The sequence below is a fragment of the Oscillibacter sp. genome (genome assembly GCF_040505565.1).
Classification (GTDB): Bacteria; Bacillota; Clostridia; order Oscillospirales; family Oscillospiraceae; genus Oscillibacter.
In genome coordinates, this window is sequence record NZ_JBEUWZ010000006.1 from 1 (window position 1) to 57,671 (window position 57,671).

A 57,671-nucleotide genomic window follows, 5' to 3' on the forward strand; every position below is an offset into this window, starting at 1 on the left:
CGCCGTCATGCTCCTTCCTTTGATTTTGGGCATTAAGGGCGTTTGGCTCGCCATTGTTGTCGCAGAGTTTATGGCAGTTCTGCTCGGAACAACCTTCCTTGCTGCCAAGCGGAAAAAATATCATTATTAACAAAACCGACAGCCCTCGCTGTATTTGTGGCAGCCCCGCCACGGATTCCACATTGCCATGGTGAACCTCCTGCACTTACAGCCAGACCGCCCAGTCGCCGTATTCAAACGTGCCGCTGCCGTGATGCAGCTTGCCCTCAGCGTCAAGCTCACGGAATGCGTCCCGCATACGAATCAAAATCTCGGGCTGGATATCCAGCGTGTGGTGGGCGGGAAACACCTGTTTCACCGGCAGCGCCGCGACTTTTTCAAGGCTTTTAAGATACGCCTGCGGGTCGGTGGAGGGATAGTAGGCAAAGAGCGTGTCCTTATAGACCAGGTCGCCGGTGAACAGATACCCTGTCGCGTCTTCCCAGAAGCACATATGCCCGGGGGAGTGCCCCGGTGTGTGGAGCACGGTGATTTCCCTCCCGCCGAGGTCGATGGTATCGCCGCCATGCAGGACCCGCGTCGGCGTTCCCTGGAAGAACTGGTAAGTCGCCACATCGTAGCCATTCGGCAGGTCACAGCGGTCAACCACCATGTCGTGAATTGTCTCCACGCTCAGGGGAAACTCGCCAGAAAGCCAGTTCAACTCCGCTTCATGGGCGTAGAAGTCGGAGTAATATTTGTGACCACCGATATGATCCCAGTGGATGTGTGTGGCTACCGCCGTCACCGGCTTGTCCGTCAGCTTTTTTACCTCCGCTGAAATGTCGCAGATGCCAAGTCCTGTGTCAATGAGCAGCGCCCGGTCGTCTCCCTCCAGCAGATAGCAATGGGTCTCCTCCCAGTGGCGGTATTCGCTGATGATGTGCGTCTTTTCATCAATCTGGTCGATGGTGAACCATGGTTTCATATGATAACCCCCTCGCAGTGGTCGATTTCATGCTGAATAATCTGAGCTGTCCAGCCGGCGAAGGTCTTGATACGAACCTGAAAATTCCGGTTCTGCCAGCGTACCTTGATGGACTTCCAGCGCCGCGCCTTGCGTGTGCCAGTTAGGGAAAGACAGCCCTCCTCGGCGTCATAAGGCTGGGATTTTTTGATGATTTCAGGATTGAACATCACCATGTATTCACCGTCATTGTCAATGGCGATGATGCGCTTGGAAATGCCGATCATATTCGCCGCCATGCCCACGCAGCCGTCCTTGTGGGCGATCAGCGTCTCCAGCAGGTCGTCCGCCACCGGAATGTCGGCCTGTGTCGCAGGCTCCGAGACCTGCTTCAAAAAGTCCTCATCTCTCATGATTTCACATACCATGATTCATCGCTCCTTTTGTGTTGCCAAAAAGTCTGCCTTTTGATAGAACCCTTTGCAATTCCGATTCAACATGGGAGAGCTGACGGTGATCGCAAACTCCTCCACGGAGGAGAAAAGCGCCGCCACACATAAAATCACGCCGGACGCGGTCAGCCCCAGCGCCGCGTACAAAATCGGGAATGCAAAGATCAGCGCACCTGTCGCCTTATTCGCATAAGTGTGCAGGGCGGAAAACGTGCGGTATTTTATAAAGCCCACGCCATACCCTGCAAGCCGCACCGCCGCAATGCACCCGGCGCATACCCAGAGCCATGCGGGAAGCTGAACATTTCGCAAAACCACAACGGCAATTGCCGCTGCAAAGACCAGATCGGCGGCACTGTCCAGCGTTGCGCCGACATCGCTCTGAATGTGCAGGGCGCGGGCAACCGGGCCGTCCAATAAATCGCTGACCCCGCCGCCCAGATAACAGACCCAGAACACGGGAGAGAACGGGGCTGCCAGCACCATTCCCACGGCAAACAGAAACCGCGAGGCGGTCAGTATATTCGCAATATAGTTCATCACTGACATCACCGCCCTTTTTTATCATTCTATCACACTTTGCCAATATCGTCGTGAAAAATCATCTAAGTGTATGGGCGCACAATATTCTCGATTCCGCGTTTTCTCCCCGCTCGGACGAGGGGCAACTCTGGACATTCGAAGAAATCGCCAAGGTAAGCGTTCAAAATCTGCGGGGCTGTAATCAAAGAATACGGCGGCGGATGAACGGCGCACCGAGATAACAAAAGGCACAGAACCGGAGCTATCACTCCATTTCTGTGCCTTTCGTCTGTTATATGCTTTTGAGTTTTCCGGCTTGCGGGTCACGGGGTTCAGTCCGTACCAACTGCCGCGCCGTGCGGCGTTCCTCTTTTGCTGCTCCTTCTTGGAGAGCTTCTCAAAGGGAATGAATTTTTCCATCGTGATTCTCCTTTCGTGGATGGGTGTAGCCGATGATAGCAGAAACGCAGCCGCTTGTCAAACGCAGCGTTTGAACGCCACCGTATGCGCCTTCATGGAGATATTACCCACCTCGTAACCGTAGGCGGGCAGCTCCTTCTTGAAGGTCAGAAAGGCGTGGTCGATGGGAAAGCCCAGAATCTGTTCTATCTCGGCATAGGTCAGCGTGAAGCTGTCCTCCGTGCGCCCGCCGATCGCCTGCCAAAGCGGCTCATATTTACTCATTGCCCGTCCCCTCCGACCTGTTGTTATACCAAGTGATATAGATATGCCCAACAGCGAATATGACGCCGAAAGCTGTCAGCAGCCAATGCCGAAAAATCACGCCCCGCAGAATGAATATAGTACTGGGCAGGATCGCCAGCCACAACGCGGCGGGCAGCGACGGCCTGCGAAAATAGACCGCCCAGAAAATGAAATAAGCCAACAGCAGCGCAGGAAGCAGAAACAGCCAGATCACAAGCTCCTCCGGGGACTTGAAGCCGAACTCCCACACAAAAAGCGGAAAGACCATCATCGCCATGGAGCCGTACCGACCGATCTGCTCCAGAATGAGCATCGGCTTGCAGAAGCATTTATTTTCTATATGAGGATTGCGCCGTGCGTAAATGAGGTTGGGAATCATCATCAGTGTGACGATGAGAAAGCCTGTCAGATTCAGAAAACCGAACTGCATACAGCCACCCCCTTGTAAAACTATCATAGCATGAAAATAAGAAAAAGTCATGTTCGTCAGAAGTAAGCACAGCATCCTGGAACCCCTGCCCCACGGCCTTTGTTGCCAACCATCACGCAAGGGGTTATACTGAAAACATTAATAAACAGCGGACGGAGAACACAAAATGAGAGAAGTTGACCCAAAAACCACCAGCCGCGCCATGAGCTACGAATATTACATCGACGCGCCTATGCCCATGGTCACCATCTTCAAAACGATGGATGTGACGCACCTCGTAAAGCTCACGAAAAAGGGATATTCTTTTAACATGCTCATGTGCTGGTGCATTGCCCGCGCAGCGCAGAGTGTTCCGGAATTCTATCTGCTGCCCGTGGGCAAGAAGCTGATGCAGTACGATAGTTTGGGCGTCAATGTGATCATCAAAAACAAGCGCGGCGAACTGAGCACCTGTGACATTCCGTTTTGCGGCGATCTGGACGAATTTGCCCGTACCTATTCGGAGCTGACGGAGCGCTGCCGGGAAAACTGCGAGAATTACGAGCTGCCTGATCACATGATCGTCGGTACCTCTGCGCTGGTCCATTACGATCTGGACGGTGTGGCGAATTTTTACAGCGGCATCTTCAACAACCCCTTCCTTATCTGGGGCAAATACCGCTGCCGCTGGCTGAAGGCCGAGCTGAAGCTGTCCTTCCAATTCCATCATGTTCAGATGGACGGCGAGCAGGCCTGTCGCTTTCTTGAAAACTTACAGGAGTGTATGAACCGATGAGAATTTTGGTGGACGCAGACGGTTGCCCGGTGGTGGACAGCACCATTGCGCTGGCAACGGCGCACAAAACAGAATGCCTGCTGCTGTGCGACACGTCTCATGTCTTTGAACGCAGTGGCGCAAAGACGCTGACCTTCTCCAAGGGCGCGGACAGTGTGGATTTCGCATTGGTAAATCTGGTTCAGCCTGGCGATCTCGTGGTCACGCAGGACTACGGTCTCGCCGCCATGTGCCTTGCTCGAAACGCCGTAGTGCTCAATCAGGACGGCATGGAGTACACGTCGGGCAATATTGACGCTCTCCTTTTGCAGCGCCACACGGCCAAGAAAATCCGTAACGCCGGCGGACGGCTCAAGGGTCTCTCCAAGCGCAGACGTGAGCAAGACGATGCGTTTCGGGCAAAGTTGGAAGAACTGCTCAACAGATGACGTGCCCACGTCGATTATCATGTTGGACATAGTGGTGGGAAATCCTTTTCCAAATCACGTCATATTGGATTGCAACTATTCGCGAAAAGGTATATAATTGGTAAAAATGCTGAATTACCGGCAAATCCGTCGAAAGACGGCGACGCAAAGCTAAAGGGCCTGTACCGTTGGGATGGCAGATAAGCTTCACGAGACGGCAAAGCCCTGCGCATGGCAGGGCTCTTTTTATATGCGCATATGAGAGGTGGATTATGGATTACATTTCAATCGCCGAAGCTGCAGAAAAATGGGGCATTACCCGCCGCCGTGTGCAGGTACTCTGCGCGCAAAACCGCATTCCGGGCCTGACAAAGTTCGGCAAAGCCTGGGCCATTCCGAAGGATGCCGAGAAGCCAGAGGACGCGAGAAAGGTCAACTCAAAAGCTCACAGCGCTGAGAACTATTATTCGGACATGCAGTAATTTTTAATGACTAACACGGAAATGAGGACAGCTATGTCACCGGGAAGCAGGCAGCCAAAATGGGATATATATGAAGCCGTCATTCTTCTCGACGGTTACCTTGAAGTGCTGCAGGCAAATCAGCCAAAGGCGCAAATTGTGAGGCGCGTTTCTGCGGATTTACGCCGGATGGCAACAAATCGTGGCATCAAAATCGACGATATTTATCGAAACAAAAATGGTATCTCATACCAGATTCAGAGCATGGATTCCGCATACAAAGGCAAGAAGGTATGTGTTCCGGCAACAAGACTATTTGAGAAAGCGGTAGAAATGTACCGCACAGGCACGGAGAGATACCTTGAGATACTTGAGGAGGCAAAAAACATGGTCGCGGCCAAACAGAATAACAAAGATGCTTTTTTGGCGTGGGCCGCATCTGTTCTTTCCACTCAGAGGTGCAAATGGGTAGAAGAAAACATCCTGAAGGTGGAGCAGCTTGCTGTTGCAGCTAAGCTGATATTCGGCTCGATATTTGATGTTACAGATATGGCAACACTGGAGGCTATTTATAGGGCTGCCGGGAAGAATAAAATCTTCCAAATCAAAAACAGGAAGCTCATCAAGAACATAAACGACGATTTCAAAGCTTATATGCAATATTGTTCGCAGACACCGGAACAGGTAGAACAAGCGGATGAGACGGAGCCTCCTGCGGTTGAAACTCCGGCAGAGCCTGTGAGTATTGTTACCGCCTCGACGGAGCCGGATAATGGACCTCTTGTCGTTGATTTCGCCAGCGAGGAATCCATGGCATTTACAAAGCCAAGAAGTATTACATTTTTGGGTGCAGAGCTTTTGAGGCCTTCCACATGGAAGGATGTGTATGTCAGCACTGTATCCGCTTTATACGAAAACCACCCGGATGTATTCGGCTCTCTGAGTTCTTTTCCGAGTAGCACAAGATTGGAGTTTGGCAAAACAGACGATGCCAGCCATATGGCTGCGCCGAAAGAGATTTCCGAGGAACTTTGCGTAGATACTAATTTCAGCGCGACGGATTTTATCAAACGGATAAAAATACTTCTCTCCATATGCGGAGTGGCTTATGATGATCTTAAAATTGTATATGAAAGAAGATTCGGAGCCGCGGTATCTAAAAATGCATCGCCAGCAAGTACACCTGCCTCATCTGCTTGTGAGGTCGCGTTCTATTCCTATTTGCAGAATACTGCCAAGCTTGCAGATGGGACCTGCTCCTCGTATGTTTCCTCCATCAGAAGCGCGGAGCGCTATGCTGCAGATAATGGGTATGCGTCCCGTGCACTATTCAGTGAAGACAATGAGACAACAGTAGCAACGGCAGTGGAATTGTACGGCGATTCCGATTTTATCAGATACAACCAACAGCAGCACAATCGTTTCAGTGCCGCCATTAACAAGCTGCTGGAATCAATCGGTGCGGAGATTCCTGAAAAAGTAGTCGCTTCCCATAGTGGTGATAACGGACAGAGCACTGCTCCGGCAGAGGTGAACAGCGAAATAGTCTCGGTGTTGAAACAGCACTATGAGTACGGCTTCAAGTATGATTCCATCAGGGAGCTTATGCGCTTCCGTCAGTTTGCGGATGCAATGGGAATTACTCTCCCGGAAGAGGATGAAATATTTAAGGCTTCTATCCTGTCCTCCGGTGTTGTTATTGATGATAAGGTCTACTGCAAGAGCGATGATATGCCGCAGGAACTTCAGCGCATCGTTGACGATGTTCTCTCCTCCGGTACGGGCATTATTTACTATGAGAGCCTGTTTGAAATGGAGCAGGAATGGATGGAGTCCCATGTAATCACCTCTTCTGACATGCTCAAAGAGTATCTGCAGAAGAACATCAACGGGTGCTCCTTCTCCAAGAAGTTTATGGTCAAAGGGAGCAGACGCTCTGAAAAGGAAGCTGTCACCGATGAGTTAAAGCGGGTCTGGGGATCGCGTCCGTTGGAGAGCGTGTATAACCTGCACGATCGTCTGCCGTATATCCCGCTGGGCAATATCTGGCGCGTGATTTCCGGAAATGACCTTTTTGTGCTGGCCGCTGAAGGAGAATACCTGTTCATCGACCGTTTCCGTATCACCGAAGACGAGGAATCGGATATCTTCGACTTTGTGGACGGGGCCTGTGAAGAGAACGGCTTTGCTTCCCTCAGCGATGTCCCGCTGGGCGGCATTGAAGAAGAAAACTACGAGCTGACGCAGCTCGCGATATATAACGCAATCTATAAAAAAGTACTGTCCGGCAAATATCATCTGAACGGAAAAATCCTCACCAAGGAAAAATCCAAGCTGGATGCCGTAATGCTGCTCAAGCAGTACATAAAGGATAAAGACGAATGCACCTTTGATGATGTCGCAGACAAGGTGGTAGAGCTGACCGGAGGCACAAACCGCCAGTACGCATTTCAGGCGCTCTATGACGATATGGTGCGGGTGGACAGAAATCGTTTTGTGGCCAACCGGCTCGTAAACTTTTCTGTGGATGAAATTGACGCCGTGCTATCCGGAGTCATCACCGATAACTTCCGGGCAATTCGGGATGTGACCACCTTTGCCATGTTCCCGCTTTGCGGGCAGAGCTGGAACCACTATCTGCTGGAAAGCTTCTGCTATAAGTACAGCAGGAAATATAGCCTTCATGTGATTCATTTCAACGACAAGAACGCGGGAATCATCGCAGAGAAGGATTTTAATAGGAAATACAACGAAATGCTCGCCATTGCCCTTGCGAGAACCGATGTGGAGCTGTCACCAGAGGTTATCGGGCAGTATCTGTTCAGCACCGGCTATATGGCAAAGATCAAATACACCAAGCTGAGCGAAATCGCGCAGCGGGCTTCGGAACTACGGAAAGAGAGGTGATGGCATGTATTCCTATACTTTTGATTCGGAGACAGGCGGAATTATACTGAATTCCACTCCTACGAGTTTTTCCAAGGAGCCGAGACCCGTTTATGCTACTGAGCTGGACATCCTTGGTTTTGATAAATACTGGGATTACGATAAACAGAACGATGTTCCCTATATGTGGGCGGAGTCCAATATTTACTGGTACAGAGGCGTACAGTTTGCCAAGACTAAGGGCGGTGACCTTTATACCGCGCCGGAGCTCCAGCCGGTCAGAGATGAAAGCGGCTCTATACCCTTTGGCAAAGATGACGGCGTTAAACTGGAGCCGATGGATATAGAAGCCATGTGCGCCGCCAACGAGGACCTGTTGACTGTCATAGAGGATTCCACCGTTAAGAAGATTGTCAAGGAGTACGAAAAGTTCAAGGATAAGCTGGATATCTTCCATGTAGCCTTTTCCGGAGGCAAGGACAGCGCGGTGCTGCTGGATCTCGTGAAAAAAGCATTGCCGAAGGACAGCTTTGTGGTCATCTTTGGGGACACCGGCATGGAGTTTCCGGATACCTATGAGGCTGTGGAGGAGACGAAAAAGCAGTGTGAAGCGGACGGCACTCCCTTCTACATTGCCCGCTCACATTTTGAGCCCAAGGATTCATGGGAGCTGTTCGGGCCGCCCGCCAGAGTACTTCGCTGGTGCTGCAGTGTGCACAAGAGCACACCGCAGACTCTGAAAATGAGAGAGATAACCGGCAAGGATGACTATATCGGCATGGACTTTGTCGGTGTTCGAGCCCATGAAAGTTTAGCGAGAAGCAAATATGACTACGAGAATTTTGGGAAGAAACAGAAAGGTCAGTACAGCTTCAATCCTATTTTGGAATGGACATCCGCAGAGATATGGCTGTACATCTTTCTGAATCACCTTAACATAAATGATGCCTACAAAAAGGGTAATTCCCGCGCCGGATGCTTGTTTTGCCCTATGGGTGGAGGAGCCAGCGACTATTTTAGAAGAAATGCGTACACACAGGAGATTGATGAGTATGTGGGGTACATCAAAGAATCCTACCTATCATCAGATCCCAAGAAAGTCAATTCGTACATCACAAACGGTGGCTGGTGCGCAAGAAATAATGGTCGAGATTTAAAAGAAAACAAATTTCGGTGTGTAGAAAATGTTACAAAGGGCTTTATTACAATAACCGTTACAAGCCCCAACGAGGACTGGAAAGAATGGATAAAGACGTTGGGGATGCTCACGAAAACCGACGGCGGTTATACGGTACGCTATGAAGGTGAAGAGATTGCGTTTCAGGTTGAGAACACAGAGAATGGATATATTGTCTCTCTACCCGAAAGGCTATCTGTAGAAAAGCCAAAGTTTTCAAGATTATTCAAGCAGGTCTTTCGTAAGGCGGCATACTGTTCGGCATGTAAGGTTTGCGAAACAAACTGCAGAAATGGCTGTATTAAGTTTATCAATGGAAAACTCAGTATAACCAACTGCTTGCACTGCTACCAATGCCATATGATCGAAAGTGGGTGCCTGTTGTTCCATTCACTTCGTCATCCACACGGAGGAGGGAAAAGTATGAAAAGCTTAAACTCGTTTGCTGACCACGCGCCAAAGCGCGATTGGTTGGTTTCATTTTTTGAATTAGAAGAGGACTTCTTTACAGAGCATACACTCGGTCCCATGATGTATGACATGTTCAGAAGATTTCTCAGGGATGCCGGTCTTAATGAGAAAAACCACTTCACTGAATTTGCAGAGTTGATAAGCAACATTGGATGGGAGACGGATACTGCACTTGGGCTTGTGTTAGTTAATCTTGCAATGGAAAATCCTCAAATTGCTTGGTACATCAACAACATGGATATTGGCTACTTCTATGAACGTAAGCAGATTGAAGAAATGCTAATTTCACTCGAAGTAAAACCAAAGGATGCAAAGTCTATTGCAAAGGCATATAAGCGTATTGTCGAAACTCCTTTCGGAACGGTTCTCAATTTCGGTTATGTGACCGACGAAGATGATATGGTACGCACCAAGTGCTCCATCAGCGACAGCCGTGTTGTTTTATATGCGCTGTATAAATTTGCTGAGAAGTGCAATCTCGACAAGGAATTCCACGTTTCCTACCTCTACGATGAAGATGTAGAGCGGGATGGCATCAGCCCGGTGCGCATTTTCGGACTGTATGAGGAGGAAGAGCTGAAGTCTATTCTGCTGGGCCTCTCCTCCGCATACCCAGAGTTCATCAATGCCACATTCACCAACGATCTGCAGACGATCACGCTGCGGGATAAAACCAGCAACGATGTGCTGAGCCTGTTTAAGGAGGGATTATAAGATGCCGGTACAGAATCTGAAATACTGCGAATACTTTGATGTCAATGAAAAGTATTTCCCTTGCATTGACGAATCCGCCATCAACAGCGGTGCGGCATGGGATACCACCTACCCGCATCAGACCTTCATTGACCTGCTCAACCTGACAGAGAAGATGCTGGGCGGCAATACAAACCGTTCTATCTGGATTCACGGTGCCTACGGCACCGGTAAATCTCAGTGCGCCTATACGCTCAAAAAGCTGCTGGAGGTGCCGGAAAGCGAAGCCAGAGCTTATTGGGACAAGTTTGAGCCACTTAAAAAGAATCTTGTCCTGCTGGAAAAGCTAATCGGTCACAAAGCGCAGGGTATTGTGACTGCCTATCGTTATGCTTCCGGCAGCATTACCACACCGCAGCAGCTTTTCTTTGCGGTGCAGGAAAGCATCAAGAAAGCTCTGGATGCAAACGAGGTTTCCTACAAGGGTGAAAACTCTCTGAAGGAAAGTGTTATCGCTTGGTTGGAAGATCCGATTCACAATCAGTTTATGGACGCTCTGCTTCAGAAGGCAAAGTGGATGTCCACCTTCTCTCAGTCTTCTGCGGATGAGATTATCAACACCCTGAAAAAGAGGAGCGATGTTTCCTCTCTGATGGATAACATTTTCGGCCTTGCCGCGGAGGAAGGCATTACGGCTCTCGACCTTTCCGCAGATTCTCTCCGGGATTGGATTGTGGATATTATCGATAAAAACAACATCAAGCTCGTTCTTATCTGGGACGAGTTCAGTGACTATTTCCGTCAGAACAGCACATCTCTGGGCGAGTTCCAGAAGATTGTCTCCATCTGTCAGGAAAAGCCATTCTACTTTGTCATCGTTACGCACCCGCTGTCCTCCCTTGCTAAGAAGTATGACAGCGGCGACAAGACCAATCCGTGGTCCGTTGTACAGCAGCGCTTTGACAAGGTGGAAATCACTCTGCCGGACAATATCGCCTTTGACCTTATCGGTCATGCTTTTAATGTGAAGCCTGCAGCGAAAGCAAACTGGGTGCAGATGACCGGAGACCTAAATTCCTCTGTAAATGGTGCCCGTGCCGCAGTAATCAAGGCGGCAAATATCAACGGTGAAAATGTAATGCGGGATATTCTACCCATTCACCCGATTGCGGCGCTCGTTTTGAAAAATATTGCCTCGGCTTTCCAGTCTAATCAGCGCAGTATGTTCGACTTTATCAAGACACCGAAGGATATGGATGTAAAGGCGTTCCAGTGGTTTATTCAGAACACCAGCCCGCTTTCTGATAGGCCTTTCCTTACTGTGGATATGCTGTGGGACTTCTTCTATGAGAAGGGCAAGGATTACCTGTCCTCCGATATCAAACTCATTCTGGACACCTTCCCGCAGCAGACACAGCTGAACGATAAAGAGAAAATTGTCCTGAAGACTGTTCTGATTATGCAGTCCATTGACCAGCGTCTGGGCGGTGCTCTGCCGATTCTGAAACCAACGGATCAGAATCTCAGCTACGCATTTGAGGGTGATACTGGCGAGCTGGAATCCTCCTGCAAGAGCATTGCAAAAGCTCTCGTGAAGAAGGGCATCCTGATTGAGAATCCGATTGCGGACGGCAAAAAGGTATATTCCGCTGCTGTTCTTGCAGGTGACGGTGCAAAGATTGAAGCGTTCAAGAAGGATATCCGGGAAAAGCAAGGCACAACTGCCAAACTGGTCTCCGAAGGTACCGCCGTTGCTACAGCGCTCAGCCTGCCTCCTGCGCTGAAGCTCCGCTATGCGTTGGATTTGGAAAGCGGCAAGCTGCCGGTTGTCACCATGTCCGATTTCAAGAAGGCTATGGATGCCCTGAAGAGCAAGGACGTGGACTGGCATTTCTATGCCGTGCTTGCGCTGGCGAAGACCGACGAGGAAGCGCAGAGTTTCCGCACACTGATAAAGAAAACCGTTGCTGACCCTGTATATAAAAACATTGTTGTTATCGACGCTCTGTCCACACCTCTGGGCTTAGAAGCCTTTGAACAGTATGTGGACTACTCCGCTATGTCTATGTATTACAACGGCAACAACGGACAGCAGTCAAAGGAAAATGCGAAAAAGGCAAAAGATGTACTGGAGCGCGATTGGAAGGACCGCATTCACGACGGACAGTACATCGTCTTTACCTATGCAAATCAGGATGGTGAAAAAGCTACCGGTGCCAATGCCGTTCAGACTATTCTGCAGACTATTGTCCTAAATCGCTTCAAGCATGTGCAGGATTTTACAAAGGGCCTTTCCGAAACGCAACTGAAGCTCACTACGCCGAAGCCCGTTGCGAAATACGGCATGGGCGTGATGGAGATCAAGGGCCTGATTGCCGGATGCGAAAAGTCCGTTTTGGACAAGTTCTGGAGCAAAAAGGAATACTGGAAGGACGAGGCCCTTGCCGGTGAGCATATCGTCATCATTAAGCAATCCGTTGACAAGATGATTGAAGATGCCTTCAAGAGCAGCGGCAAGATTTCAATTGGCGAGATTTACGATCATTTGGAGACCTCCTTCGGCTTCTCCGTTTGTAACCTGTCCGCTTTCATTACCGGCTTCCTGCTGAAGGAATACAGCACAGAGCCATATCGTTCCATGGATGCGGAAGGACACCGGGATTCCATGACGCCGGATAAGCTTTCTGAAATGATTGGAAACTATATCGGCAAGAGCCCGAAATCGACCTATATCGTCAGCCTGACTGAAGAGGAAAAAGCGTTCTATGAGCTTACGGAAAGCGCATGGAGCATTACCGCCAATACCTGCTCTTCGCCGCAGCAGGCAGGGACACTTGTCCTTTCAAAAATGAGAGACCTGTCTTATCCTGTTTGGTGTTTGGAGGATTTGGATACCACAGGCGTATTCGACCTCGTCAAGCTTTACATCAAGCTTGTGCAGAGCAAGGGTGATGAAGCGCACGATGTGGCTAACGAAATCGGAAAGATTGCAATTCAGCGTCCGTCATCTGCGCAGAATCTGAAAGCCCTGCTCACTCTTGATAACTGCAAGAACGGTATGCATATATTCCTTGAGCGGTTTGAGGGCCGTAAGCTGCTGAATGTTGCCAAAGAAATAGGCGCTGAGGATTCTGTGTTGACGGATATCAAGAAGCTGTTCAGCGTTCAGTATTCTGCTCTTTGGATTGGGTCAACCGGAGAGCATGAAATCAGAAAGCTCATAACGGAGTATGAGGTGGTGAAGTCCACCAACATTCTCCTGAATGTCACTGCCCATTCCAAGGATGCCGCATTTAAGGAATGGCGCGAGACTCTGAAGTTTATCGGCTTCTCCTGCGAATCCATCAAGGCAAAAAAGCCCGCGCTGGATAAGTTCTTCTATAACTTGCTTCGCATTGCAAACTATGAGGATATGCTTCCGGAGCATGTGAAGTCATTTCTTGATGAGATGACAAATCATATCGTGGATGTCCGGGAGGTGCTGGATAATCCTCTGGCTGTCTTTATGGATGTATATGCTCCTTATCTGGAGGGCTTTACTGAGGCAGAATGTGAGGAAATCAAAAACTCCATCACATCTGAGATGTTTACCGCATCCTCTACGGCAAGCAATGCCACAGTGAAAAAGGCTGCAGAGGACTACAGAAAGAATCAAGTGAAGTCGCAGCTATATAAGCTGTGGAACGATAAGACCGGAGGAAGCAAAAATCCGCGTGTCTGGTCCGAAAAATACCGCACGCCGATTCTGTGCTGTATGAAGGCCACTCAGTATGCCGAAGCCAAAAAAGCGTTTGGCACACTTAACAGCAGCACGCAAAGCGAAGCAGATATCAAAGAGGCTTTGGCGTTCCTTCAGAAAGCGGACTTCTTTGATGACATTGCTTCCGCTGATTATCGTGATAAGTGCTTTGCAAAGTGTATCATCGGGGATTACACGAGCCTGATTTCTGATATTGATGCGGTAAGAGGCGCATTGGAAGGTACCGGAATCAGCGCCTATGAGTGGAATGACAATCCTTCTATTAGAAGCAAGGTTTCCAGCATGGCAACTGCCGAATATAACGCAGGCGGCAGCGATAAGGTCGTCGACATCATCGAAGGTATGGATGATGCCGAGCTGAAGAAGTGGCTTACTGACATTGTCAGAAAGGATATGGGTCTTGGAGTAAAAATCATCATTAATAGGGAGGCGTAAGCGATGCTTTGCAGAGAAGTGCAAAATTACCTATCAACTGCAAAAGGGCTGCCGTTTTTCTATATCGTTGGTGATGAGGACTACTGTTCCGTATTGGATGAGTTGAAGCAGGCGGACATCTCCGTTGTGAGAATGAGCGATTTCTGCTTCAAGGACGATAAATTTCCCAGCGTCGATGAGCTGGTGGATTATTTCCGGACCTCCGATGTGGATTACAGAGACAACAAGTTTGTTGTAGTCGGTCTTGGTGAGTATCTTGCGCTTAGAGGACCCGCCATTGCAGATAAGGAGCTCCGCCGGTTGAAGAATACCACCCTTGGAAATGCGAGAGCCATTCTGCTACTGAGAGGTGTGCCTACACCGGCTGCAAAAATTATCCGAGATGATAATAAGATGGTGGACCAGCAGAGAGCATATATCTCCGGCAATCCTCTCACAAACATATCCATTACGAATATGCCTGCGGATGTTGGGCTTGTTTCCAAAACTGGTGTGAAGCATCTGCTGCGGGCTATGGAAGACGGTGTTTTCGGAAACATATACGCAAGTACCTCGCTGGTGCTTGATAATACACTGTTTCCGCTGTCCACCCTTTTCGGAGCATATTCTGTCGTAAAGCTGCTTGTGGAAGGCTTTACACTTGACAGTGGGCTCGGAACGGAAGAACAGTGGCAGCGGCTGCTGAAGGATCTTAACAAGTGCGGCAAGGACATTGAAGCTGTATTTGATAAGAACGGCATTGACGAAAGAATCGTTGATGATTTGTGTTTGGCAGTTTCCGGCCTTGAGTTTCGGAACTGGCTTGTTTTCCTGTATTTCAAATTAAATGCGGAGCAGATACAAAACTCCTACCTGAAGCTTGTGGTTGAGGAAACTCTGAGCTTTGAGGATTTCAAAACCAATCTGATGGTAAAGATTACGGAGCTTTCTCATAAAGACAGGCATTTCAGGCAGTTGTATGATGAGAGAAAAAAGCTGCTTAAGAATTTTCCGGAGGAGGATATTGCCGTCTTTGTGAAGGCAAATGAAATTGATCCGGAAGAGAGCATCTATCGCTTGACCGATAATACACTGCTGGAGAAGAAGACGACTGTTAAATGGGTAGCACGGAATGGCTTTTGCGAAGCCATATCCTATGTGTATCCTGCCCTTGACGCATATCTGAAAAAATATATATTTGACTGCTCTGTACTTGCGGGTGAGCTGACAGAATACTTCGATTCTTATAAGCGGCAGAAGGTTTCAAACCATATTTCGGATGATTTTGTCAAGCTTGTTGAGAAGTATGCATCCGGCATTTCATACGCACAGCTACCTACAAGGGATAACGCAATCAAGGCCGTCGCAGATAAGAACAGTGCTTACCTATATTGGATTGACGCGTTAGGCGTGGAATATCTGTCTTACATTACAGCCCTTGCAAAGAAAAAGGGCCTGTCGATTCATACAGATATTGTCCGCTCCGATTTGCCGACAATCACATCGATTAATAAGCAGTTCTACGAACAGTGGACGGGCGGCAAGAAGTATAAAGAAGAGCAGCTCGACAACATCAAGCACAAGGACAAGGGCGGCTATTTCTTCACGGATGATGAGGACCCGATTCATATCCCGGCAGAGCTTGGGACAATCGAGAAAGCGCTGAATACCGCTGCGATGGAGCTTGGCATGCATCACTGCAAATCGTTTGTCATCGCAAGCGATCACGGCGCCTCCAGATTGGCTGTTATAAAAAAGCAGGAAGTGCCGTATGAAACCGACACCAAGGGAGAGCACTCCGGACGCTGCTGCAAGGCTTTTGATGGATGTGACGTTCCTTATAAGGTTGAAGATAACGGTTTTATCATTCTTTCCGATTATGGCAGATTCCGCGGCAGCCGCCCTGCCAACGTGGAAGTTCACGGAGGCGCCAGCCTTGAGGAAATCGTCGTACCGGTAATTACGTTGACACTCAAAAAACAGGCACGTGTTCAGATTACGGTCATGCGTTCTGATGATATTACTGCGGATAGGCATGACGGTGTTATACTGAATCTGTATATTTCGGATGTAGATTCGCCAGATAACATCAGCCTTGTGGTTGAGGATAAGCCTTATCAGGGCAAGTCAGAAGACAGAATACATTATACTTTCGGGCTTAAGGAAATTAAGCGGGCAAAGACGAAGCCATATACAGCCGATGTTTTTGATGGGGCTGATTTGATTGGAAGTATTTCTTTCAAGGTAAAAGGTAAGACTGCTACAGTCAAAGATGATTTTGACTTTGGCGATGAATTCTAAGGAGGAGAACTATGGGGCTTTCCGAAAAACTAAGAGATAATTTTGACGAGATGGTCGTCTATAAGGATTTGAAGAAAACCAATTTCTTCTCTACTCTGAGTCTCCCTGCTTTTATGCGCGATTGGCTGCTGAAAAAGTTTGAGGATGACGAGGGTAAATTCGATAAAGACGATCTTACCAGATTCGTCAAGAAATTCATTCCAAGAAAAGACGACTGGAATGCAATAAAGAATGACATTGTTATCGAAGGCAAGACGGTGAAATTTCTTGCTAAGGTATCTGTAAATATTGACATTAAGACCGGCGAAGTCTCTTTTTCCCTGCCTGACTTTGGATTGGGATTTAAGGAGACCATCATCGAAAGCGATGTATGGGATTCATGCAAGGATGACCTTGTAAAAGGCAGAGATATATGGGGAATGGTGGAGCTCGGATATCGCTCTCCGGACGATTTTGATTTCACCTTTGAATACGAAAGGAAATCTTCCAAGGCCAAGAATTCAAAGGACGGAAAAATCAAGCTTGTTTCCTTCAAGAATTTCTGTCCCTACGAGATTGATCTTGAGGACTACAAAGAGGCCCGCAAGGAATTTACTACAGATGAATGGATTGATGTTATCCTCGGAGCTGTTGACTATAATGCTGCCGGTTACGAAACCGAAGAAGAAAAGCTTACTATGCTTACCAGACTGCTTCCGTTTGTGGAAAAGCGTCTTAATCTGATTGAGCTGGCTCCCAAGGGCACCGGCAAGTCTTATCTTTTTGGAAATGTCAGCCGATACGGATGGCTTTCCAGCGGTGGCGTTATGAGCCGCGCCAAGATGTTTTATGACCAGACAAAGCGCAGAGAGGGCCTGATTGCTGGGAGCGATTTTGTCACACTGGACGAAGTACAGACAATTTCCTTCACCGATACGGATGAGATGCGGGCTGCTTTAAAAGGCTACTTGGAACAGGGTACCTTTACCGTAGGCGATTATAAAGGAACTGCAGATGCCGGTATGGTGCTTTGCGGCAACATCCGCAAGGAAATCATGGATGCAGACGGCTATGAAAATATGTTCACTGAACTGCCGGTTGTTTTCCACGAGTCGGCATTGATTGAAAGATTTCACGGATTCATCAAGGGCTGGAATATCCCGCGCATGAAGGACGATTTGAAGGTGAACGGCTGGGCATTGAATTCGGAATACTTCTGCTCTATCATGCATGAACTCCGTAGCGATATGACATACAGAAGCATCGTGGATGAATATATTATCGTCCCGGAAGGAGCCGACACACGTGATACGGAAGCCGTGAAGCGAATAGCTGCGGCTTACCTTAAGTTGCTCTTCCCGAATGTCCAGCATATGGAAGATATAACACCGAGAGAATTCAAAAGATACTGCTTCGACCGTGCTCGAAGGATGAGAGATACCATTAAGTATCAGCTCGGCTTGCTTGATGTGGAGTATGCCGGAAAGGATTTGCCGCCATTCAAGATTTACGGCATAGACGCAGAATAACATGGAAGTGAAAAAATGTTATGTATGCGGAAAGACCCCGCTGACAAAGGATGAAATAGGCCTTACCAAAAAGATAATCGATAAGAAAGCCACGACTTTTTATTGCTTGCCCTGTCTGGCGGAGTACCTTGAAGTTACGGAAGAGGAACTGCTCGCCAAGATTGAGGAATTCAAGAACGAGGGCTGTACGCTATTTAAGTGAGGTGTTAGCTGATGAAGCAACATATCTATGCCGATAATGCGGCAACAACAAAACTGGATAAAGCTGCGTTTGAGGCGATGACGTCTTGGCTTCTTGAAGAATACGGGAATGCCTCACAGCCCTATGCTTTTGCACGGAAGCCGAAAAAAGCCCTTGCGGATGCAAGAGCAACAATCGCGGAATGTATTGGTGCACTTCCGGAGGAGATTTATTTCACCTCCGGTGGCACTGAGAGCAACAACTGGGTCATCAAGAGTTCAGCCTTTTCAGACCCGGAGAAAAGAGCAACGATAACCTCCGCATTTGAGCACCATGCTGTTCTTCGTTCCTGCGCGGCAATTGAGCGGCTGGGATACTCGGTTGCGTACATGTGGCCCTCAGACGAAGGCTATATTACTCCGGAAGCCTTGGAAAAGAATATTACAGATAATACACGGCTCGTTTCTGTGATGCTCGCCAATAACGAGATTGGCAGCATTCAGCCTATCCGGGAGCTGTGCGAAGCAGCCCATGTTCACGGTGCGTTGTTCCATACAGACGCAGTTCAGGCAGTCGGGCATATTAAAATCGATGTTCATGAGCTGGGAGTGGATTTTCTCTCGGCTTCTGCGCACAAGTTTAATGGACCGAAGGGTATCGGTTTCCTTTATATTCGCAATGGCGTGGAACTACCGCCTTACGCAGATGGGGGTACCCAGGAAAGTGCGCATCGGGCAGGAACAGAGAATGTGGCGGCGATTGTCAGCATGGCTACGGCATTAAAGGCAAACTGCGATTTGCTGGAGCAGAATCAGCAGCATATTTTGAGTCTGGAAAGGCAGCTCATATCAAAGCTTAATGAATCCGGTGTTGCTTATAAACGCAACGGTGGAGACAGCAAGCTGCCCGGACTGCTGAGCCTTTCATTTTCGGGGAAGGACGGAGAGGCAATCCTTCATCGCACGGACCTTATGGGCATCAGCCTTTCAACTGGCTCTGCCTGCGACAGCGTGAATACAGAAATTTCCCATGTCTTGCAGGCCATTCGGCTCGATGAGGATTATGCTAAAGGTACGATTCGCATCTCGCTGGGAAAAAATAATACTGAGGAAGAGGTCGAGAGGATTGCCGCAGCGCTGGTAAAGATTCTTTTGTAACGCTTTTCTTCGAAAAAGTGTAAAGAAGAATTGCTGCTGTTATAAATTGGTATAATACGGCACATTTTTGCGTCAGCGTAAACAAAGAAAAACGGCGGGGCTGAGTTTTAACACTCGTCCCGCCGTTTTCTTCGCTCACAGCGCCGCCAGCTGTCTCCGAAGCTCCTCGTCGCTCAGCTCGCCGTGCTCGGCCTGATCTTTGAAGTCCTGCGCTTTGACGACTGCAGTATTCCACTCATTCACGGTGATCTTGCCTCTCTGCTTTCTGGCCTTCAGGCGATTGTACGCTTTTGCATATTCCTTCTGCACAGGAGTTGCGGTGACGCGCTCCTGCGCTTCTTTTCTGTGCGCACCTACCTTGCGGCAGGTACGAGCTGTCTCGCCGGGCGCGAGGTTGTTGCAATAGCAGGTGTTGTAGCCGGCGGTGAGCAGGAAGTACGTTCCGCAGTTGTGGCATCGGCGGGGGGCGTTGCCTTCCATCAGGCCGCGGTAAAAATCCGTGTACAGGAAATGCGTGAGATAGGAAAACTGCGCCTGCTCCGCAAGTATCACCTTTCCCTTCTCCGCCGAGTGCACCATGGGCACGAACTGGTTCTCCGTGGGAAAGCTCTGCTCAAACGGGCCTTGTCCAAAGATCCCCTCCACAGACTTCATCTCGCCGTAATACTGGGCGAACGCTTCGGCGTAGGTGTCAGCGCTCCTGCGGGCGAGAGGCTCAAAATACAGCTCCAACATGCCGGTGACCTGCCCCCGAAAAGTGCGGAGGCTCTCCGGAAAATACTCCAGCCCCTCCATGAGCTTTTGAAACATGGCGTGTCCCTCTGTGCCAACCTCCTGCACCTCGGCCCACTTCTCCGGATCGGAAAGCAACAGCGGGAAAAGGTTGTTGGCCGTCCATATGTCCATGTTCAAATCCCGATACACCGGAAAAGAAAAGATCAGATCCCAGACAGCGCATAGCCGCTCCTGCGCGGAGCGTGCGGCACTGTCTGTTTTTTCTTGAAGCAGGATTTTGACAGCGGGCATCAGATTCTCAATGCGCCGGTCAAGCTCGACCAGTACCTCATCGTCTAAGTCCAAAATTTCGGTGGTACACTGCCCCAGCGGAAAAGTCTTGCCGTTTACAAATACCTCGCCCTTTCCAAAAAGGACGAAAAAACAATCAAACAAGTTTGCCATAGTATCGCTCCCTCTGTATCCGATGAAGATTTGGGATTTCCCCAACCATGCCCGGAGGCCTTGAAACGTGGCTTTGCTTCTGTTACGCTGATTATACCAGATAGATATTTTAAAATCAATCAAAAACAAAGAGGCGTTTCAATTCAGCAAAAAATTGTAGCAAACGGATAGTAGGGAAAAAATTCTCGCCAGAGCCTTGAAAACCGCAACGAAATGACAGAAAGGATAAAAAAGGCCATTTTCCTACCTACACAGTGTCTCGACAGTTATGAATCAGAAAAGGAGGAACAAGTTTGAAAGAATCCATCTACAAATCTTACGACGAGCTACCGCTGTTCCTGAACGCGGAGACGGTGGCCAAGGTGCTGGGCGTGTCGCCCTCCAGCGGGTATGAGCTGATGCACGAAAAAGATTTCCCGGCGCTGAAGATCGGCAGCCGCATCGTGGTGCCAAAGGAAAAGTTTATCGCGTGGGTCGAGCAAAACACAGGAGGTGCCGAGTGAAGTACAACCGCTATCCAAAACGCGACGCCATCAGAAACTATTTCCCTCTGCCCAACGAGCTTTTCATCCTCGGTCTGAACGCCGGCGAAATCTCCATCTACTCCTACCTGCTCTATCTGGAGAACCGAAAAACATTTCAGTGCTGGCCCAGCTACAAAACCATCGGCAAGGCGGTAAACATGAGCCAGAACACCGTGCGGAAATATGTGCTGAGCCTTGAAGACAAGGCACTCATCACCACCGAGCCGACGACCGTCTACACCAAGTCCGGTGAAAAGCGCAACGGCAGTCTGCTCTACACCATCCGTCCCATTCAGGAGGCACTGGATTTGTTCTACGCCTGGCAGATGGCGCGGGTAGACGAGAATGTGGCGAAGCAGCACGCGGCAGCAAAGCTGGCAAAGCTCGCCCCTGTCAGCCCCTCTGAGCCGCTGTGTGGGCCATTGGAGCCAGAGATAGGAACAGACCACTCTGGGCACAATTCGAACGAAATTGAGCCGCTTTCGGACGAGGCACGAAGGACGATAGGAGAAGCGGGATAAAGGGCCGGCGTCGCAAGCGACACCCTGCCCGCACACAACTGCCCGCAGTGCGGGCAGTTACGGGAGATTTTCGGGTGCCGCAAATGGGGTCAAAATCGCAGAAGAAATGGCTTGCTGGGGTCATCAGGCTGAAACATCACGGCGGAGCAAGGCTTTGAACGGGGTCAGAGCCGGAAAGAGAGGCAGAGATGGAGAAAACTCAAAAATTCGCAGCCTATTTTACTGAGGATCAGAAAGACAAGATTGACCGTTGCCAGGACCTGGACGGGAGCCGGAGCGCAGCGGAAGTTGTACGGAGAGCGGTGGACTTCTACCATGGGTACCTGACTGCAGGTGACGCCGGGCCGTTCCTTCCGCAAGCAGTCCAATCATACTTGGACGGTCGGCTCGGGATGTTTGAGGATCGCATGGCGAGTTTGCTGTACAAGCAATTGGTAGAGATCGATATGACCAACGGGATCATCGCCACCGCTTATGACATCGGCGAAGATGCGCTGCGGCACATGCGGGCACAGAGCGTCAGAAATGTGAAGGAGACAAACGGGCGCATCTCTTTTGAGCAGCGCATGCGTGATGCGGGTGACGAGTGATGGCGAAGCTGATTGTCAAAAGTCCATATATCAAATGTACCGGCAACAGCGGTGCTGCCGGTGCCGGCGGGTATTTGCACTACATCGGTACCCGCGAACATGTGGAGCTCATTCCGGATGACCGCCCTCCCACGCGGAAGCAAGAACAGCTCATCGCAAAGCTGGTGAAAGACTTCCCCAGCATGAAAGGATTATTTGAATACGAGGACTATTATAAGCACCCGACGAAAGCCAACGCCTCCGCGCTCATCACGCTGGCTTTTGAAACCAACTGGGATGCGGTGAGCCAAATGGGTACGTATATGCAGTACATCGCCACACGTCCGCGCGCGGAGCGTATCAGCTCCCACGGCCTTTTCGGTGATGGAGACCATGTGGATTTGGACACTGCCATGGCTGAGCTGAATTCCTATGCGGGGAATGTGTGGACGCACATTATCTCACTGCACCGGGAGGACGCCGCGCGGCTGGGCTATGACAACGCTGCCGCCTGGCGGAATCTGCTCCGCACGCACAGAAATGATATCGCGACGGCGATGAAAATACCGCCCAAGGACTTTCGCTGGTACGCAGCGTTTCATGATGAAGGCGATCACCCGCACATCCATATGATGGCTTGGTCGACGAAGCCGGGTCAGGCGTATCTCTCCCGCGAGGGTATCCGGCAGATCAAGTCGCAGCTCACCAACGATATTTTCAAGCAGGAGCTGCTGCATGTCTACGAGCAGAAAAGCGAAAGCCGTGATGAGCTGGTGCGCGAGGCGCGGGATGCTCTGCTGGAGCTGACGCGCCGGATGCAAAACGGTATCTGCAATCACCCGGAGGTGGAAGGTCTGATGCAGCAGCTTTCGCAAGCGCTGGATTCCGTCACCGGCAAAAAGTCTTACGGCTATCTGCCGAAGCCCATTAAGAAAATCGCAGACGAGATCGTCGATCAGATGGAACGCCTGCCTGTCGTATCTGATTGCTACGACCGCTGGCTGGAGCTGCAGGGTCAGGTGGGCAGTTACTATGGCGGCGACGAGCGGAAGCGTCTGAAATTATCTCAGCAGAAAGAATTCCGCGCCATCAAGAACGCCGTCATTCAGGAGGCCGAGCACATCCGACTTGGCGAGATCACCTTTGAGGACGCCGGCATGGAGCAGCGGGACGAGCCGGAGGATGATCTTCAGGCCGACCGCACCCTGTGGCAAATCATGGACGATGTCTATGACGATACCCAGCCCCTTGCAGAGCGCGACGCAGCGGTAGCGGATTTGAAATCGTGGGCGGAGGACGGCGACGCGACTGCACAGTATTTTCTCGGCAAGCTCTACCGCGACGGCGGGCTGCTGATTCCAAACTCCGAGCTGGCACGGGATTGGTTCTATAAGGCGGCGCGACAAGATGTTGTGATAGCGCAGTATGCGCTGGGCAAGTTGTTCCTTTCTGACGATCTGCTGGTGCGGGACACCACGCTTGGCATGGAGTGGCTGGAATATGCTGCAAGCAATGGCAGTCACTACGCCGCCTACCGTGTCGGCAAAGAATATCTCAAAGGCGAGATTGTGAAAAAAGATATGGGCAGGGCGCTGCGGTATCTAACCGACGCCGCCAATGCCGAAAACCAGTACGCCCAATATCTGCTGGGCAAGCTGTGCCTCATGGGGCGCGAGGTGAAATACGGCAAGGAGCTGGCACTCTGCTGGCTGACCCGCGCCGCCGATCAAGGCAACGAGTACGCACAATTCTTTCTCGATCGCGCGGACAGTCTGCACCCGCCATCCTTCATGCTGGCGGCAACCCGACTGCTCCACTACATGAGTCGCATTTTCCAGGACAACTCTCTTCCCAAGACCGGCCCCGTGGGGATGCGGATTGACCGCAAGCGTCTGCAAAAGCTCAGGGAGAAGAAAATCGCCATGGGCCACAAGCCGGACGACCATGAGGAATACACCGGCCCCACCCTGTCCATGTAAACCACCAAGCCATTGGAAACACTACATTTTTTAATAGCTTTGTGCCGACTGTTGTGGTATATGTGTTGTCTTGAACAGGAGGCGATTCCATGTACGACTATATGAAATCTCTGCAAAAGAGCTTCGACGCGCCGCCCGAAAGCGAGCGTCTCCAACACGAGCTGGAGCGTGCGCACGAAGCCCTGCACGAACAGCTGGACAAGCAGCAACGCACCCTGCTGCTGCGCTATATCGATCTGGAAAACGCACTGCGCGAGGAAACGTCGCTCTGCAGTTTTCTGAATGGCTATCGTCTGGCGTGCGGAATTTATCGGGAATTATTACAGGAGCCGCCCCACTCCTTCGACCGGGAGGAGGAAAAGCGGTCGGAGGAAATTTACCAAATCGAGGGAAAAGCGGCGGAGGCCGCTTGTTCCGGGAAGGAGGACTAATCCATGGCAAAACGACGCCCATCCGGTGACGGCATGGTGCGAAAACGGGAGGACGGCCGCTGGGAAGGCCGCATCGTGGTGGGGCACAAGAAAAATGGAGACTTCATCTTCCGCCATGTCTACGCCAAGACGCAGAAGGAGCTGATGGACAGGCTCCACCGCAATATTGAGGACTACCACGATGTGGATCTGACCGAGGACAGCCGCATGACCCTGGGCGAGTGGCTGGATCGCTGGCTTGCCGAATACAAGGAGGACACCGTTCGCCCCGGTACCATACGAAGTTACCGCACCGTGATCGAACAGTACATCAAGCCGCAGTTAGGCGACAAACAGATCTCCCTGATCACCCCGCAGGACATTCAGCGGATGTATCGCCGGCTGAAAAAAGAAGGGCGCGTCAACGAACACCCGGAGAAAGGCACCCAGCTTGCCGACAACACCGTGCGCGGCATCCACTGCGTGCTCCATCTGGCCATGCAGGATGCCGTGCAGGCACACCTCATCGCCAGCAATTCAACGGAGGGCGCTACCATCCCCCGGCAGGGCGGAGGCAAAAAGCAGGTGCTAAATGATCGTGAGCTGGACGCCTTCCTCGCGATCATTGAGAAGGACGAAATCTGGCACGATTTGTTCTATACTGATCTGACCACCGGCTTGCGGCGGGGCGAAATCTGTGGTCTCATGTGGCGGGACTTCGACGGGAAAGCCGGAACCCTGAAGGTGTGCCGCACCCTCCACAGCAAGAAGCTGGGCGTCTTCTCTCTCGGCGACACCAAAACGGGAATGGGCATGCGCACCATTGTTCTACCGCAGAGCACGGTGGAACTTCTGCGCCGGCGCAAGAAGAATTCGATCAGCCAGTGGATTTTTCCAAATCCCATCAAGCCGGAACTGCCTGTGCCGCCCAACTCCGCCTACAACCACCTGAAAACCTTGCTGAAGCAGGCAGAGCTGCCGAGCATCCGGTTTCATGATCTCAGGCACACGTTCGCAACCCACGCCCTCGCCAGCGGCGTGGACGCCAAGACGCTCTCCGGCATCCTGGGGCACACCAACGCCAGCTTCACGCTGGACACCTACACCCATGTGACGCCGGATATGCAGAAAACCGCCAGCGGCATCGTGGGTGGATTCATGGAGGATATCTTCGGAAAGGAGTTGAAACCGTGGCAAGAAAGCGGAAAAACGGAGCTGGAACCGTAAGGCTGCGCAAGGACGGCCGCTGGGAAGGCCGCATCGTCGTCGACTACGATGACAACGGCTATCCCAAAACAAGAAACGTCCTTGCCAAAACAAAAAGTGAGTGTCTGGAAAAGCTCCAGATACTCAGGGAAACCTGCGGCGGCTCGAAGTCCGCGAAGCTGCGCCCAGAGATGCCCTTCGGGGACTGGCTCGCATACTGGTATGAAAATCACTCCAAGCCGAAACTCCGCCCCACCACCCAGGCAAATTATGAAAGCCGCATCCGCCTGCACATCGCGCCGGAGATAGGCAAAATCCCGTTGAACAAGCTGACGCAAAACGACCTGCAGCAGTTTTACGCACGGCTTAAAAAGACCGGCCGGCTGCGATTCACCAACCAATACGGCGAGGGGCTGTCCGACCGGATGGTAAGAATGTGCCACGCGGTCTGCCGCACCGCACTGGAAAAGGCGATGCAGGACGGCCTCATCCGTACCAATCCCGCCATCGGCTGCAAGCTGCCGCCCAAGAAGGCGCGGGAGATGCAGGTGCTGGATCGGGAGGAGCTACAGCGGTTCTTGATACAGGCCAAGGCGGAGGGCTACTATGAGCTATTCCTTCTGGAGCTCGCCACCGGCCTGCGGCGCGGCGAACTGATGGCGCTACAATGGGACGATCTGGACTTCAAGACCGGGGTGTTGAGTGTAACCAAGCAGATCTATGATGTGAAGGGTGAGCTGCAGCTGAGCACGCCGAAAACCAAAACCTCCATCCGACAGCTGGCGCTCCCACCGGCGGTGGCGGCGGTGCTGAAGGAGTACTGGAAGACCACTGACTCCCGGTGGATGTTCCCCTCCCCGGTAAAGGCGGACTGCCCCATGACTCCCTGCGCGATACGCAAGCGGCTCCAGAAAATTTTGGAGCACGCAGAATGCAAGCATGTACGCTTCCACGATTTGCGCCACACTTTTGCCACCCTGTCCCTGCAAAACGGCATGGATGTAAAGACACTCTCCGCCATGCTGGGTCATGTGTCGGCGGCCACCACACTGGACATCTACACGCATATCACAGATGATATGCGGCATTCTGCCGCCGCCAGCATTGACCGGGGCATCGGCAAGGCGGAGCCGAAACAGGACAATCCGGCAGCTACTCCCGCTCAGCCGGAAAAACCAAGGATGACCGACTTCAAGCCTTACCGCGGCAGCATGCGCAAGCCCGGCACCGGCTGTATCAGCGAGATCAATGACCACCTGTTTGAGGGGCGGTACTCACCTGTGTGGCCCGACGGCAAGAAGCACGCCCGAAATGTGTATGCCAAAACCCGCGCAGAGTGTGAGGAAAAGCTGAAGGTGCTGATTGCTGAAATGAAAGCCGAGATTGCGGGTCTAAGAAAAAGGCAGGCAAATAAAAACTAACGCAGAGGGGGGGCGCATGGCCGTATTTTAATGCACTGACTTGAGAACCGTTCGTTTTTCAAGTCAGTGCATCATTTGTAATTCCCTTTTGCTATTCCAAGAAGAAGGCATCCACTTTTTCTACCGAATCGAGAATCTCCAGTTCATTGACTCCGGCACACTTTGCCAATTTTGCCGAGTTCATCAATAACGCCTCGAAGTCGGGTGCAAACGCATGATCCACAAGATTCATGAAAGATTCTGCATCCGCGAGCAAGTCTTTGATGAAGGCATCGTACTTGTCTTGAAGCTCAAGATCAAGGGTGTGCTGCTGCACCAGGTATTCTGACAGCAGGTTTTGCTCCCTTTGAAGCAGCAGATACCTTCCGTATTCAAACGCAATGGAGGCCACAGCCTGTGCCAACTGCTCTGCAGATGCTCCGGTCACAACACCCATCAGCGACGCTAACTGCTTGATCATGGCCTCCAAAGCAATCCAAAGGCATCTATCAATGTACGTTGCCTCTGATATACCTCCCTTGTGAAGCGTTTCCGTCTCCGCACGCAGGGCTGCAGCCAGGCCCCGGATTGCTGCCACGGTGTCCTCGGAAGCTCTGCCTTCCAAAATAGATGCGGAAAAGTCGATATACTTCACATACAGCAGGAAAACAAACTCGCTGTAATTTTGATTGTCATAGCAAACGGCATAATCGGATACTGCGCCGGCTACTTCAGCCCAATCAGTTCTGTCGAACTCCTTAGGTTTCTTCCCATTTACGGCCTTTTTCAGCACTGCAAGCACGAAGACCGTGCCGCATTTCATGGCGGTCAATGGCTCCTCGCCGGTTTTGTCCGAGAGCGCGTACAGATGCTTCTGCACATCCACTAAAATGTGCATTGCCTTTTCCACCTCGCTGCCGATGGGAGTTTTTATCAAAAACTCTGCCGACAGCCCTTTGATTACGTTATCCAGCATCATCACACCCACACATTAACCGATGGTTTTCCCGAGAAGCACGGATAGTGTCTTTGTGTTGTTTACAAGGGCACCTGCGCGCTTCTTCTCTTCATCAGAAAAAGCAGAATAATCCTGCTGATAGAGGGACATACATTCCATGGCAAGACTGTTCAGATTCGTCAAAACCGTGTCGGTCTCATCCAAAAGTACAGCGATCTTTGCATCCAGTTCCCGAACCGCTTCGGTGTTGTTCTTCACGCCACTGATCTCTTCGTTTTTCTGTTTGTTCATTTTTGCCCGCTTGCTGGTAAAGAGAATGATAGAAGACAGCAGGGTTGCGCCGGCAATCGACCAGCCTATTGGCCCCGCCAGTGCCAATAGCGCACTTCCCGCTGAAACACCACCGCCGCCAGCCGCCAGCGCGCCGCCGCCCAACCACGCCAAGGCTGCGTTGGTTGCCGCCGCACCAGAAAGTGTGGCAATGGCAGTACCGGTGGATGCCGTGCCGAAGGTAGTAGCAATCCACATGGCGGCTGTGGGTGCCATGAATGCCACAGACGCACCCGCGGCAAGACCCGCCCCGGCTCCGCTGGCCGCTGCTCGTGCGGCATACAACTCCTGTTCGGCAAAAGTGCAGGAATCCACAAATTGGTTGCGGCAGACATTGATTTCCTCAAAGTCAGTATTAAAGGATTTTGGGTGATTTGCGATGCTGTTGACAATATTCTCCACCGTTGCAATGGCATCAATTGTCCGGCACCTTTCCACATACAGCTTGATACCCTTATCGTTCATGAGCGTATAGGCATCATTGTACTCTGTGATGGATGTTTCCAATAACCGATCCAACTCATGAATTTTGCTGTCGATGTCCTCTTTCACATTTGCCGCAGAGTCCTTGATAACGGCGGCCTTCTCTGAAATTTCCTTGGATGCCTGGACCATTTTTTTCTTAGCTGCTTCTACATCAATCTTTTCGACGCTGTTTTTTGCGATTGCAGCCAAGTTGCCTATAGCCCCGTTTATGTCCTTTGCCATGCTCATCCCTCCCGTATGACTGATATTTCGAATCTCTGTAATAGCCTTTGCAAATCTTGCGAATCTGCCAAAGTCCGTCGGTATTCTCAAAACACGCTATATGCAAGTCCCATCGCGCACAGTATTCATTTTCCGTAAGTGCCCGTGTTTCCAAAAAAGCAGGCCTCCATTCAAATTACTGAATCGCAGCGATAGCGCGGCTTTCCGGCAATCTCTTCCTCGTACTGAATGGCAGCTCTCGGACAGGCGTATGTCTGATTAGCTATGCATGTTTGTCCACCAAGCAGACAAACTGCGGAGCTCGGCAAGCCGAAGTTTTAAGCACTTCTTATTTTATTAACGTACTTTGATGTTTGAATAATGCTATTACCTGCAGAAAAACAGCCGCATGGAAAATCCACACGGCTGGCGCTGCAGGCACAAGGCCTACCGTTAATTCATTATAGGGCAATATGGTACAAATTACAAGAAAACATCTAAACGGCGCAAATTCAAGAATTGCACCGCAATAAACAAAGAAAAAGCCGGTTTTGAGCGCTCTCAAAATCGGTGGTAGGCGAAAATGCAAAATTCTAATTTTTCCAAGGAAAAAGTCCGCTAAAATCAACGATTTCAGCGGACTTTTGGTCCGAGTGACAGGGTTCGAACCTGCGGCCTGATGGTCCCAAACCACCCGCGCTACCAACTGCGCTACACCCGGATATTTACTTTTTCGGTTTCTGAAAATTTCGCTGTCTGTGGTCAAAGCTGTGGTCAAATGCAATTATGGGGTACTTTTGGATGGGTGGTCAAATCCCACAATCGACCATGTTCCAAGGGCTTCCGGCGTTTCTGTTTTACTCGGCTCGGATACCGGCACGGCACTCCCAAACCACCCGCGCTACCAACTGCGCTACACCCGGATATTGAGTTTTTTCATTGTAGCACAAAACTCGTGCAATTCAAAGGTTTTCGCTGTCTGCAATCAAATTTGCGGTCAGATGTAATTTTGGGGTACTTTTCGATGGGCGGTCAAATCCCGCAATCCCCGCGTTCCGAGGGCTTCCGGCGCTTCGGCCTTGCCCATCCCGGATACCGATAGACACGCCCAAACCACCCACGCTACACCCGGATATATGAAATTGTACTATTCGTACGGTGGCCCAGTGAAGACATACATATTTATATCACAAAACACCCGAGTATTATATCTGAATTTGTTGGCAAAGTCAATCCGCTTGTTGGAAAAACTGTAACCAAGCTGAGTTTATCACCGCAGCTTGCATTTTTCGCCGGTATCGACCCGGTAATAACCGTCCGGCATTCTGACAGGAGACGAAACCACATGTCCAAACGCGGGCCGTCTTATCTGCGGAGGGTAATCCGGATGGCTTCTACTAACACCGTAGTACGTAACCCTTAATCGGTCTGCTTTTTCTATTACACTATTTCGGTTCCCATGCGCTATTGCGCGGGCCAGCCCGCAGCAACACACCGCGAAATTTTCAGCAGCAAAAACCAGCCAGCCATGTCTTCAAATCGGACCCGGATAGTCTACTGTTTAGAAGCTGACCCTCCGTAATCTCAGCCATAGGAGAAATGCTGCTCTTTTCATATGAATTTTCTTTCCAATATTTAAGAATTTACTCAATTTCAGTCTGATTTATTCCGCATTTTCTTTACTTACGCCTTATTTTCTCTCTCCGGGTCTATTTATGCCTCTGACCATATTTTACCCCCTGAAGATCACTCCAAGTCAAGAGAAAATTTTTAGGTGCGATGCCGCAAAGAAGCGCCCTGGGTTTTTTCCGTTGCTCTGGCAGACCCGCTGTGCTACAATACGGGTATCATTTGTCGGCAGCCGCTTTTTCCACCATTCGCACGCGGACCATCCATCCCGGTCGGCAGGACGGTTTGACCGCTTAACATGCCACCCGCTGGATTAATACAGGAGGAATCTCATGAAAGTCGCTCTGCAATTTGCCATGCCCTTTGAATTTCATGCACTTCCGGGCGCGAAGGCCCTGCCGCACTTTGAAACTGTCGCCGGCGTTCCGTTTTTTGAGGTCGCGCCGGGAATTCTTGCCTGCGCGGGCGGTGTGGGCAAGGTCAACGCCGCGATCACCGCCGAGATTCTCTGCCACCGCTTTGGTGCGGAGCTCATTTTGAACGCAGGCGTGGCCGGCTGCTGCACGGACCTTGCCACTGGATCTCTGGTTTTGGCGGACTCTCTGGTGCAGCACGACGTAGACACCACTGCCGTGGGGGACCCTATCGGTCTTGTGTCCACGGTAAACGTAACGGAATTTTCCGCCTGGGAGCCGGATACCTGTCTGGGGCTTCTCAAAAGTCAGGGTGTGAAGGCCGTGAAGGGCCGGGTGGCCACCGGGGACTGGTTCGCCGTGAAGGGCGACCGCGCCCGGTGGATCGTGGACACCTTTCACCCGCTTGTGGTGGAGATGGAGGCCTGCGCCGTGGCTCAGACGTGCCTTCGGAACGGTGTGAAGTTCGCGGCTCTGAAATCCGTGTCCGACCACCTGTTCGCAGACAATCAGGCGGAAGAGTATTTTGACTTTGCTCAGGCGATGGAAAATCTGGGAAAGGTGGTTCTGCCTCTGGCTCAGGCGCTGTCAGAGCTGAAATAAGGGAGAGGTTCTATGAGTACCGTCCGTCTTTATACCCGTCAGAGCGACAAGACCCTGTTGATGCTGGAGCACGGCGGGCGCATCCTGAACCAGCGGGTCTACGTTCAGCTTCATTTTGGCGACATGTCCAAACACTATCTGGATTGTTATGACTGGTTTGCCCGGGAAGCCGCCCGGCGGGCACCGAAGCCGGAGGGGGCAGAGCTGTCCATCTGGTGTACACCCAATGTGAAGAACTGTCTTCCGCCCATTGAGGGAACGGTGGTGTATGCGGTGGACGTGTCGGAGGAGCAGGTGGTGTTTTTTGACGACGCAAAGTGGGATTATGTACTGAGCCACCGCTACCTGCCCGCCGACGACGCAGACGAGGCCGCGTATCGCAGGCATCTGCGGGAGATCGGAGTGACAAACTCCTTTGAGTTTTTCGAGGGGCGGTACGCCGGAAAATATCCGGAGGAGACCCAGCGGGTACGGGACAGCTGGAAACGGGTATTTGACCCGGTGGAGCGGACCTGCCCCACTGTCTGCGGCAACATCTGGGAGATCAAAAGGGAGCAGATCGTCCGTATTTTCCATCCCGGTGAAACAGTAGTCCCTATATGATTAAAAATATGCAGAAATTAGTGAAGAAAACAGTCAAATTTGCTTGACAAAGCCGGATCTGGCCGTTATACTGAATAAGCCGCTTTGAATGGGCAGAAGTGCGTCCTTTTGGATGCCGCCCCCGACAGCGAGCCCGTATTGAAGGAGTTGAAACATATGCATGCAATTATTGAAACCGGCGGCAAGCAGTACAAGGTCGCAGAGGGCGACGTGGTCTTCATTGAAAAGCTGGACAACGAAGCCGGCGACACCGTGAAGTTCGACCAGGTCCTGGCAATTCTGGACGGTGAAAAGGCCACCTTCGGCGCTCCCGTCGTGGCTGGTGCTTCCGTGGAGGCCAAGATCGTCAAGAACGGCAAGGGTAAGAAGGTTCGTATCTTCAAGTACAATTCCAAGAAGGGTTACCGTAAGCGTCAGGGCCATCGTCAGCCCTACACCAAGGTCGAGATCGGCAAGATCTCCGTCTAAGGTATGACTACCGTTACGTTCCATATGGAGGGCGACCGCATCTGCGGGTTTGACGCTCTGGGACACAGCGGGTACGCTGAAGCCGGGTCCGATATCGTCTGCGCCGCCGTCACCAGCGCCGTTCGCTTGGTGGACGCCACAGTCAACGATGTGCTGGGCCTTGCGGCTTCTGTGAAAGCGGACGAAGAGGACGCGAAAATCAGCTTTCGTCTTCCCGGCGGGTTGTCCGCCGCAGCGGAGAACTGCTGTCAGTCGCTCCTGACAGGCCTGATGGTCTATTTCGCCCAGCTTCACGACGAGTATCCCGAAAATATCGAGGTTTTGGAGGGCTGACCCCCTCCCCATCTAAACAATCTGAAAGAAAGGATGGTTCTCATTATGCTGAACATTGGTTTGCAATTATTCGCCCACAAAAAGGGCGGCGGCTCCACCAAGAATGGCCGTGACTCCAACGCCCAGCGTCTGGGCGTGAAGCGCGCGGACGGGCAGGAGGTCCTGGCGGGCAACATTTTGGTTCGTCAGCGCGGCACCCACATCCACCCCGGTGTGAACGTGGGCAAGGGCAGCGACGATACGCTGTTTGCCACCGCCGACGGCGTGGTACGTTTCGAGCATCTCGGCAAGGACCGCAAGAAGGTCTCTGTCTACGAGGCGCAGTAACCGAACACGATGGAAGGGCCTCGAACGTGAGCGTTCGAGGCCCTTTTTCCCAGAATGGGATATACTACGAATGATGGCTGATCTGCTCCCGACGGCCGGGGCGTACCGGGCGCGGGGAGCATACCAGCCGATGAGAAAGCGAGGCATTTTATGGCATCTTCTTTTATTGACAAAGCCCACATCACCGTGCGCGCGGGCAACGGCGGAAACGGGGTGGTCGCCTTCCACCGTGAAAAGTACGTGGCGGCGGGCGGGCCCGACGGCGGCGACGGCGGCAGAGGCGGCTCCGTCATTTTGCAGGTGGACGATAATCTCTCCACCCTGCTGGATTTCCGCTATAAACGGAAATATCACGCCCCCAACGGCATGGATGGCCAGGGCGCCCGCAAATCCGGCCGGGATGGGGAAGATCTGGTCATTAAGGTTCCCCGGGGAACCCTGGTCCGGGATACGGAAAGCAACGAAATTATTCGGGATATGTCCAGCGGAGAGCCCTATGTCCTCTGCAAGGGCGGTCGGGGCGGTTGGGGCAACTCCCACTTTGCCACCCCCACCCGGCAGGTCCCTCGATTTTCCAAGGGCGGTCTCCCCGGCGAGAGCCACGACGTGGTGCTGGAGCTGAAACTTTTGGCTGATGTGGGACTGGTGGGCTTTCCCAATGTGGGAAAATCCACCCTTTTGAGCGTGGTATCCCGCGCCCAGCCGAAAATCGCCAACTATCATTTTACCACGCTATCCCCCAATCTGGGCGTGGTATACGTGGGAGAGGGTCGTTCCTTCGTGCTGGCCGACATTCCCGGCATTATCGAAGGGGCCAGCGAGGGCGCCGGTCTGGGCCACGATTTCCTCCGACATATTGACCGCTGCCGTCTGCTGATTCACGTGGTGGACGTGTCCGGAAGCGAGGGACGGGACCCGGTGGAAGACTTTGACGCCATCAATGCCGAGCTGAGTCAGTACAGCGCCGATCTTGAGAAACGCCCCCAGATCGTAGCCGCCAACAAGACGGATATCATGCAGGACCCGGAAAATCTGGAGCGTCTCCGCTCTCATGTGGAAAAGCTGGGCTATCCGCTCTTTGAGATCTCTGCCGCGGCGCACCGGGGCGTAGAGCAGCTGATGAACAAGGTTAGCGAGACCCTCTCTACTTTGCCGCCCATTGCGGTATACGAGCCGGAGTACGTTCCCAGGCCGTCGGTCATCGACTATTCTCAGCCTCTGGACATTCAACATCTGGATGACGGCACCTGGGTGGCGGACGGCCCGTGGCTCCAGCGGCTTATGAGCAACGTAAACCTGAACGACTATGAGAGCCAGATGTATTTTGACAGGACCCTGCGGGATTCTGGTCTCTACCAGCAGTTGGAGGCTATGGGGATTCAGGACGGGGACACCGTGTCGCTCTATAATTTTCAGTTCGAATACCAACGGTGATCTGGGTCACCCGCCCCCTTTCTCCCACACGGGCGGACTGTGACCAATCAGCCGGTGCGGACTACGACTGAAAGCGAAAGCCCCGACGCGGAACCATGCTTCGCGTCGGGACTTTCATTTATTTGTTGAATAACGCAGTCTCCCCTGCTCTGCCAGCGCCATTTACAGCAAAAGGCCCAGGCCGACCACCACCAGCAGGTCCTCCGTCTGGCTGCCAAGGCAACCAAGCGGCAGCTCCTGCGGCTCCACCTGTCCGCCGTCTGGCTTGATCAGTACCCGTTGGACACATACCACCGCGTCCCCATCCCCCATGCTGGAAAAAGTCAGGCTATCCCGGGACGAGAGGCCGCAACTCACCACCCGTTCCGCTTTCACCTGCCGGGCTGTGAGGCAGCTCCAATCGCTTGGCAGCAGGACGGAACCACAGGCACACACCGCCTCCGGCGCGTCTGCCAGCAGTCGGCAACCCGCGGTGGAAAGAGCCAGCACCTCCCACCGTTTTTGCGTCAGTGCCTGGACCGTTTCAGGCTGCTCCACGCCCGCTGGAAGAGGTGTGGGCGGAGTCGCACCTGCCCCAAAAAACGCTGCGTCCACCATATGCGCGCCTCCCTTCTATAGAAAGTGTTTGCGAAGGCCGCGGGTTTATGCGAAAATTTCTCTCGTTTTTTTTACCGGATCGTGCTAGACTGATTTTAACAATTTGTTTTCAGAGTTCCGAGGTGACTGCTTTGTATTTCTTCGCCCACCTACATACCATCAACCACCACCGTGCCCTGGTCCTCAGGTACTGCTTCCGTCTGGGCCTGTATTGGCAGGGCCTGACGCACGACCTTTCCAAATACTCGCCGCTGGAATTCCTTGTGGGCGTCAAATATTTTCAGGGTGACCGCAGTCCCAACGACGCGGAGCGAAAGGACAAGGGCTACTCTGCCGCCTGGCTCCACCACAAGGGCCGCAACCGGCACCATCTGGAATATTGGACGGACTACGGGCAAAAACCCGACGGCTCCTTCGGCGTCGTGGGTGTGGAGATGCCCGTCAAATATGTGGCGGAGATGTTTTGTGACCGGTACGCCGCCAGTCGGATCTATCGGGACAAGGCATTTAACACCGCGGACCCGTGGGAATTTTTTCAGCATTCCAAGACTCACACCATTTTGAACCAAAAGACCGCCGATCTGCTGGAATCCATGCTGGTCAAGCTACGGGACGAGGGAGAGGACGCCGCTTTTTCCTATATTCGGAACGACATTCTGAAAAAATGAGGGCACTGCCCTTTTCACGCTACCCATTTTTCAGGGCCTTATTCTGCCGCTTAGCAATTTATGGACAGTCTGAAGCGAGGGCCGCCAAGTAGTGGGTTATGCTCATAAGAGAGTATGGACTTGAACAAACGCAAAAGGGCGCGCTGAATCTTTCCGAGTTTCAGTGCACCCATTTTAAACTGCTTTCGCTTTTGTCAGCGCTTTTATTCCCAAGAGAAAAATACGGTTTGTTCAGTTGACATTATCTAAATCCTCTATATTGCACAGTCGAACAAAGGAAAGCGGAGAACCATCCGGGATCAAGGATGGTTCTCCGCTGAAATATAGTCGAATATGCTTAAATCTGTCTGGATTCTTGCAGCAACCGCCGAACGATTACAGCAGCCTCAGCGCGGGCAATCTGCGTCTGTGGTCAATGACGGTTCCGTTTCTGCCGCTCACAAATTCCGCTGATAGGATAGCCTGGAGTGTAGAATTTAAATCTGAACCGTGCTATAATTAATTTTTGTCAACCGTGCCGTATTGATGGTTTATTATCAAAATTGAGAGGTCTCGTTATGAATCAAAAAGAATTGAATGAAATCCGCCGCCGTATGGCTCCCAATAAAAGTAATATCAGTAAAATCTATGGCTGCTACGTTAATAGCAACAAGGCCATCCTTTCCTATCTGGAAGAATCTCTTGGAATTATGTCCCAGTTGGAAACGGAAAAGTATATGACTTTTTTAAAGAAGTCTCTATCCGGAAGTCTTGGGAAGAACCTGATCGATATCGTTTTTTCAACCCAGCAAGTATGCGATAGTGACGAGCACCGTTTGCTGTCAAGCCTGACTAACTCTGAACTTAAAGATGCCGCAGCCAGAGAACAGTTCTATCAAAAAGTAATACAGTCGCTGGATATGGAGGACTGCAACTATCTGATTCTCCTCGCCAGTGACGCCTATGACGTACCGTATCGTGGGAAAGACGATGAGATTCAGGTTGATGCCTCCGAGACCGTTTTTAAATACATCCTCTGCGCGGTCTGTCCTGTCAATGATGGTAAATCAGAACTCGGATACTTTTCCGGAGAGAACGAGTTTCATGGCTATACTGCAAACCAGATTGTCGCACCGCCCGAACTTGGGTTTCTGTTTCCTGCGTTTGATAACCGTGCGGCAAATATTTATAACGCGCTTTTTTATTCCAAGGACACCGCACAAATCCATCAGGAATTCATTGATGCTGTTTTCCACACGAAAGCCCCTATGTCTGCTGATGAGCAAAAGGAAACGTTTCAAAGTGTGCTTTCCGACTCTCTGGCGGACGGTTGCAGCTATGATGTGATACAGGCTGTGCACGAGCAAATTCGCGAGCGCATTGAGCAGCACAAGGAGCGAAAAGACCCGGATTCGCTTGCTATTACATCCCGCGAGGTTGGCCAAATTTTGCAAAGCAATGGTGTACCGCAAGAACAGATTCAGGCATTTCAAGAAAAGTGCGGAGAGGAATTCGGCAACGAAGCCGTGCTTAATCCGTGCAACATTATTGACAGCAGTAAATTCGAGCTTGTCACACCGCAGGTCAAGATATCTGTCGATCCGGAATACAGTTACATGGTGGAAACAAAGATGATTGACGGTAAAAAGTACATTCTTATTCCAGCTGATGAAGGTGTCGAAGTCAATGGTGTTAACGTAAAAATAGCAAGGAACTAAAAAGGGCCGGCATAAGTTCGCTGATAATACCACTCGAACTTTATAGGCCATTTACACTTACAACAAAAGAGAAGGATAAAAAGGCAATTGAAATCATCCATTCAAAAAGCGAAAACGGCACTGCATAATTTGCTCAGGGACCCTGTTCTATTGGCAGCCATGGCCGCCGCCGTTTTCTCGGCTCTATTTGTGCCACCTTCAAAGGCATATTGGGGATACCTGGATTTACGTGTCCTCTGCTTACTGCTGTCTCTGATGTTGGTTGTGGCCGGATTGCAAAAAGTCGGTATATTTGGTATAGCAATCGAGCGTTTACTAAAGCTGGTACATAGTACCCGTACCCTGGCAGCTGTTTTGGTCGGAGTCTGCTTTTTTAGCAGCATGCTGATTACCAACGATGTTGCGCTAATTACTTTTGTGCCGCTTGGGATAATGACGCTGACACGCGCGCAAAAGCAGGAACTGCTGATTCCAATTATCGTTTTGCAGACGGTAGCTGCAAACCTCGGTAGCATGCTGACACCGCTTGGGAATCCTCAAAATTTATATTTATATTCTCTTTCCAATATGACAACGTGGCAATTTCTAGAGGTCATGGCTGTACCATGGGCAATATCACTTTTGATCCTTGCCGCCATGATTCTGTTCATCAAATCGGAACCAGTTAAAGCGCTTACGAGTGCCTCAGTGGAAACTGCAGGTGCTAAACAAGCGCTTCCATGGATCATCCTGTTTCTGGTGTGCCTGCTTGCAGTTTTGCGTATCATTCCTTATAGCCTTGCACTTGTATCCGTGATTACGGGAGTTATAATTTTTGATCGGCCAATTCTGTTTTGCGCGGATTATAGCTTGCTTCTTACTTTTGCATTTTTATTCGTATTTATTGGCAACATGAAAAATGTACCGGCAATCAGCGCCGCGCTGTCATCATTTGTCAACGGGCGAGAGCTTTCTATTGGTATTTTGCTTAGTCAAGTAATCAGCAATGTACCGGCCGCAATGCTCTTATCAAACTTTACCGCTAATTACTCCATGTTATTAATTGGAGTAAATGTGGGTGGTCTTGGTACATTAATTGCTTCTATGGCCAGCTTGATCTCATACAAACTATATGCTTCAACGCCCGGTGCTCATACGGGTAAATATCTTGTGGTATTCACCGTCATTAACGTTCTGTTTCTCGGTATCTTAAGGGAAGTTACAGTTTAATATGCAGCAACATAGCATTGCAAAGCGGCTGGCGGCTGGCGGTCATCCACATGCGTTTCAAAGGGTGGACATCCGAGCAAAAGGCCGACACAGGACCCGCCTGAGCAAAAGGCATGCGGACGCAGAGAATTGAGATTATTTACAACTTTATTGGGCAGGCCCCGAAACTGGAAGAATCCGGTGCAGCTTAGGCTGCACCGGATTCCCATTATGACAAATATACGCCTTATGGCACTTAACCAAGGGGCGGCCCTCGCTTTGATCGGTTCAGTTTTCCGTCAGCTTCTCCGATTTCTTCCCAACACTTCGCTCTTCCATCAGGATCATGAAAACGGTTTTGGCAGCAAAGCTGATGGCGTCCACCTGAGGTTGGGTCCAGGCGCGGTGGATCTTACAATCTTCAAAGCCCATGAACCCCACAATCCGCCCATTGTCCGTCACCGCGCACTGGAGCACGGAGAGCGCATTTCGTTTCTCCATCAGCTTTCGCTGCATAGGCGTCAGAGCCTCCACATCCTGGCAGAGGAAAACACCCCGTCGGTCGAAATTTTCGTGGTAGTCTGTATCCAAATCCCGGTAGCAGATGTTTTGCCAGATCGTCCGCTGGGGGATAATCTCGTCGCCGCACCACTCAAAGGTACTGCTGCAATATTCGCCGTCAGCCGAATCCTCAAAGATGTACGCCCGGCTCACATGGAAGAGCCGCCCCATCTTCTCCAGCGCACCGGGTATGGCCTTTTCAATGTCTCCAGTGCTGAAGTACTCCCGCAGCGTTTCGCTGATAACCCGAGACAGATCTACCTGAAAATCGGCCTCCGGATCGATCTGCGTGTGCCGCCGTTCCCTGGGACTCATATTCTCCGCCCAGGACTTTGCCTCGCTGAATACGGCATACTCGCCCTTGCCCTTATCCTTTGCCTGGCATAGAGCGTGACTGCAGTGCTGGAACAGTGTCTCGCAGTCCCGGCCATACCGCGGAGCCAGCGCAAGGCCCACACTGCACGATATCTCGCGTCCGGGTTCCTGCACCACACTTTTGCAAACCTCCATGAGCTGGCGCACACGGCTGATTACGGTGGACTCCGAGGAAACCGCAGGCATAAAGATCAAGAATGCATCTCCGCCGACGCGGGCAACGACATCGCCGTCCCGAAACATCTTGCTGAAGAGGTTGGCCAACTCCACCAGTATCGCGTCACCGAAAATGTGGCCATACTGATCGTTCACGCCGCGAAAATTGTCCACATCCACCAGCAGCATAGCGGCGTTTTCATTTTCTCCCATGTGGCTGAGGTAATATTCAATACGCTCCTGAGCCGCCGACTTATGATAAAGTCCGGTAAGGCTGTCCCTCCGGGCTTTATCCGCCAGGCCCCCGATCGACCGTTTCTCCACCTCGATATCCGTGATTATGCCGATGACCCGATTGGGCTTTCCGTCGCTGCCAAGCTGTACCGCCATTTTGGCCCGCTGCCAGCGATACTGTCCATCGGCGGCGATCAGTCGGAACTCTGTCTCCTCCCGCAAGGCGCCGTCGCGGATGGCCTGACGTGCCCGCAGAATGTCTTTAACGTCCATGGGATAGATATGGGAGCCTGCCTCCAGTGCCTTACTCAGATCGCTCTGCGGCTGATAGCCGAACTTCAGCTCCCAGTTTCCGGAAACCCAGAAGCGGTCTGAGGCGACGCTCCACTCGAAGACCATGTCCCCCTCCTGCTGAACCGCGACCCGATAGCGCTCCAGACTCTGGCGCAGCTCCTCCTGCACCTGCTTCTGGGCGGTGACGTCGGTCAGGACGCATTGAAAATATTCGTCGCCTCCGGCTTCCCGGCGCAATATACTATTTTCAAGAATCCACACGGTCCGCCCGTCTCCGGTCCCGATGCGGTACTCCAACTGTAGCTCCCGGCCAACTGCCATCTGCCGCTGGCTTTGGGCCAGTACCCGATCCCGATCTACCGGGTCCAGGAGACCGGACATGTGGTTTTGGAAGCGGCTGGCAAGCTCCTCTTCGGTGTATCCCACCAGATTCAAAAAGCCGCGATTCATTTCCGTAATGGTGAGTTTCCGGTCATTCCTGCGCCGCAGCACGGCAGTGGGAATCCGGTCGCAGGAATCACACGGTCCCTTCCGCTGAACGGACGGCTGCCGTTCCGAAGTCTCCGGTTCCCTGTGCCAGACGGTCAGAGCCCTGCAACACCGCGGGTCCTCCGAACCCAGCCGCAGGAACGTATTCCGATACCAGACATATTGGCCGGAGTCTCTGTCCCTGATCCGGTACCGACCGGAAAACTCCAGCGAGCCCTCCATAAAAAAGCGGTCGTAGGCTCCGTCCATAAGCTCCGTCGCATTCGCCTGATCATCCGGGTGGACACAGGTCCGCACGAAGGCCTTTCCCGCATCCTCCACGGTTTTTTTCTGACGAAAGGCGGAAAAGTTATGGTCCGCCTGGTAAAGAAGGTGATATGTCCCGGCGTTCCGATCCAATTCCAATACTGTGGCGTCCAGGTGACGGAGCAGTGCAAACAGCTTTTCCTGACTCTGGGCCGTCCGGGCTTCCTCATAGGCATAGGCAGGCCAGCAAATTTCTGCCTCGCTTCCCTCTTCCGCCGTACGCAGTCCGTCGGTATATTTCCGGGATAGCTCAAAGAATTCCGGCTGCACGCTTTTGAAGCACTCCAAAAGGCCCGGGGAGAATGCGCCGCACTCCCCTTGCAAAATCATATTGTATGCCTCGTTTTGAGGAATTGCCCGCTTATACACCCGGTCGGTAGTCAGCGCATCAAAGCAATCCGCCACCGCCACAACCTGCGCATAGATGGGGATATTGTTCTCCCGCAGACTCTCCGGGTAACCCCCGCCGTCCCACCGCTCATGGTGAAAACGGCAGATGTTGTAAGCATAACTCAGATATTCCGGGTCTCCCATCCGATCGAGACCCGTCAATATCTCACAGCCTCGGAGGGTATGGGTCTTCATTATCTCGAACTCCTCCGGCGTCAACCGGCTGGGTTTATTCAAGACAGCATCCGGAATGGCGATCTTGCCGATGTCGTGGAGGGATGAGGCGCTGGCAATGATCTCAATGGTGTGTCCGTTCATCCCATATTCGGGATGCTCCCGCGCCACCTCCCGGAGTAAAATACTTGTGAAGCCGCGGATACGGCGGATATGCTGTCCGGATTCCAGACTCCGGTGTTCAATGACAGAGGAAAGGCCGTCAATCAACGCGGTGTCGGATTCCCGGATCTGAGCGGCTTGTTCCTCCACCAGATCTTCCAAATGCAGCTTATGCCGGTAGAGTTCCACGGCGTTTTGAATCCGCCGTTTCACCGACCGGGACTCAAAGGGCTTTGTAATAATATCCGAAGCCCCCAGGTCGAAAACTCGGACCTCGCTCTCAGGAGTATGATCGGCGGTAATGACAATGACGGGGATGCGGGACAGCGTCTCATCTGCCGACACCTCCTGCAACACCTCGTAACCGTCCTTCACCGGCATCAGCAAATCCAACAGCACGGCGGCAATCCGTTTCCGGTTTCGCCGCATCAGCGTCAATGCCTGCGCGCCGTCCTCCGCCTCAAGGATCTCATATTCGCCCTCGAACAGTGCACAAAGAATTGTGCGGTTGATCTGCATGTCGTCCACCAGCAGCAGCGTATTGCAGGTCTGCATCGTCGCGCCCTCCCCTCCGTCGGAATAAGGGCGCAGCTGTTTTCTCCGAGGTCCTCCGTCATCTATTCGCCGGACTGCTTGCTCCGGTCGTGCCGGGCGCATCCCCTCCGTTGTTGTCATGCGTCTTCTCCGTTCTCTCTGGTCTTCTGCAAGCGCGAAATGAATCGCCGCCCGCAAGGCAAAAAGCACTCCCCACTCAGCCGGATGGCCGGCCTCCGCCGATATCCGTCTCCTCCCCGTGGGGGCACATATGTATCCTGTCTCTCTGTCTGCTTCGATCCGGCCGCAGTCTGCGGCGAATGCAGAACTTCCCGCTTATTTATACGCCGAGTATACCTAAAATCGTCCAAAAACTGAAAAAACATCCAGCGGCCCGACTCATATTTTACTTCAAAACAGCAGTGTCCGCAAGAGTATGTTTACTCAGTTAACGTAATATTTCGCATCTTTACACGCAAAGAACAGGTAAGTCTGTTTCCCGGTAAAAGAGCACCTTCGGCGCGATGCGCCGAAGGTGCTCTTAGCTGTCGGGTTTTATTCTATAGTCCTCTCCATTTAAACGAGCTTTCTGTATTTTTATGAATGGAAGCCTCTTACCACAGCGTCCGCAGCGCCGGATGAAGACGGCAGAACCTTTCATACAGCGGACCGTAGACCTCTCCGCTGCCGATGCAGGGTGTGTACCTCACACAGGTTTCAAGCCCGCCGAGAGATGCAGTGAACTGCTCGTAGCATGAGATTTTTCCGAGACCCAGCAGTGCCGCCGACGCTACGGTTATGGCCGGCAGCAGCTCTGCGTTCCGGAATACCGCGATCTCACGGCCCAGCACATCCGCCAGAATCTGGCACCAGACCGCCTCCCGTCCTCCTCCGCCGATCAGGGAAACGCTCTCAGGTGCGGCATCCAGCCGCTCCAGCCCCTGACGAATGGAGAATGCGACTCCCTCCAGCGCCGCACGGGCAAGGTCAGCAGAGGTGGTCCGGGGCGTCAGGCCGATGTAGCAGCCCCTGGCATCGGGGTCCAGCACCGGAAACCGCTCCCCCACAAGATACGGCAAAAACAGCGTCCCGCCGCTACCGGGGACACTTTGGGTCAGTAAAACACCCAGAGCGTCAAAATCGGTGGCCTCCCGCCCGGCAAATCCGGCCATGACGCCCGCAATCCAACTGTGGACATTTCCGGCGTTTAAAAACGGGACCACATTGATATAGCGTCCTTCCGGCATGGCGGCCAGATTGAAGACCCCCTCCTGCGTCAAAAGTGGGCTGTTCGACACGGCGGCCACCCAGCCGGAGGTTCCCAAGTTGATGTTGTACTGCCCCGGCACGGAGATGCCGCTGGCAAGCGTGGTGGCTCCGGCGTCTCCCGTCCCGGCAAAGACCGGCGTGCCGGGAAGATACCCGCAGTGTTCTGCCGCCTCCGGCAGAACACTGCCCACTCGCTGGTGGGCGGCAAGGAGCTTTGGAAACAGATCCTGCGATACTCCGGCAGCAGCCAGAAGTTCTCCGCTCCAGCGCTTTTGGAGAATGTCCATGGCGCCCGCCGTGGAAGCGGCGATGACATCCCCGGCGCACACGCCGGTGAGCCGCGCGAGAAGATAATCCTTCGAGCTGATAAGGACGTGACTTGTCCGGGCATAGAGAGCCGGACGGTGCTCTTTCAGCCACAGCAGCTTTGGAAGCGGAAGCGACCCGTCGCAGCGGTTGCCCGTGAGCCGGAGAAACCGCTCCGCACCCACGATCTCCTCGATGCGCTTCGCCTGCTCCCCCGCCCGGCCATCGGCGTACAAAATCGCATTGCATACCGGGTTCAGCGCCTGGTCCAGCGGAATCAGATCCTGCATCTGGCCGCTCATAACGAGGGCTTCGATCTGCGCCGAAGGCACGCTCTTCGTAAATTCCAGCGAGATTTTACGAAAGGTGTCCCACCAGCTTTGGGGGTCTTGCTCCTTTTGGTCCCCCTCAAACAGCGTGGCTATCTCAACGGACAATGCGGCGGCGGGACAGCCCGTCTCATCCACCAAAACGCCTTTTACGGCTGTGGTACCCACGTCGAATGTGGCAATGTACTCCGTTTTTTCATCCCTTTTCATCGTCCATCCTCCCGGCCCAGACGCTGGGCCACCACAGAGAGGACAATGATCGCGCCGGTGATGATATCCTGCATATAGGTGGGCATTTGCAGCATGGTGAGGCCGTTGGCCAACACCCCCAGAATCGCTGCGCCCAGCAATGTCCCCAGCACGTTGGGAACTCCCCGGCGTGAGGCGGTGCAGCCGATGAACACCGCGGCGTAGGACTTGAGAAAATACCCGTCTCCGGCGGTGGTATTGGCGGAGCCCACCCGGGATGCAATCAGCATTCCGGTGGCGCAGGCCATAACCGCACAGAGCACAAAGGCCAAAATTTTGTACTTTTTTACGCGGATGCCCGCGATCCGCGCAGCCTCCTCGCCGCCGCCGATGGCGTAAAACTTTCGGCCTGCGGACGTATGCCGCATCACAAACCAGAAAATCAGCACAAAAGCCACCATCAGGACCGACAGCAGAGGAACGCGGCCCAGTTTGGCGGTACCCAGTGCGGAAAAGCCGTCCGGAATATTTTCAAACACCGTGGCTCCACCGGAAAGGCGGTAGACCATGCCGGAGAGCACCGTACTCATGCCCAGCGTCGTGATAAAGGACAGCGCCCGAAACCGTGCCACTACCCACCCGTTTAGCAGACCCACCACAGCGCTTGCCAGAATGGGCAACGTGAAGCACACAGCCAGCGGCGCTCCCGCCACCGCCATCTGCGCCGCCATCACGCCGCCGAGACTCGCCATTTCGCCAACGGACAGATCGAATTCCCCCACGCTCATCACCACTGTGGCTCCCAGGGAGATGACCACCAGCAAAGAGATCTGCCGGGTGATGTTGATGAAGTTGGTCAGGGTACAGAAGGAGCCGGGGCGGATGGCGCTGAACGCCAGCACGATCGCCAGCAGGGCCAGCACCGTGCCGTAGGACTGCAGCGCGCGGTGCAGGACTTCTTTATTTCGTCTCATCTTTGTCACCTCTCAGGTCTCGTAGCAGCAGGAAAGGACCTGCTGCGCCGTTAGATTTTCATTTTCCCAGCGCCGGATGGTACGTCCCCGCCGCATCACCTGAACGGTATCAGCCACCTCCAGCAGTTCGCCGAGGTCGGAGGACACGAACACCACCCCGCAGCCCTCATCCGCCTTTTGGCGAAGAAGCCTGTGAATCTCGTCCCGAGTCAACACATCCACGGCCTGCGTGGGCTCGTCGCAAAGAAATACCTTTGGCGAGGTCATCATGGCCCGTGCAAACACGGCCTTTTGCTGATTGCCGCCGGACAGCTCCGCGATGCGCTGTCCCATGTCCGCCAACTTGATCTGCAACGCGTTGATCTGAGTCCGAACCGCGGCATCCTCCGCTTTGCGGCGCAGGACGCCGCCGACGGCAAAGCGGTCAATAGATGTGAGGAGAATATTGTCCCGAACATCCAGATTGCCGATCAGGGCCTTGCCCCGCCGATCCTCGCAGATGAGGGCCACGCCGTTTTGAAGGGAGGACGCGGGGGTGGGTCTTGTCTGCGTGACGCCGCTTAGCTCCACCGTTCCGGCGGACATGGGACGATAGCCGTAAACGCACTCCAAAAGCTCCGTTCGCCCACTGCCGCCAAGGCCAAACAGCCCCAGAATCTCGCCGCTCCGGACGCAGAGTTCTCCGCTGAGAACTCTGCCGTCCCGTGAGGTCACATCCCGCGCCGCCAACAGCACGCCTCCAAAATTTCTCCGGCGGGACACGGCCCGGGCCGGAACACTGTCTGTCATCATGGCGATGAGCCGCGCCCGATCCATGCTCTCGGTCTCCACGGTGTCCACCATCGCGCCGTTGCGCAGCACCGTCACCCGGTCCGTCAGTCGAAAAATTTCGTCCAGACGATGGGTAACGTAGAGGATTGCGGTACCTTTTTCCTTCAGTGCCCGTACCACGGAGAAAAGCCGTTCCGCCTCCCGGTCCGTCAGGGCGGCGGTGGGTTCGTCCAGAATCAGCAGCCGGCACTCCCGCATCTGCGCCCGAACGATTTCAAGACACGTCCGCTGCGGCGGTGACAGTTCCGCCGCCGTTTTGCAAAGGTCCAGCTCCAGTCCCAGCGAGTCCGCCACGGACTGCACCCGGACCTCCATGGCCTTCCAGTCAATTTTTCCGTGGCGGGTGGGGTAATCAAGGCCCAGATAGGCGTTTTCAATTCCGTCGAACGTGGGAATCAGCGTCCGGTCCTGATGAATGGCATGGATGCCCAGTGCCTGACTCGCCGCCGGGGAGGTGAGGGAGACAGCCCGCCCGTCCCAGAGGACCGTACCCTCCCGGAGACGGTACACCCCGGTCAGGAGCTTGATGAGGGTTGATTTTCCCGCGCCGTTTTCGCCCACCAACCCCCGAACCTCTCCGGCTTCCAGCCCTAGATTCACGTCCTTCAGCGCCTGAACCCCGCTGAAGTCCTTGGAGATGTGTTTCATTTCCAGCAGCATGGCCGTTCCCTCCCTTCCCTGTGCCTCTTCTCAGCCGGCGTTCTCTTTTGTGATCAGCGTCGCTTCCGCGTACATATCCCCGGGCTGAACGGTCTGCCCCGCGAAAAGCTTGCCCATCTGGTCCACCACAATGTCCACCATGCCCTGGAAGTTCTGCGCCACCGTGGCTTTCAAATTCGTGTCGCCTTTGATTAAAGAGACGGCCTGCTCGTTTCCGTCCACGCCCACGATCAAAATCTCGTCCCGTCCCGCTTCCTGGCAGGCCTGCGTCGCGCCGATGGCGGGTTCGTCCCATCCGCACCAAATCGCAGTGATAGAGCCTTTCTCCGGGTTGGCCGTCAGAAGGTTTTCCACAATATCCTGCGCGTCATTGATGGGCTGCTCGGCGGGGACATGCTGCTCGGTAACAAGGGTGATCCCCTTCTGTGCCGCCAGCAGCTCGTCAAACGCCTCGCACCGCTTTGCCACGCCGGGGTGAGGACGATGGGTCAGCGCCACAACCGTCCCCTTTCCGCCCATCAGGTCGTTAAACAGGTAATTTGTAATCAATTCGCCCATCTGGTGGTTGTCGCTGGTGGCGTTGACCTGCATCCCGTCGATATACCCGCTGTCGCAGCCAAAAACAGGAATTCCCGCGTCGAACGCCTCCTGAAGCTGATTTTTCACCTGAGAGGGGTCCGCGCTGACCAGCACGATGGCGTCGGTCTGGGCCGCCACCACGTCCTCAATGCGGCTGGCCAAAGCGGCAAAGTCGTTGGCAGTATCGATGACGGTCACGCTTGCGCCCGCCGCCTCCAGATCGGTCTGCAGTTCGCCCACCATCTGGTTCGTGGTAACAGAGCTGAGGTATGGAGTCATGACGGAAATCTTTTTGCCCTCCATTGCGCTGGAGACGGAAGAGGACGATGCAAAAGAAGCCGCGGCGGAGGCGGCGCTGCCGGAGGCCGCGGAAGAGGCCGCACCGCTTCCGCCGCAGGCGCAGAGGCTCAGCACCAGAGCCGCCGAGGCAATCAGGCTTAGAATTTGTTTCATGTTCAAGTCCCTCCTATATATAAATGTATCGTTATGCCGAGTGCGTCGCGTCCGCCATGGACTTCACATAGTCCGCGACATAAGGGACCGCGTCCCGTCCGTACTTGGCCACCAGCTTCACGATGGCGCTGCCCACAATGGCTCCGTCGGAAAGAGCGGCCATTTTTTCGGCCTGCTCCGGCGTGGAGATGCCAAAGCCCACCGCACAGGGGCGCTCGCTGTTGGCCCGCACCAGCGCCGCCATGGCGCCGATATCCGTTTTGATCTCACTGCGCACGCCGGTGACTCCCAGAGACGAGACGATGTAGAGAAAGCCGTCTGCCTCCTTTGCGATCATGGCGATGCGGCTTTCGGAAGTAGGTGCGATCATGGAGATCAGGTCCAGTCCGTATTGCCTGCAAGGCGGGGCAAATTCTTCCTTTTCTTCATAGGGGATATCCGGCAGAATCAGGCCGTCGATCCCGATTTCCGCGCAGGTGGAGATGAATGTATCAGCCCCGCCGGAAAAAACCACGTTGGCATAGGTCATAAAAACCATGGGAACCGTGACGGTTTCCCGGAGACGGCGCACCATTTCGAAAATCTTGTCGGTGGTAACGCCTCCAGCCAGCGCCCGGACGTTGGCCGCCTGAATGACGGGACCCTCCGCCGTGGGGTCGGAAAACGGGATGCCCAGCTCGATCAGATCCGCTCCGCTGTCTGCCATCGCTTTCACCAGCTTTTCCGTGGTCTCCAGATCCGGGTCGCCGCAGGTGAGAAACGGAATGAACGCCTTGCCCTTTTCAAAGGCCTTTGCAATGTTACTCATGGATATCCTCCCCTCTGTACCGGGCGATGGAGACGCAGTCCTTGTCTCCCCGGCCCGAAATCGTAATGACGATGATCCGGTCCCCGCTCATCTCCGGAGCAAGCTTCATGGCGTGGGCCACGGCATGGGCGGATTCAATGGCGGGGATAATTCCCTCCGTCCGGCTGAGATACTCAAAGGCGTTCACCGCCTCCTCGTCCGTCACCGGCACGTATTCCGCCCGGCCCAGATCATGAAGGTGGGCGTGCTCCGGGCCGATGCCGGGATAGTCAAGGCCGGCGGAGATGGAATAAACCGGAGCAATCTGGCCGTATTGATCCTGGCAGAAGTAGGACTTCATGCCGTGGAAGATTCCCAGCCGCCCGGTGGCGATAGTGGCGGCGGTCTCGAAGGTATCCACGCCCCGGCCCGCCGCCTCGCAGCCGATCAGGCGGACGGAGGGATCGTCGATGAAGTGATAGAATGAGCCGATGGCGTTGGACCCGCCGCCCACACAGGCCAACACCGCGTCGGGAATCCGCCCCTCCTTTTCCAGCATCTGCGCCTTGATCTCTTTGGAAATCACGCTCTGGAAGTCCCGGACGATGGTGGGAAAGGGATGGGGGCCCATGACGGAGCCAAGGCAGTAATGGGTGTCGGCAATTCGGTTCGTCCACTCCCGAAACGCCTCGGAGACCGCGTCCTTCAGCGTCCCGGTGCCGGAATCCACTGGCACCACCTCCGCGCCCAAAAGACGCATCCGGTAGACATTCAGCGCCTGACGCTTCGTGTCCTCCCGGCCCATGTAGACCACGCACTCCATGCCTATCAGGGCGGCGGCGGTGGCGGTGGCCACGCCGTGCTGCCCCGCGCCGGTCTCGGCGATCAGGCGGGTCTTTCCCATCCTTTTTGCCAGCAGCGCCTGCCCCAGCACGTTGTTGATCTTGTGAGCGCCGGTGTGGTTCAGGTCTTCCCGTTTGAGATAGATCTTCGCGCCGCCCAAGTCCTTGGTCATTTTCGCCGCATAGTACAATCGACTGGGCCGTCCCGCATAGTCGTTCAGCAGCGCCGTCAGTTCGCTTTGAAAATCCGGGTCGGCGCGACAGCGGTCATAGGCCTTCTCCAGCTCGATCACCGCATTCATCAGTGTCTCGGGAATGTACTGCCCGCCGTGGACGCCGAAGCGTCCCTTTTCGTTGGTCATGTCAATGCCTCCTTCTTCCCTTTCGGGCAACAAAAAAACCGTCCTCGATGAATGATCTTCATCAAGGACGGTATAAAACCGCGGTGCCACCTTGTTTCACGGCCAAAAAGGCCGCGCGCTCAGCAGAGTACCAACATACTCCCGGCCGGATAACGTCAGCCTTCGACGTCGCAAGCTACTGGCGGAGAAGCTCTCCGTTTTTGCCGCGCCCTCAGTGACCCATTATGACTGTCTGCATTGCGGCCCGGCTCTCATCACCCCGGACTCTCTGGACGCGCACGGCGGTCTTTACTTTCACTTCAGCGGTTTAACAGGATATTTTGTTGTTGGGTCGTATCTTACGCCCATCTTTCTGCATTGTCAAGTACAGATTGTACAAATAATTTCAATTTTTTTGCAGACCTTTTCACAAATCTTCATCCGTATTTCTCTCGCGGACAGCAGGGTGCTTTTTTCTTCGGCTGGTAAAAACGCAGGCTGGGGAAGGGGCGTTTTGTCCCCTCCCCGACGGCGTCAGCCTCCCAAATACGCCTTCTTGATGGCGGGCGAAGCCAGCAGCTCCCCGCTGGAGCCGGCGGTGACGATTTTGCCGGTTTCCAGCACATAGCCTCGGTCGGCAATCGACAGCGCCATCTGAGCGTTCTGCTCCACCAGCAAAATGGTGGTTCCGGCCTTGTGCAGTTTTTGGATGATTTCGAAAATCTGCTCTACCAAAATGGGTGCAAGCCCCATGGATGGTTCGTCCAGCATCAAAAGTTTCGGATGGCTCATCAGCGCCCGTCCCATGGCCAGCATCTGCTGCTCGCCGCCGGAGAGGGTTCCGGCCACCTGCCGCCGCCGCTCCTTTAAGCGGGGGAACTGCCCATAGACCATCTCCAGATCCGGGGGAATGCCCGCGTTGCCCTTCGTATAGGCTCCCATCTCCAGGTTTTCCTGAACGGCCATCTGCAAAAAAACCCGCCGTCCCTCAGGCACCAGAGCCATGCCCCGGGAGACAACCTTATGAGGCGGAACTTTGCTCAGATCCTCACCCATGAATGTGACCGATCCGCTCTTGCTTCGCAGCAAGCCGGAGATGGTATTCAACGTGGTGGATTTCCCCGCGCCGTTGGCACCGATCAAAGTGACGATCTCCCCCTCATTCACATCGAAGGAGACACCCTTAACAGCGTGAATACTGCCATATGAGACATTCAGATTTTCCACAGATAAAATGACGCTCATACGCTTACGCCTCCTTCTTCTTGCCGAGGTACGCCTCGATCACGGTGGGGTTGGACTGAATATCCTCCGGGCTGCCCTTGGCGATAATCTGTCCGAAGTTCAGCACGCAGATTCCCTCGCAGATGTTCATCACCAGCTTCATGTCGTGCTCGATCAGCAAAACCGCGATCTGGAACGTATCCCGGATTTTCCGTATGTTCTCCATCAGCTCCGCCGTCTCCGAGGGGTTCATGCCCGCCGCCGGCTCGTCCAACAGTAAAAGTCCGGGATTCGTCGCCAGCGCCCGGACAATCTCCAGACGGCGCTGTGCGCCGTATGGCAAAGAGCCGGCCCTGGCGCTGGCCATGTCCTGCATATCAAAGATGCTCAAAAGCTCCATGGCCCGCTCGTGGGCCACCCGCTCCTCTTTCCAGAAGCCCGGCAGACGAAAAATGCCGCTCCACATGTTGTAGTGCATGGCATTGTTCATTCCCACCTTCACGTTATCCTCCACTGAGAGATTCGTAAACAGGCGGATATTTTGGAAAGTACGGGCAACACCCGCCCGATTCACTTGGATGGTGTTCATGCCATGGGTATCCTTGCCGTCCAGTAAAATCGTCCCTTTGGTGGGCTGATAAACCTTGGTCAGCAAATTGAAAACGGTGGTCTTTCCGGCGCCGTTGGGGCCGATGAGTCCGGCGATTTCCGTGCGTCCGATGGTGAGGTTGAAGTTTTCGACGGCCTTCAGTCCGCCGAAGGTGACGCCCAGATTGATGCACTCCAGAATCGGGCTCTTATCCGCGTCCCGGTCGGGGATCATGGCCCCGGACGGGATGGGAACCAGTTTGGAAAACATGTCAGACGGCCTCCTTTCGGGCGGAACTTCCAAATTTGAAGCGGGCGAAAAGCGCCTTGCAGGCCGGGTTATTGGTGAACAGCATCACCAGAATCAGCACGATGGCGTACACCAGCATCCGATAGTCCGCGAACTGCCGCAGCAGCTCCGGAAGGACCGTCAGCGCGGCGGCGGCGATGATGGAGCCGCGGATATTGCCCATGCCGCCCAGCACCACGAACACCAGTATCAGGATGGAGGTATTGAAGTCAAACTTTTTCGCAAGAATGGAGGAAAAGTTCATGGCGTACAGTCCCCCCGCCAAACCCGCCAGTACGGCGGAGGTGACAAAAGCCATCATTTTGTACCTGGTCGGGGAAATACCCACGGACTCGGCCGCAATCCGGTTGTCCCGCAGGGCCATGACCGCCCGTCCCGACCGGCTGTGAACAAAGTTCAAAACCACCGCCAGCGTCAGCATCATGAGAATGAATCCAGCTGTGAGGGTAGAGAGCTTCGGGATACCCACTGCGCCCATGGGACCCTGCAGCAGCATTTTGCCGTCCGCTGCCAACCCAAGGGCGGCGGCGTCCTTCATCCCGAAGTGAATACCCGCGCCATCCAGACCAACGTATACGCAGTTGATGATATTTTTGATGATCTCGCCGAAAGCAAGGGTCACGATGGCCAGGTAATCGCCCTGAAGCCGCAGTACCGGCACCACCACGATCAGACTGACCAGACCCGCGGCCACGCCGCCCACTGCCATGGATGCCGCCAGCCGCACCGGGCCGGCAACCGTACTTCCAAGAGCGGCCGCCGCGATGACGGCGGTAAACGCGCCCACGCTCATAAAGCCCGCGTGGCCCAGGCTCAGCTCACCCATGATGCCAACCGTCAGATTCAGCGACACCGCCATAACGACATACGCGCAGATGGGGACCAGCATCCCCTTTAGCGAGGACGTCAAAAGCCCGCCGGAGAGCAGCGCCTCCATAACGGCGTAAGCCACGATTACCATTCCATAGGTGATGAAGCTGGAGCGAGTGGAGGAAGCCATGCGTTTTAATTTCGTTGCCATCCTTCTCACCTCACACTTTCTCGCGGACCAGTCTGCCAAGAAGCCCGGAGGGCTTCACCAGCAGCACCAGGATCAGCACCGTAAACACAATGGCATCGGATAGCTGGGTGGAGACATAGGCCCGGGCAAAAATCTCGATCACACCAAGCAGCAGCCCACCCAGCAAAGCTCCGGGAATGGAGCCGATGCCGCCGAATACGGCCGCGGTAAACGCCTTGATGCCGGGCATGGAGCCGGTGGTGGGCATCAGCGTGGGATAGGTGGAACACAGCAGAACTCCTGCGATGGCCGCCAAACCCGAGCCGATGGCAAAGGTCATGGAGATGGTAAAATTCACGTCGATTCCCATGAGCTGTGCCGCCCCCTTATCCTCAGACACCGCCCGCATGGCCTTACCCATTTTGGTGTGGCCGGTAAACATGGTCAGCACCAGCATAATCACGAGACACGCGGCCACCGTGATCATTGCCACATAGGTGATGTTGAGCTGACCGCCGAACAGGGCCACGCCGCTTTTTCCCGAAAAGTTGAAGAAGGTGGGAAACACCTTGGGGTCGGAGCCCCACAGCAGCAGCGCCGCATTCTGGAGGAAATAGCTCACGCCGATGGCTGTGATCAGCACAGCCAGAGAGGGCGCGGAGCGCAGCGGCTTGTACGCCAGCCGCTCCACCACAATGCCCAGCACCGTGCAGCCCACAATCGCCAGAAGCACGGCGGGCAGCGGACTCCAGCCCAGGTAGGCGGTGGTGCAAAAGCACAGATACCCGCCCACCATAATGACGTCACCGTGGGCAAAATTCAGCATTTTGGCGATACCGTAGACCATGGTGTAACCCAATGCAATGATGGCATATATGCTGCCCAGGCTGATGCCGCTGATCAAATTGGAGAGGATTGTCATAGCAAGAGACACCTGCTTTCACAAATTTGAGTGTTCGTACCAGAAGGACCCGGCCTGCCGCGGCGGGCCGGGTCCTGCCGGCATGAACAACGGGAACCGGGAGGCCGATTGCGGCCTCCCAGTCCCGATGGGCTGGGGAAATGAGGAATCACATGGTGGTATAAGCGCCGTTTTCAACCTTCACAACCATGGGAGCCTTGGAAACCTCGCCGTTGGTGCCCCAGGTCATCCCCTTGCCGGTCAGACCGTCCACGCTGAAGTCGGAGGCGGTAAAGGCGGCGATCATGGCCTCGCAGGTATCCTCATGACTCATGTCTGCGGTGATACCGGCCTTTTCACAGGCGGCATTTATGGCGTAGATGCAGTCATAGCCGTCGGCGGCAAACTGGTTGGGGGTCTCGCCGTAGGCCGCCTTATACTTGTCCACAAAGTCGGCTGCGCTGGCGTCGGAGGCATTGAACGGGGTCATGAGCATCAGGCCCTCGGCAAGGGAGGTGTCAAAGCCCTCCATGGACAAAATGCCGTCCATGCCGTCGCCGCCGAAGAAGATGGGAGAATAATCCATGCTCTTGGCCTGATTCAAAACCAGAGAGGCGGGCGTGTAATAGATGGGCATGAACACCAGCTCCGCACCGTTGTTCTTCGCGTCGGAGAGCTGGACGGAGAAATCCGTGTTGGTGTCGTCGGGGAACGTGGTGTTGGAGACCACTTCCAGGCCCTTTGCCGCTGCCTCGTTGGCAAAAGCGGTGGCAATGCCGGTGGAATAGGCGTCGCCGTTGTTATAGAGAACGGCCACCTTCTTGGCAAGGCCCTTATCCGCCACATAGTCGGCGGCGGTAGTGCCCTGACCGGGATCGGTGAAGCAAACCTGGAACACGTTGTCCTTGCCCGCAGTCACATCGGTGGAGGAAGCGGAGGGCGTCAGCTGGAAGTACCGGTCGGTATTGGTCTCAGCCGCCACATTGACGCAGGAGCCGGTGGTGGTGCAGCCGTAAACAATCTGCATACCCCAGTCCTGAAGCGTGTGATAGGCGTTGACGCCCTTTTCGGCGTCGGCCTCATCATCTTGAAAATTCAGTTCAAATTGCAGGCCGCCCTTGGCGTTGATCTCGTCTACGGCAATCTGCGCGCCGTTGCGGGTGGCGATGCCGTATGCGGCGGCTCCGCCGGTGAGGGGGCCGATGCCGCCGATCTTGATGGCGGCGGCAGTCGCGGCGGCGGAACCGGAGGCGCTGCCGCCGGACGCTGCGGGAGCGGAGGATGCGCCGCTGCTTCCGCAGCCGGCGAGAGTCGCCATCATGGCGGCGGCAAGAACAAAGCTGCAAACATTTTTCTTTTTCATCGTATAAATCTCCTTCAAATTTTTTGGTCCTGTGGCGGGGGTTGGATCGGCGGCCGTCCGGTCCGTATTCCCGCAGATGGAAGCCCAATCTATACAAAAAAGCGGCTGCACTCCAAGAGCGCAGCCGCTTTTCGTATCCTGAATCACGCGGTTTGACGTCTCCTGTGCCTATTCACTTCTTCCAAAACCAGCAGAACTACCAGTACCAGTACCAGCAGAACAGACAGGCCCAGTACCAGTACCAGCGTAATGGTAATGAGGGTAATGCTAATGAGCGCAATAATAATGGACGCCGCAATTACGGCGTCCAGAATCAGAGCGATGGCATTGTTGGAAGCAAAATTTGCGCAGGTGAAAGGAGCCTCTGCGTGGTTTGCAGACGCGGTCATATTCGTATGGAAGCAATTCGTAAAGGTCATAACCGTCAGGCTCCTTCCTGTAAAATTTATATTCCCGAAAATTCAAATCCCGTATGGATTGGTCTTATTGTAGCGGCGAAGAAGCGGAAAGTCAACCGCCAAAGCAGCGGCAATTTTCATAAATTCATCCTGAAAAGTCTCCGATAACACAGCGTATTTTACAAAATACGCAATTTTTATTGAAAATTTGTCAGACCTCGGAATCGTTGTCTGCCGAGTGGAGTCCTTTCATTTTTAGTTTTTAAATGCGTCTTGACCTCTTCAATTTTGGGAAAGTACAGCTTGCTAGACCTATCCGTCTGATATATAATTTATAGATGCATATGATATACTTCACCAGCCGATTTGGTCTGGAGTTATATGAAGGCTGTCTGCGCTGGTGCGTGGAATCGAAAAACTACGGAAAGAAGGATTTGAGAAAGAATCATGAAAACACTGATCGTCTACTATTCGTTTGAGGGCAACACCCGATACGCAGCCCGGCTCCTTGCCGAAAAGCTGGACGCCGAGACACTGGAACTGGAACCGGTGAAGGACTATCCCCGTGGAAAAGCAAGCAAATTTGTGTTCGGCGGCGCGGCAGCCTCCTTTTCGGCCACACCGGAGTTGAAGCCCTATGTGTGCCAGCCGGAAAAATATGACCTCGTCATTTTGGGTTCTCCCGTCTGGGCCAGCCGGGTCGCTCCCCCGATGAATACATTTTTGAAATCCATCGATCTGCGGCAAAGCCGCGTTGCCGCCTTCGCATGCTGTGCCGGCGGAAGCACGGAACGGCTATTCGCCGCGCTGGAGAAACAGGTTGGCACGCTGACGGAAAGGGCCAGTTTTCTCAACCCGGCTTCTCACCAAGAAGCCGCGGAAAAAGAGGCCGCGCGGTTCGCAGCGGCACTTCTCCATGCATAAGGCGGCACGGTCATCCCTCATTCCCGTTCAGACTCCGACCTCTTGATACAGCCCAAAAGCAGCGCCCCCTGTCAGCCGGAACCCGGCGGGCAGGGGGCGCTTTGTCCGCGGGATCCTCAGTCCGCCACGGTGGGGACGGCGTCCTCCGGAATCGGACAGCTATACCCCCGCGCGGTCCGCTCAAGAAATTCCGCCTTTGCCGACTCCAGAGTCTCCGGACTGTTCATAAGATCGATGGCCGCCGCGCACAATACCTTTCCGGCGTGGATCGCCGCCTTGTGGCCGATAGACGTTCGGTCGCAGGATACATTCTGCCAGCTGTGGCCCGGGCATCCGTTGGGCCAGGACGCCACATGAATCTGCGCCGTGGGGCACTCCCAGCTGACGTCCCCCACGTCGGTGGAACCGGGCTTGAACGCCTCCCCCTGATAAAGAGGCAGGAGAAAATCATTCATGGCGCGGCCGTTTTCGCTACGCAGAGTTTTCACGCGCACGGCATATTCCGAATCGTAATCACATCCGATCCCCGGCAGGGTATCCGCCCCCTCATAGGTTCCGGCGAGACCGTCGGCAAAGGTCAACTCCTCCTCCGTGTGGGTAGGGACGCCCAGCTCCGTGAAATTCTCATGGAGCAGCTTTTCCAGCGTGTGGTTGGTAACCGTGTCGGCGAGGCCGTCGATAAATTTCCGCTCAAAAGCGGTGTCGGTCATGAGAGCGGCGCCCTGAGCGATCCGATCCACCCGTTTTTGAAGCTCCACC

General features: G+C 53.5%; 51 protein-coding genes, 1 tRNA gene and 1 riboswitch (1 of these 53 running past the window's edge). Of the genes, 27 read left to right on the forward strand and 25 right to left on the reverse strand.

Going from position 1 to position 57,671, the window contains the following annotated elements:
- Positions 1 to 205: 205 nt before the first annotated feature.
- From ABWQ15_RS01780 to ABWQ15_RS01805, 6 genes are read right to left on the reverse strand one after another with little or no spacing between them, the layout of a single operon-like run.
- Complete coding sequence (locus tag ABWQ15_RS01780) at positions 206 to 967, reverse strand: MBL fold metallo-hydrolase (protein WP_353907111.1); 762 nt, start codon at positions 965 to 967, stop codon at positions 206 to 208.
- Complete coding sequence (locus ABWQ15_RS01785; RefSeq protein WP_353907112.1) at positions 964 to 1,374, reverse strand: peptide deformylase; 411 nt, start codon at positions 1,372 to 1,374, stop codon at positions 964 to 966. The genes ABWQ15_RS01780 and ABWQ15_RS01785 overlap by 4 nt, the downstream gene beginning before the upstream one ends.
- Before the next feature lie 3 nt (positions 1,375 to 1,377).
- On the reverse strand, positions 1,378 to 1,938 hold the full coding sequence (locus ABWQ15_RS01790) for a CDP-alcohol phosphatidyltransferase family protein (RefSeq protein ID WP_353907301.1): 561 nt from the start codon (positions 1,936 to 1,938) through the stop codon (positions 1,378 to 1,380).
- A 24-nt stretch (positions 1,939 to 1,962) separates the two neighbouring features.
- A complete protein-coding gene (locus ABWQ15_RS01795) occupies positions 1,963 to 2,340 on the reverse strand; it encodes a hypothetical protein (protein ID WP_353907113.1) in 378 nt (125 codons plus the stop codon).
- 57 nt (positions 2,341 to 2,397) lie between these two features.
- The gene (locus ABWQ15_RS01800) at positions 2,398 to 2,604 is read right to left on the reverse strand and encodes a hypothetical protein (RefSeq protein ID WP_353907114.1); all 207 of its coding nucleotides are present in this window, start codon (positions 2,602 to 2,604) and stop codon (positions 2,398 to 2,400) included.
- On the reverse strand, positions 2,597 to 3,055 hold the full coding sequence (locus ABWQ15_RS01805) for a hypothetical protein (RefSeq protein WP_353907115.1): 459 nt from the start codon (positions 3,053 to 3,055) through the stop codon (positions 2,597 to 2,599). Before ABWQ15_RS01805 ends, ABWQ15_RS01800 begins: the two co-directional genes overlap by 8 nt.
- Positions 3,056 to 3,221: 166 nt before the next feature.
- Between ABWQ15_RS01805 and ABWQ15_RS01810 the strand changes: the two genes are divergently transcribed.
- The 10 genes from ABWQ15_RS01810 (at position 3,222) to ABWQ15_RS01855 (ending at position 19,246) form a co-directional block, all read left to right on the forward strand.
- Positions 3,222 to 3,830, forward strand: coding sequence for a CatA-like O-acetyltransferase, family 2 (locus ABWQ15_RS01810; protein ID WP_353907116.1), 609 nt, complete (start codon positions 3,222 to 3,224; stop codon positions 3,828 to 3,830).
- Positions 3,827 to 4,258, forward strand: coding sequence for a YaiI/YqxD family protein (locus ABWQ15_RS01815; protein WP_353907117.1), 432 nt, complete (start codon positions 3,827 to 3,829; stop codon positions 4,256 to 4,258). The genes ABWQ15_RS01810 and ABWQ15_RS01815 overlap by 4 nt, the downstream gene beginning before the upstream one ends.
- Positions 4,259 to 4,367: 109 nt before the next feature.
- A riboswitch (cyclic di-GMP riboswitch) is annotated at positions 4,368 to 4,450 on the forward strand.
- Positions 4,451 to 4,509: 59 nt separating this feature from the next.
- Positions 4,510 to 4,719 carry a helix-turn-helix domain-containing protein gene (locus ABWQ15_RS01820; RefSeq protein ID WP_353907118.1) on the forward strand — a complete coding sequence of 70 codons (210 nt, stop codon included), beginning with the start codon at positions 4,510 to 4,512 and terminating at the stop codon, positions 4,717 to 4,719.
- Between the two features lie 33 nt (positions 4,720 to 4,752).
- Positions 4,753 to 7,605, forward strand: a complete 2,853-nt coding sequence (locus ABWQ15_RS01825) for a hypothetical protein (RefSeq protein ID WP_353907119.1) — start codon at positions 4,753 to 4,755, stop codon at positions 7,603 to 7,605.
- 4 nt (positions 7,606 to 7,609) lie between these two features.
- On the forward strand, positions 7,610 to 9,946 hold the full coding sequence (locus ABWQ15_RS01830) for a phosphoadenosine phosphosulfate reductase domain-containing protein (protein WP_353907120.1): 2,337 nt from the start codon (positions 7,610 to 7,612) through the stop codon (positions 9,944 to 9,946).
- A 1-nt stretch (position 9,947) separates the two neighbouring features.
- On the forward strand, positions 9,948 to 14,120 hold the full coding sequence (locus tag ABWQ15_RS01835) for a hypothetical protein (protein ID WP_353907121.1): 4,173 nt from the start codon (positions 9,948 to 9,950) through the stop codon (positions 14,118 to 14,120).
- A 3-nt stretch (positions 14,121 to 14,123) separates the two neighbouring features.
- Complete coding sequence (gene pglZ, locus ABWQ15_RS01840) at positions 14,124 to 16,400, forward strand: BREX-4 system phosphatase PglZ (protein WP_353907122.1); 2,277 nt, start codon at positions 14,124 to 14,126, stop codon at positions 16,398 to 16,400.
- Positions 16,401 to 16,411: 11 nt separating this feature from the next.
- On the forward strand, positions 16,412 to 17,908 hold the full coding sequence (gene brxL / locus ABWQ15_RS01845; RefSeq protein ID WP_353907123.1) for a BREX system Lon protease-like protein BrxL: 1,497 nt from the start codon (positions 16,412 to 16,414) through the stop codon (positions 17,906 to 17,908).
- Between the two features lies 1 nt (position 17,909).
- Positions 17,910 to 18,110 carry a hypothetical protein gene (locus tag ABWQ15_RS01850; protein WP_353907124.1) on the forward strand — a complete coding sequence of 67 codons (201 nt, stop codon included), beginning with the start codon at positions 17,910 to 17,912 and terminating at the stop codon, positions 18,108 to 18,110.
- An 11-nt stretch (positions 18,111 to 18,121) separates the two neighbouring features.
- Positions 18,122 to 19,246 (forward strand): cysteine desulfurase family protein, encoded by a 1,125-nt coding sequence (locus tag ABWQ15_RS01855; RefSeq protein WP_353907125.1) that lies wholly within the window; start codon positions 18,122 to 18,124, stop codon positions 19,244 to 19,246.
- Between the two features lie 135 nt (positions 19,247 to 19,381).
- On the opposite strand, the gene ABWQ15_RS01860 is transcribed toward ABWQ15_RS01855, so the two are convergent.
- Positions 19,382 to 20,425, reverse strand: coding sequence for a DUF6076 domain-containing protein (locus ABWQ15_RS01860; RefSeq protein ID WP_353907126.1), 1,044 nt, complete (start codon positions 20,423 to 20,425; stop codon positions 19,382 to 19,384).
- 293 nt (positions 20,426 to 20,718) lie between these two features.
- Here ABWQ15_RS01860 and ABWQ15_RS01865 point away from each other — a divergent pair, with 293 nt between their 5' ends.
- From ABWQ15_RS01865 to ABWQ15_RS01895, 7 genes are all read left to right on the forward strand, one after another.
- A complete protein-coding gene (locus ABWQ15_RS01865; protein ID WP_353907127.1) occupies positions 20,719 to 20,928 on the forward strand; it encodes a helix-turn-helix domain-containing protein in 210 nt (69 codons plus the stop codon).
- Positions 20,925 to 21,470, forward strand: coding sequence for a helix-turn-helix domain-containing protein (locus ABWQ15_RS01870; protein ID WP_353907128.1), 546 nt, complete (start codon positions 20,925 to 20,927; stop codon positions 21,468 to 21,470). Before ABWQ15_RS01865 ends, ABWQ15_RS01870 begins: the two co-directional genes overlap by 4 nt.
- A 188-nt stretch (positions 21,471 to 21,658) precedes the next feature.
- Positions 21,659 to 22,060 carry a hypothetical protein gene (locus ABWQ15_RS01875; RefSeq protein WP_353907129.1) on the forward strand — a complete coding sequence of 134 codons (402 nt, stop codon included), beginning with the start codon at positions 21,659 to 21,661 and terminating at the stop codon, positions 22,058 to 22,060.
- The gene (gene mobP3 / locus ABWQ15_RS01880) at positions 22,060 to 24,018 is read left to right on the forward strand and encodes a MobP3 family relaxase (RefSeq protein WP_353907130.1); all 1,959 of its coding nucleotides are present in this window, start codon (positions 22,060 to 22,062) and stop codon (positions 24,016 to 24,018) included. Before ABWQ15_RS01875 ends, mobP3 begins: the two co-directional genes overlap by 1 nt.
- 89 nt (positions 24,019 to 24,107) lie before the next feature.
- Positions 24,108 to 24,449: a DUF6809 family protein gene (locus ABWQ15_RS01885; RefSeq protein WP_353907131.1), complete on the forward strand. Its 342-nt coding sequence runs from the start codon at positions 24,108 to 24,110 to the stop codon at positions 24,447 to 24,449.
- Between the two features lie 3 nt (positions 24,450 to 24,452).
- Positions 24,453 to 25,655 carry a tyrosine-type recombinase/integrase gene (locus ABWQ15_RS01890; protein WP_353907132.1) on the forward strand — a complete coding sequence of 401 codons (1,203 nt, stop codon included), beginning with the start codon at positions 24,453 to 24,455 and terminating at the stop codon, positions 25,653 to 25,655.
- On the forward strand, positions 25,619 to 27,055 hold the full coding sequence (locus ABWQ15_RS01895) for a tyrosine-type recombinase/integrase (protein ID WP_353907133.1): 1,437 nt from the start codon (positions 25,619 to 25,621) through the stop codon (positions 27,053 to 27,055). Before ABWQ15_RS01890 ends, ABWQ15_RS01895 begins: the two co-directional genes overlap by 37 nt.
- Positions 27,056 to 27,146: 91 nt before the next feature.
- On the opposite strand, the gene ABWQ15_RS01900 is transcribed toward ABWQ15_RS01895, so the two are convergent.
- From ABWQ15_RS01900 to ABWQ15_RS01910, 3 genes are all read right to left on the reverse strand, one after another.
- A complete protein-coding gene (locus ABWQ15_RS01900; protein ID WP_353907134.1) occupies positions 27,147 to 27,944 on the reverse strand; it encodes a hypothetical protein in 798 nt (265 codons plus the stop codon).
- A gap of 81 nt (positions 27,945 to 28,025) precedes the next feature.
- A complete protein-coding gene (locus tag ABWQ15_RS01905; protein ID WP_353907135.1) occupies positions 28,026 to 29,030 on the reverse strand; it encodes a hypothetical protein in 1,005 nt (334 codons plus the stop codon).
- Positions 29,031 to 29,654: 624 nt separating this feature from the next.
- Positions 29,655 to 29,730 (reverse strand) — tRNA-Pro (locus ABWQ15_RS01910).
- Between the two features lie 1,240 nt (positions 29,731 to 30,970).
- Here ABWQ15_RS01910 and mtnN point away from each other — a divergent pair.
- The 6 genes from mtnN to obgE all read left to right on the forward strand — a co-directional run bounded on the left by mtnN (position 30,971) and on the right by obgE (position 34,819).
- A complete protein-coding gene (gene mtnN, locus ABWQ15_RS01920; protein ID WP_353907136.1) occupies positions 30,971 to 31,654 on the forward strand; it encodes a 5'-methylthioadenosine/S-adenosylhomocysteine nucleosidase in 684 nt (227 codons plus the stop codon).
- Positions 31,655 to 31,666: 12 nt separating this feature from the next.
- Positions 31,667 to 32,257 (forward strand): DUF3841 domain-containing protein, encoded by a 591-nt coding sequence (locus tag ABWQ15_RS01925; RefSeq protein ID WP_353907137.1) that lies wholly within the window; start codon positions 31,667 to 31,669, stop codon positions 32,255 to 32,257.
- Between the two features lie 156 nt (positions 32,258 to 32,413).
- A complete protein-coding gene (gene rplU / locus ABWQ15_RS01930) occupies positions 32,414 to 32,725 on the forward strand; it encodes a 50S ribosomal protein L21 (protein WP_353907138.1) in 312 nt (103 codons plus the stop codon).
- Between the two features lie 3 nt (positions 32,726 to 32,728).
- Positions 32,729 to 33,058, forward strand: coding sequence for a ribosomal-processing cysteine protease Prp (locus ABWQ15_RS01935; RefSeq protein ID WP_353907139.1), 330 nt, complete (start codon positions 32,729 to 32,731; stop codon positions 33,056 to 33,058).
- 45 nt (positions 33,059 to 33,103) lie between these two features.
- On the forward strand, positions 33,104 to 33,385 hold the full coding sequence (rpmA, locus tag ABWQ15_RS01940; protein ID WP_353907140.1) for a 50S ribosomal protein L27: 282 nt from the start codon (positions 33,104 to 33,106) through the stop codon (positions 33,383 to 33,385).
- Between the two features lie 150 nt (positions 33,386 to 33,535).
- Positions 33,536 to 34,819 (forward strand): GTPase ObgE, encoded by a 1,284-nt coding sequence (gene obgE / locus ABWQ15_RS01945; RefSeq protein WP_353907141.1) that lies wholly within the window; start codon positions 33,536 to 33,538, stop codon positions 34,817 to 34,819.
- 162 nt (positions 34,820 to 34,981) lie between these two features.
- Here obgE and ABWQ15_RS01950 read toward each other — a convergent pair whose 3' ends face one another.
- The gene (locus tag ABWQ15_RS01950; RefSeq protein ID WP_353907142.1) at positions 34,982 to 35,416 is read right to left on the reverse strand and encodes a hypothetical protein; all 435 of its coding nucleotides are present in this window, start codon (positions 35,414 to 35,416) and stop codon (positions 34,982 to 34,984) included.
- A gap of 131 nt (positions 35,417 to 35,547) precedes the next feature.
- Between ABWQ15_RS01950 and ABWQ15_RS01955 the strand changes: the two genes are divergently transcribed.
- From ABWQ15_RS01955 to ABWQ15_RS01965, 3 genes are all read left to right on the forward strand, one after another.
- Positions 35,548 to 36,084, forward strand: a complete 537-nt coding sequence (locus ABWQ15_RS01955; protein ID WP_353907303.1) for a DUF5662 family protein — start codon at positions 35,548 to 35,550, stop codon at positions 36,082 to 36,084.
- A 557-nt stretch (positions 36,085 to 36,641) separates the two neighbouring features.
- Complete coding sequence (locus ABWQ15_RS01960; RefSeq protein ID WP_353907143.1) at positions 36,642 to 37,781, forward strand: DUF4317 domain-containing protein; 1,140 nt, start codon at positions 36,642 to 36,644, stop codon at positions 37,779 to 37,781.
- An 87-nt stretch (positions 37,782 to 37,868) separates the two neighbouring features.
- Positions 37,869 to 38,990, forward strand: a complete 1,122-nt coding sequence (locus ABWQ15_RS01965) for an SLC13 family permease (RefSeq protein WP_353907144.1) — start codon at positions 37,869 to 37,871, stop codon at positions 38,988 to 38,990.
- 267 nt (positions 38,991 to 39,257) lie between these two features.
- Here ABWQ15_RS01965 and ABWQ15_RS01970 read toward each other — a convergent pair whose 3' ends face one another.
- The 13 genes from ABWQ15_RS01970 to ABWQ15_RS02030 all read right to left on the reverse strand — a co-directional run bounded on the left by ABWQ15_RS01970 (position 39,258) and on the right by ABWQ15_RS02030 (position 56,009).
- Positions 39,258 to 42,785, reverse strand: coding sequence for a diguanylate cyclase domain-containing protein (locus ABWQ15_RS01970; protein ID WP_353907145.1), 3,528 nt, complete (start codon positions 42,783 to 42,785; stop codon positions 39,258 to 39,260).
- 473 nt (positions 42,786 to 43,258) lie between these two features.
- Complete coding sequence (locus ABWQ15_RS01975; protein WP_353907146.1) at positions 43,259 to 44,758, reverse strand: xylulokinase; 1,500 nt, start codon at positions 44,756 to 44,758, stop codon at positions 43,259 to 43,261.
- Positions 44,755 to 45,711 (reverse strand): ABC transporter permease, encoded by a 957-nt coding sequence (locus ABWQ15_RS01980; RefSeq protein WP_353907147.1) that lies wholly within the window; start codon positions 45,709 to 45,711, stop codon positions 44,755 to 44,757. The genes ABWQ15_RS01975 and ABWQ15_RS01980 overlap by 4 nt, the downstream gene beginning before the upstream one ends.
- Before the next feature lie 12 nt (positions 45,712 to 45,723).
- Positions 45,724 to 47,202 (reverse strand): sugar ABC transporter ATP-binding protein, encoded by a 1,479-nt coding sequence (locus tag ABWQ15_RS01985; protein WP_353907148.1) that lies wholly within the window; start codon positions 47,200 to 47,202, stop codon positions 45,724 to 45,726.
- Positions 47,203 to 47,232: 30 nt separating this feature from the next.
- Positions 47,233 to 48,234: a sugar ABC transporter substrate-binding protein gene (locus tag ABWQ15_RS01990; protein WP_353907149.1), complete on the reverse strand. Its 1,002-nt coding sequence runs from the start codon at positions 48,232 to 48,234 to the stop codon at positions 47,233 to 47,235.
- A 31-nt stretch (positions 48,235 to 48,265) separates the two neighbouring features.
- Positions 48,266 to 49,042 (reverse strand): tryptophan synthase subunit alpha, encoded by a 777-nt coding sequence (gene trpA / locus ABWQ15_RS01995; protein WP_353907150.1) that lies wholly within the window; start codon positions 49,040 to 49,042, stop codon positions 48,266 to 48,268.
- Complete coding sequence (gene trpB, locus ABWQ15_RS02000) at positions 49,035 to 50,225, reverse strand: tryptophan synthase subunit beta (protein WP_353907151.1); 1,191 nt, start codon at positions 50,223 to 50,225, stop codon at positions 49,035 to 49,037. Before trpB ends, trpA begins: the two co-directional genes overlap by 8 nt.
- Positions 50,226 to 50,738: 513 nt before the next feature.
- A complete protein-coding gene (locus ABWQ15_RS02005; RefSeq protein WP_353907304.1) occupies positions 50,739 to 51,440 on the reverse strand; it encodes an ABC transporter ATP-binding protein in 702 nt (233 codons plus the stop codon).
- A 13-nt stretch (positions 51,441 to 51,453) separates the two neighbouring features.
- A complete protein-coding gene (locus ABWQ15_RS02010) occupies positions 51,454 to 52,251 on the reverse strand; it encodes an ABC transporter ATP-binding protein (protein WP_353907305.1) in 798 nt (265 codons plus the stop codon).
- 37 nt (positions 52,252 to 52,288) lie between these two features.
- Positions 52,289 to 53,347 carry a branched-chain amino acid ABC transporter permease gene (locus ABWQ15_RS02015; RefSeq protein WP_353907152.1) on the reverse strand — a complete coding sequence of 353 codons (1,059 nt, stop codon included), beginning with the start codon at positions 53,345 to 53,347 and terminating at the stop codon, positions 52,289 to 52,291.
- A gap of 10 nt (positions 53,348 to 53,357) precedes the next feature.
- Positions 53,358 to 54,248, reverse strand: coding sequence for a branched-chain amino acid ABC transporter permease (locus ABWQ15_RS02020; RefSeq protein WP_353907153.1), 891 nt, complete (start codon positions 54,246 to 54,248; stop codon positions 53,358 to 53,360).
- Between the two features lie 148 nt (positions 54,249 to 54,396).
- Positions 54,397 to 55,590: an ABC transporter substrate-binding protein gene (locus ABWQ15_RS02025; RefSeq protein WP_353907154.1), complete on the reverse strand. Its 1,194-nt coding sequence runs from the start codon at positions 55,588 to 55,590 to the stop codon at positions 54,397 to 54,399.
- A gap of 143 nt (positions 55,591 to 55,733) precedes the next feature.
- Positions 55,734 to 56,009, reverse strand: coding sequence for a hypothetical protein (locus tag ABWQ15_RS02030; protein WP_353907155.1), 276 nt, complete (start codon positions 56,007 to 56,009; stop codon positions 55,734 to 55,736).
- 426 nt (positions 56,010 to 56,435) lie between these two features.
- Here ABWQ15_RS02030 and ABWQ15_RS02035 point away from each other — a divergent pair, with 426 nt between their 5' ends.
- The gene (locus ABWQ15_RS02035; RefSeq protein WP_353907156.1) at positions 56,436 to 56,912 is read left to right on the forward strand and encodes a flavodoxin family protein; all 477 of its coding nucleotides are present in this window, start codon (positions 56,436 to 56,438) and stop codon (positions 56,910 to 56,912) included.
- 116 nt (positions 56,913 to 57,028) lie between these two features.
- Here ABWQ15_RS02035 and ABWQ15_RS02040 read toward each other — a convergent pair whose 3' ends face one another.
- Positions 57,029 to 57,671, reverse strand: partial view of an amidohydrolase gene (locus ABWQ15_RS02040; RefSeq protein WP_353907157.1) — the final stretch only. It continues 800 nt past the right edge of the window; only the last 643 of its 1,443 coding nucleotides appear in the window; the start codon falls outside the window, past its right edge; its stop codon occupies positions 57,029 to 57,031.

Coding starts and splice junctions, on each gene's coding strand:
- ABWQ15_RS01790 (WP_353907301.1), bottom strand. CDS start 1,938: ATGAACTATATTGCGAATATACTGACCGCCTCGCGGTTTCTGTTTGCC.
- ABWQ15_RS01950 (WP_353907142.1), bottom strand. CDS start 35,416: ATGGTGGACGCAGCGTTTTTTGGGGCAGGTGCGACTCCGCCCACACCT.
- ABWQ15_RS01795 (WP_353907113.1), bottom strand. CDS start 2,340: ATGGAAAAATTCATTCCCTTTGAGAAGCTCTCCAAGAAGGAGCAGCAA.
- ABWQ15_RS01970 (WP_353907145.1), bottom strand. CDS start 42,785: ATGACAACAACGGAGGGGATGCGCCCGGCACGACCGGAGCAAGCAGTC.
- obgE (WP_353907141.1), top strand. CDS start 33,536: ATGGCATCTTCTTTTATTGACAAAGCCCACATCACCGTGCGCGCGGGC.
- ABWQ15_RS01815 (WP_353907117.1), top strand. CDS start 3,827: ATGAGAATTTTGGTGGACGCAGACGGTTGCCCGGTGGTGGACAGCACC.
- ABWQ15_RS01890 (WP_353907132.1), top strand. CDS start 24,453: ATGGCAAAACGACGCCCATCCGGTGACGGCATGGTGCGAAAACGGGAG.
- ABWQ15_RS01905 (WP_353907135.1), bottom strand. CDS start 29,030: ATGGCAAAGGACATAAACGGGGCTATAGGCAACTTGGCTGCAATCGCA.
- ABWQ15_RS01780 (WP_353907111.1), bottom strand. CDS start 967: ATGAAACCATGGTTCACCATCGACCAGATTGATGAAAAGACGCACATC.
- ABWQ15_RS02020 (WP_353907153.1), bottom strand. CDS start 54,248: ATGACAATCCTCTCCAATTTGATCAGCGGCATCAGCCTGGGCAGCATA.
- ABWQ15_RS01855 (WP_353907125.1), top strand. CDS start 18,122: ATGAAGCAACATATCTATGCCGATAATGCGGCAACAACAAAACTGGAT.
- ABWQ15_RS01830 (WP_353907120.1), top strand. CDS start 7,610: ATGTATTCCTATACTTTTGATTCGGAGACAGGCGGAATTATACTGAAT.
- ABWQ15_RS01820 (WP_353907118.1), top strand. CDS start 4,510: ATGGATTACATTTCAATCGCCGAAGCTGCAGAAAAATGGGGCATTACC.
- ABWQ15_RS01860 (WP_353907126.1), bottom strand. CDS start 20,425: ATGGCAAACTTGTTTGATTGTTTTTTCGTCCTTTTTGGAAAGGGCGAG.
- ABWQ15_RS01980 (WP_353907147.1), bottom strand. CDS start 45,711: ATGAGACGAAATAAAGAAGTCCTGCACCGCGCGCTGCAGTCCTACGGC.
- ABWQ15_RS02035 (WP_353907156.1), top strand. CDS start 56,436: ATGAAAACACTGATCGTCTACTATTCGTTTGAGGGCAACACCCGATAC.
- ABWQ15_RS01800 (WP_353907114.1), bottom strand. CDS start 2,604: ATGAGTAAATATGAGCCGCTTTGGCAGGCGATCGGCGGGCGCACGGAG.
- ABWQ15_RS01835 (WP_353907121.1), top strand. CDS start 9,948: ATGCCGGTACAGAATCTGAAATACTGCGAATACTTTGATGTCAATGAA.
- ABWQ15_RS01785 (WP_353907112.1), bottom strand. CDS start 1,374: ATGGTATGTGAAATCATGAGAGATGAGGACTTTTTGAAGCAGGTCTCG.
- ABWQ15_RS01935 (WP_353907139.1), top strand. CDS start 32,729: ATGACTACCGTTACGTTCCATATGGAGGGCGACCGCATCTGCGGGTTT.
- ABWQ15_RS01975 (WP_353907146.1), bottom strand. CDS start 44,758: ATGAAAAGGGATGAAAAAACGGAGTACATTGCCACATTCGACGTGGGT.
- ABWQ15_RS02010 (WP_353907305.1), bottom strand. CDS start 52,251: ATGATCCCCGACCGGGACGCGGATAAGAGCCCGATTCTGGAGTGCATC.
- ABWQ15_RS01875 (WP_353907129.1), top strand. CDS start 21,659: ATGGAGAAAACTCAAAAATTCGCAGCCTATTTTACTGAGGATCAGAAA.
- ABWQ15_RS01925 (WP_353907137.1), top strand. CDS start 31,667: ATGAGTACCGTCCGTCTTTATACCCGTCAGAGCGACAAGACCCTGTTG.
- ABWQ15_RS02015 (WP_353907152.1), bottom strand. CDS start 53,347: ATGGCAACGAAATTAAAACGCATGGCTTCCTCCACTCGCTCCAGCTTC.
- ABWQ15_RS01985 (WP_353907148.1), bottom strand. CDS start 47,202: ATGCTGCTGGAAATGAAACACATCTCCAAGGACTTCAGCGGGGTTCAG.
- mobP3 (WP_353907130.1), top strand. CDS start 22,060: ATGGCGAAGCTGATTGTCAAAAGTCCATATATCAAATGTACCGGCAAC.
- pglZ (WP_353907122.1), top strand. CDS start 14,124: ATGCTTTGCAGAGAAGTGCAAAATTACCTATCAACTGCAAAAGGGCTG.
- ABWQ15_RS01990 (WP_353907149.1), bottom strand. CDS start 48,234: ATGAAACAAATTCTAAGCCTGATTGCCTCGGCGGCTCTGGTGCTGAGC.
- ABWQ15_RS01825 (WP_353907119.1), top strand. CDS start 4,753: ATGTCACCGGGAAGCAGGCAGCCAAAATGGGATATATATGAAGCCGTC.
- rplU (WP_353907138.1), top strand. CDS start 32,414: ATGCATGCAATTATTGAAACCGGCGGCAAGCAGTACAAGGTCGCAGAG.
- ABWQ15_RS01885 (WP_353907131.1), top strand. CDS start 24,108: ATGTACGACTATATGAAATCTCTGCAAAAGAGCTTCGACGCGCCGCCC.
- ABWQ15_RS02025 (WP_353907154.1), bottom strand. CDS start 55,590: ATGAAAAAGAAAAATGTTTGCAGCTTTGTTCTTGCCGCCGCCATGATG.
- ABWQ15_RS01960 (WP_353907143.1), top strand. CDS start 36,642: ATGAATCAAAAAGAATTGAATGAAATCCGCCGCCGTATGGCTCCCAAT.
- ABWQ15_RS01805 (WP_353907115.1), bottom strand. CDS start 3,055: ATGCAGTTCGGTTTTCTGAATCTGACAGGCTTTCTCATCGTCACACTG.
- trpA (WP_353907150.1), bottom strand. CDS start 49,042: ATGAGTAACATTGCAAAGGCCTTTGAAAAGGGCAAGGCGTTCATTCCG.
- brxL (WP_353907123.1), top strand. CDS start 16,412: ATGGGGCTTTCCGAAAAACTAAGAGATAATTTTGACGAGATGGTCGTC.
- trpB (WP_353907151.1), bottom strand. CDS start 50,225: ATGACCAACGAAAAGGGACGCTTCGGCGTCCACGGCGGGCAGTACATT.
- ABWQ15_RS01850 (WP_353907124.1), top strand. CDS start 17,910: ATGGAAGTGAAAAAATGTTATGTATGCGGAAAGACCCCGCTGACAAAG.
- ABWQ15_RS01810 (WP_353907116.1), top strand. CDS start 3,222: ATGAGAGAAGTTGACCCAAAAACCACCAGCCGCGCCATGAGCTACGAA.
- rpmA (WP_353907140.1), top strand. CDS start 33,104: ATGCTGAACATTGGTTTGCAATTATTCGCCCACAAAAAGGGCGGCGGC.
- mtnN (WP_353907136.1), top strand. CDS start 30,971: ATGAAAGTCGCTCTGCAATTTGCCATGCCCTTTGAATTTCATGCACTT.
- ABWQ15_RS02030 (WP_353907155.1), bottom strand. CDS start 56,009: ATGACCTTTACGAATTGCTTCCATACGAATATGACCGCGTCTGCAAAC.